The 56,730-nt window shown below is 68.8% G+C and carries 52 protein-coding genes, 3 tRNA genes and 1 pseudogene (2 of these 56 only partly in view); 25 read left to right on the top strand and 31 right to left on the bottom strand.

Annotated elements, in window-relative coordinates; all coding sequences use genetic code 11:
- From A176_RS31815 to A176_RS31835, 5 genes are all read left to right on the top strand, one after another.
- Positions 1 to 274: the end of a hypothetical protein gene (locus A176_RS31815; RefSeq protein WP_226994044.1), read on the top strand. It extends 689 nt beyond the left edge of the window; the window shows 274 of its 963 coding nt (coding positions 690-963); the start codon falls outside the window, past its left edge; its stop codon occupies positions 272 to 274.
- A 307-nt stretch (positions 275 to 581) separates the two neighbouring features.
- A tRNA-Ile gene (locus A176_RS31820) sits at positions 582 to 648 on the top strand.
- A gap of 313 nt (positions 649 to 961) precedes the next feature.
- Positions 962 to 2,086, top strand: a complete 1,125-nt coding sequence (locus A176_RS31825; protein WP_002636215.1) for a slipin family protein — start codon at positions 962 to 964, stop codon at positions 2,084 to 2,086.
- 55 nt (positions 2,087 to 2,141) lie between these two features.
- Positions 2,142 to 3,956 (top strand): acyl-CoA dehydrogenase, encoded by a 1,815-nt coding sequence (locus A176_RS31830; RefSeq protein ID WP_002636216.1) that lies wholly within the window; start codon positions 2,142 to 2,144, stop codon positions 3,954 to 3,956.
- Between the two features lie 212 nt (positions 3,957 to 4,168).
- Entirely contained in the window at positions 4,169 to 5,344 is a 1,176-nt protein-coding gene (locus tag A176_RS31835) for a Dickkopf N-terminal cysteine-rich domain-containing protein (protein ID WP_002636217.1), read from the top strand.
- 16 nt (positions 5,345 to 5,360) lie between these two features.
- Here the strand turns inward: A176_RS31835 and A176_RS31840 are convergent, their stop codons facing one another.
- The 3 genes from A176_RS31840 to A176_RS31850 form a co-directional block, all read right to left on the bottom strand.
- Positions 5,361 to 6,452: a putative NPN-dependent ornithine cyclodeaminase gene (locus A176_RS31840; protein ID WP_002636218.1), complete on the bottom strand. Its 1,092-nt coding sequence runs from the start codon at positions 6,450 to 6,452 to the stop codon at positions 5,361 to 5,363.
- 96 nt (positions 6,453 to 6,548) lie between these two features.
- Entirely contained in the window at positions 6,549 to 8,354 is a 1,806-nt protein-coding gene (locus A176_RS31845) for a hypothetical protein (RefSeq protein ID WP_226994045.1), read from the bottom strand.
- A 29-nt stretch (positions 8,355 to 8,383) separates the two neighbouring features.
- Entirely contained in the window at positions 8,384 to 8,959 is a 576-nt protein-coding gene (locus tag A176_RS31850; RefSeq protein ID WP_021781350.1) for a protein-tyrosine phosphatase family protein, read from the bottom strand.
- Positions 8,960 to 9,216: 257 nt separating this feature from the next.
- Between A176_RS31850 and A176_RS31855 the strand changes: the two genes are divergently transcribed.
- Positions 9,217 to 9,933, top strand: coding sequence for a C40 family peptidase (locus tag A176_RS31855; RefSeq protein WP_002636221.1), 717 nt, complete (start codon positions 9,217 to 9,219; stop codon positions 9,931 to 9,933).
- A 99-nt stretch (positions 9,934 to 10,032) separates the two neighbouring features.
- Here A176_RS31855 and A176_RS31860 read toward each other — a convergent pair whose 3' ends face one another.
- Positions 10,033 to 10,908 carry a LysR family transcriptional regulator gene (locus A176_RS31860; protein ID WP_002636222.1) on the bottom strand — a complete coding sequence of 292 codons (876 nt, stop codon included), beginning with the start codon at positions 10,906 to 10,908 and terminating at the stop codon, positions 10,033 to 10,035.
- Between the two features lie 111 nt (positions 10,909 to 11,019).
- Here A176_RS31860 and A176_RS31865 point away from each other — a divergent pair, with 111 nt between their 5' ends.
- The gene (locus tag A176_RS31865) at positions 11,020 to 11,319 is read left to right on the top strand and encodes a YiaA/YiaB family inner membrane protein (RefSeq protein ID WP_002636223.1); all 300 of its coding nucleotides are present in this window, start codon (positions 11,020 to 11,022) and stop codon (positions 11,317 to 11,319) included.
- A gap of 6 nt (positions 11,320 to 11,325) precedes the next feature.
- Here the strand turns inward: A176_RS31865 and A176_RS31870 are convergent, their stop codons facing one another.
- The 5 genes from A176_RS31870 to A176_RS31890 all read right to left on the bottom strand — a co-directional run bounded on the left by A176_RS31870 (position 11,326) and on the right by A176_RS31890 (position 16,964).
- Positions 11,326 to 12,099 (bottom strand): DUF4157 domain-containing protein, encoded by a 774-nt coding sequence (locus A176_RS31870; RefSeq protein WP_002636224.1) that lies wholly within the window; start codon positions 12,097 to 12,099, stop codon positions 11,326 to 11,328.
- A gap of 10 nt (positions 12,100 to 12,109) precedes the next feature.
- On the bottom strand, positions 12,110 to 12,637 hold the full coding sequence (locus A176_RS31875; protein ID WP_021781349.1) for a hypothetical protein: 528 nt from the start codon (positions 12,635 to 12,637) through the stop codon (positions 12,110 to 12,112).
- A gap of 217 nt (positions 12,638 to 12,854) precedes the next feature.
- Positions 12,855 to 14,441, bottom strand: a complete 1,587-nt coding sequence (locus A176_RS31880; protein WP_002636226.1) for a DUF4419 domain-containing protein — start codon at positions 14,439 to 14,441, stop codon at positions 12,855 to 12,857.
- Between the two features lie 162 nt (positions 14,442 to 14,603).
- The gene (locus tag A176_RS31885) at positions 14,604 to 15,695 is read right to left on the bottom strand and encodes a type IV pilus twitching motility protein PilT (RefSeq protein WP_044890326.1); all 1,092 of its coding nucleotides are present in this window, start codon (positions 15,693 to 15,695) and stop codon (positions 14,604 to 14,606) included.
- 54 nt (positions 15,696 to 15,749) lie between these two features.
- Complete coding sequence (locus A176_RS31890; RefSeq protein ID WP_002636228.1) at positions 15,750 to 16,964, bottom strand: metallophosphoesterase; 1,215 nt, start codon at positions 16,962 to 16,964, stop codon at positions 15,750 to 15,752.
- A gap of 179 nt (positions 16,965 to 17,143) precedes the next feature.
- Here A176_RS31890 and A176_RS31895 point away from each other — a divergent pair, with 179 nt between their 5' ends.
- Positions 17,144 to 17,665, top strand: coding sequence for a hypothetical protein (locus A176_RS31895; RefSeq protein WP_002636229.1), 522 nt, complete (start codon positions 17,144 to 17,146; stop codon positions 17,663 to 17,665).
- 31 nt (positions 17,666 to 17,696) lie between these two features.
- Positions 17,697 to 18,494, top strand: a complete 798-nt coding sequence (locus tag A176_RS31900) for a TIGR00266 family protein (RefSeq protein WP_002636230.1) — start codon at positions 17,697 to 17,699, stop codon at positions 18,492 to 18,494.
- A 102-nt stretch (positions 18,495 to 18,596) separates the two neighbouring features.
- On the opposite strand, the gene agmC is transcribed toward A176_RS31900, so the two are convergent.
- Genes agmC through A176_RS31915 form a run of 3 tightly spaced genes read right to left on the bottom strand, consistent with a single transcriptional unit; the run spans position 18,597 to position 21,962 of the window.
- On the bottom strand, positions 18,597 to 20,957 hold the full coding sequence (gene agmC, locus A176_RS31905; protein ID WP_002636231.1) for an adventurous gliding motility protein AgmC: 2,361 nt from the start codon (positions 20,955 to 20,957) through the stop codon (positions 18,597 to 18,599).
- A 59-nt stretch (positions 20,958 to 21,016) separates the two neighbouring features.
- Positions 21,017 to 21,514 (bottom strand): hypothetical protein, encoded by a 498-nt coding sequence (locus tag A176_RS31910; RefSeq protein ID WP_002636232.1) that lies wholly within the window; start codon positions 21,512 to 21,514, stop codon positions 21,017 to 21,019.
- Positions 21,515 to 21,527: 13 nt separating this feature from the next.
- Positions 21,528 to 21,962 carry a cupin domain-containing protein gene (locus A176_RS31915; protein ID WP_002636233.1) on the bottom strand — a complete coding sequence of 145 codons (435 nt, stop codon included), beginning with the start codon at positions 21,960 to 21,962 and terminating at the stop codon, positions 21,528 to 21,530.
- Positions 21,963 to 22,022: 60 nt separating this feature from the next.
- On the opposite strand from A176_RS31915, the pseudogene A176_RS31920 reads away from it, so the two are divergent.
- Together A176_RS31920 and A176_RS31925 are read left to right on the top strand one after the other, a co-directional pair.
- Positions 22,023 to 22,493: pseudogene (locus A176_RS31920) on the top strand (citrate/2-methylcitrate synthase); the annotation flags it as partial.
- A gap of 313 nt (positions 22,494 to 22,806) precedes the next feature.
- The gene (locus A176_RS31925) at positions 22,807 to 23,022 is read left to right on the top strand and encodes a hypothetical protein (RefSeq protein WP_226994046.1); all 216 of its coding nucleotides are present in this window, start codon (positions 22,807 to 22,809) and stop codon (positions 23,020 to 23,022) included.
- A 122-nt stretch (positions 23,023 to 23,144) separates the two neighbouring features.
- On the opposite strand, the gene ychF is transcribed toward A176_RS31925, so the two are convergent.
- From ychF to A176_RS31955, 6 genes are all read right to left on the bottom strand, one after another.
- The gene (ychF, locus tag A176_RS31930; protein WP_002636236.1) at positions 23,145 to 24,254 is read right to left on the bottom strand and encodes a redox-regulated ATPase YchF; all 1,110 of its coding nucleotides are present in this window, start codon (positions 24,252 to 24,254) and stop codon (positions 23,145 to 23,147) included.
- 51 nt (positions 24,255 to 24,305) lie between these two features.
- Positions 24,306 to 24,860, bottom strand: coding sequence for a F0F1 ATP synthase subunit B (gene atpF, locus A176_RS31935; RefSeq protein ID WP_002636237.1), 555 nt, complete (start codon positions 24,858 to 24,860; stop codon positions 24,306 to 24,308).
- 129 nt (positions 24,861 to 24,989) lie between these two features.
- Positions 24,990 to 25,220, bottom strand: a complete 231-nt coding sequence (locus A176_RS31940) for an ATP synthase F0 subunit C (protein ID WP_002636238.1) — start codon at positions 25,218 to 25,220, stop codon at positions 24,990 to 24,992.
- 144 nt (positions 25,221 to 25,364) lie between these two features.
- Entirely contained in the window at positions 25,365 to 26,372 is a 1,008-nt protein-coding gene (gene atpB / locus A176_RS31945) for a F0F1 ATP synthase subunit A (RefSeq protein ID WP_002636239.1), read from the bottom strand.
- Positions 26,372 to 26,785 carry a hypothetical protein gene (locus A176_RS31950; RefSeq protein ID WP_002636240.1) on the bottom strand — a complete coding sequence of 138 codons (414 nt, stop codon included), beginning with the start codon at positions 26,783 to 26,785 and terminating at the stop codon, positions 26,372 to 26,374. Before A176_RS31950 ends, atpB begins: the two co-directional genes overlap by 1 nt.
- Positions 26,782 to 27,048: an AtpZ/AtpI family protein gene (locus A176_RS31955; RefSeq protein WP_002636241.1), complete on the bottom strand. Its 267-nt coding sequence runs from the start codon at positions 27,046 to 27,048 to the stop codon at positions 26,782 to 26,784. The genes A176_RS31950 and A176_RS31955 overlap by 4 nt, the downstream gene beginning before the upstream one ends.
- 410 nt (positions 27,049 to 27,458) lie before the next feature.
- Here A176_RS31955 and A176_RS31960 point away from each other — a divergent pair, with 410 nt between their 5' ends.
- The 3 genes from A176_RS31960 (at position 27,459) to A176_RS31970 (ending at position 31,690) form a co-directional block, all read left to right on the top strand.
- Complete coding sequence (locus A176_RS31960) at positions 27,459 to 27,980, top strand: YbhB/YbcL family Raf kinase inhibitor-like protein (protein WP_002636242.1); 522 nt, start codon at positions 27,459 to 27,461, stop codon at positions 27,978 to 27,980.
- 169 nt (positions 27,981 to 28,149) lie between these two features.
- Positions 28,150 to 30,786 carry an ATP-binding protein gene (locus A176_RS31965; RefSeq protein WP_044890324.1) on the top strand — a complete coding sequence of 879 codons (2,637 nt, stop codon included), beginning with the start codon at positions 28,150 to 28,152 and terminating at the stop codon, positions 30,784 to 30,786.
- A 52-nt stretch (positions 30,787 to 30,838) separates the two neighbouring features.
- Positions 30,839 to 31,690, top strand: a complete 852-nt coding sequence (locus A176_RS31970; RefSeq protein WP_002636244.1) for a hypothetical protein — start codon at positions 30,839 to 30,841, stop codon at positions 31,688 to 31,690.
- A gap of 21 nt (positions 31,691 to 31,711) precedes the next feature.
- Here A176_RS31970 and A176_RS40340 read toward each other — a convergent pair whose 3' ends face one another.
- Together A176_RS40340 and hemL are read right to left on the bottom strand one after the other, a co-directional pair.
- Positions 31,712 to 34,351, bottom strand: coding sequence for a serine/threonine-protein kinase (locus A176_RS40340; RefSeq protein ID WP_226994047.1), 2,640 nt, complete (start codon positions 34,349 to 34,351; stop codon positions 31,712 to 31,714).
- Positions 34,335 to 35,630 carry a glutamate-1-semialdehyde 2,1-aminomutase gene (hemL, locus tag A176_RS31980; RefSeq protein WP_002636246.1) on the bottom strand — a complete coding sequence of 432 codons (1,296 nt, stop codon included), beginning with the start codon at positions 35,628 to 35,630 and terminating at the stop codon, positions 34,335 to 34,337. The genes A176_RS40340 and hemL overlap by 17 nt, the downstream gene beginning before the upstream one ends.
- Before the next feature lie 262 nt (positions 35,631 to 35,892).
- On the opposite strand from hemL, the gene A176_RS31985 reads away from it, so the two are divergent.
- Positions 35,893 to 36,870, top strand: a complete 978-nt coding sequence (locus tag A176_RS31985) for an aldo/keto reductase (protein WP_002636247.1) — start codon at positions 35,893 to 35,895, stop codon at positions 36,868 to 36,870.
- A gap of 14 nt (positions 36,871 to 36,884) precedes the next feature.
- A complete protein-coding gene (gene rraA, locus A176_RS31990) occupies positions 36,885 to 37,382 on the top strand; it encodes a ribonuclease E activity regulator RraA (protein ID WP_002636248.1) in 498 nt (165 codons plus the stop codon).
- A gap of 34 nt (positions 37,383 to 37,416) precedes the next feature.
- Here the strand turns inward: rraA and A176_RS31995 are convergent, their stop codons facing one another.
- Entirely contained in the window at positions 37,417 to 38,379 is a 963-nt protein-coding gene (locus tag A176_RS31995; protein ID WP_002636249.1) for a hypothetical protein, read from the bottom strand.
- Positions 38,380 to 38,665: 286 nt separating this feature from the next.
- On the opposite strand from A176_RS31995, the gene A176_RS32000 reads away from it, so the two are divergent.
- The 4 genes from A176_RS32000 to A176_RS32015 all read left to right on the top strand — a co-directional run bounded on the left by A176_RS32000 (position 38,666) and on the right by A176_RS32015 (position 43,161).
- Positions 38,666 to 39,589, top strand: coding sequence for an HBL/NHE enterotoxin family protein (locus tag A176_RS32000; RefSeq protein WP_002636250.1), 924 nt, complete (start codon positions 38,666 to 38,668; stop codon positions 39,587 to 39,589).
- Between the two features lie 25 nt (positions 39,590 to 39,614).
- Complete coding sequence (locus tag A176_RS40930; protein WP_002636251.1) at positions 39,615 to 40,736, top strand: HBL/NHE enterotoxin family protein; 1,122 nt, start codon at positions 39,615 to 39,617, stop codon at positions 40,734 to 40,736.
- Complete coding sequence (locus A176_RS32010) at positions 40,729 to 41,781, top strand: HBL/NHE enterotoxin family protein (RefSeq protein ID WP_002636252.1); 1,053 nt, start codon at positions 40,729 to 40,731, stop codon at positions 41,779 to 41,781. The genes A176_RS40930 and A176_RS32010 overlap by 8 nt, the downstream gene beginning before the upstream one ends.
- Positions 41,782 to 42,372: 591 nt before the next feature.
- A complete protein-coding gene (locus tag A176_RS32015) occupies positions 42,373 to 43,161 on the top strand; it encodes a M57 family metalloprotease (RefSeq protein ID WP_002636254.1) in 789 nt (262 codons plus the stop codon).
- A 380-nt stretch (positions 43,162 to 43,541) separates the two neighbouring features.
- On the opposite strand, the gene A176_RS32020 is transcribed toward A176_RS32015, so the two are convergent.
- Together A176_RS32020 and A176_RS40830 are read right to left on the bottom strand one after the other, a co-directional pair.
- Positions 43,542 to 43,614, bottom strand: a tRNA-Arg gene (locus A176_RS32020).
- A 299-nt stretch (positions 43,615 to 43,913) separates the two neighbouring features.
- Positions 43,914 to 44,036, bottom strand: coding sequence for a hypothetical protein (locus tag A176_RS40830; protein ID WP_002636256.1), 123 nt, complete (start codon positions 44,034 to 44,036; stop codon positions 43,914 to 43,916).
- 24 nt (positions 44,037 to 44,060) lie between these two features.
- Here A176_RS40830 and A176_RS32025 point away from each other — a divergent pair, with 24 nt between their 5' ends.
- Both A176_RS32025 and A176_RS32030 read left to right on the top strand, forming a co-directional pair.
- Positions 44,061 to 44,918 carry an AraC family transcriptional regulator gene (locus tag A176_RS32025; RefSeq protein ID WP_002636257.1) on the top strand — a complete coding sequence of 286 codons (858 nt, stop codon included), beginning with the start codon at positions 44,061 to 44,063 and terminating at the stop codon, positions 44,916 to 44,918.
- 88 nt (positions 44,919 to 45,006) lie between these two features.
- Positions 45,007 to 45,396, top strand: coding sequence for a VOC family protein (locus tag A176_RS32030; protein WP_002636258.1), 390 nt, complete (start codon positions 45,007 to 45,009; stop codon positions 45,394 to 45,396).
- Between the two features lie 6 nt (positions 45,397 to 45,402).
- On the opposite strand, the gene A176_RS32035 is transcribed toward A176_RS32030, so the two are convergent.
- The 8 genes from A176_RS32035 to A176_RS32065 form a co-directional block, all read right to left on the bottom strand.
- Positions 45,403 to 45,478, bottom strand: a tRNA-Pro gene (locus A176_RS32035).
- Between the two features lie 347 nt (positions 45,479 to 45,825).
- Positions 45,826 to 46,293, bottom strand: a complete 468-nt coding sequence (locus A176_RS32040) for a hypothetical protein (RefSeq protein WP_044890323.1) — start codon at positions 46,291 to 46,293, stop codon at positions 45,826 to 45,828.
- Positions 46,294 to 46,384: 91 nt separating this feature from the next.
- Positions 46,385 to 46,855 (bottom strand): NUDIX hydrolase, encoded by a 471-nt coding sequence (locus A176_RS38395; protein ID WP_082282871.1) that lies wholly within the window; start codon positions 46,853 to 46,855, stop codon positions 46,385 to 46,387.
- Positions 46,852 to 48,105, bottom strand: coding sequence for a DUF2380 domain-containing protein (locus tag A176_RS32045; protein WP_338042794.1), 1,254 nt, complete (start codon positions 48,103 to 48,105; stop codon positions 46,852 to 46,854). Before A176_RS32045 ends, A176_RS38395 begins: the two co-directional genes overlap by 4 nt.
- A gap of 262 nt (positions 48,106 to 48,367) precedes the next feature.
- Positions 48,368 to 49,717: a hypothetical protein gene (locus A176_RS32050; protein WP_002636260.1), complete on the bottom strand. Its 1,350-nt coding sequence runs from the start codon at positions 49,715 to 49,717 to the stop codon at positions 48,368 to 48,370.
- A gap of 120 nt (positions 49,718 to 49,837) precedes the next feature.
- A complete protein-coding gene (locus A176_RS32055; protein ID WP_021781345.1) occupies positions 49,838 to 51,133 on the bottom strand; it encodes a serine/threonine protein kinase in 1,296 nt (431 codons plus the stop codon).
- A 178-nt stretch (positions 51,134 to 51,311) separates the two neighbouring features.
- Positions 51,312 to 53,147 carry a serine/threonine protein kinase gene (locus A176_RS32060; protein WP_021781344.1) on the bottom strand — a complete coding sequence of 612 codons (1,836 nt, stop codon included), beginning with the start codon at positions 53,145 to 53,147 and terminating at the stop codon, positions 51,312 to 51,314.
- Positions 53,148 to 53,158: 11 nt separating this feature from the next.
- The gene (locus A176_RS32065) at positions 53,159 to 54,082 is read right to left on the bottom strand and encodes a DUF2381 family protein (RefSeq protein WP_021781343.1); all 924 of its coding nucleotides are present in this window, start codon (positions 54,080 to 54,082) and stop codon (positions 53,159 to 53,161) included.
- Positions 54,083 to 54,556: 474 nt separating this feature from the next.
- On the opposite strand from A176_RS32065, the gene A176_RS32070 reads away from it, so the two are divergent.
- The 3 genes from A176_RS32070 to A176_RS32080 all read left to right on the top strand — a co-directional run.
- Positions 54,557 to 54,793 carry a helix-turn-helix domain-containing protein gene (locus tag A176_RS32070; protein ID WP_002636263.1) on the top strand — a complete coding sequence of 79 codons (237 nt, stop codon included), beginning with the start codon at positions 54,557 to 54,559 and terminating at the stop codon, positions 54,791 to 54,793.
- Positions 54,794 to 55,137: 344 nt separating this feature from the next.
- The gene (locus A176_RS32075; RefSeq protein WP_002636264.1) at positions 55,138 to 56,169 is read left to right on the top strand and encodes a hypothetical protein; all 1,032 of its coding nucleotides are present in this window, start codon (positions 55,138 to 55,140) and stop codon (positions 56,167 to 56,169) included.
- Positions 56,109 to 56,730: the 5' end (the start) of a DUF5906 domain-containing protein gene (locus tag A176_RS32080; RefSeq protein ID WP_144429657.1), read on the top strand. It continues 971 nt past the right edge of the window; only the first 622 of its 1,593 coding nucleotides appear in the window; it begins with the start codon at positions 56,109 to 56,111; its stop codon lies beyond the right edge, outside the window. Before A176_RS32075 ends, A176_RS32080 begins: the two co-directional genes overlap by 61 nt.

Below are 56,730 nucleotides of genomic sequence, written 5' to 3' on the forward strand. Positions count from 1 at the left end.
GTCGTCCGGTCCCCCGGTCGCCAAGCCCATCATGGACACGGCGCCCATGTGCGAGCTGTCCTCGGCCACGCTGGCGAAGGCCAGTCCGCAGGGTGCGGCTACGAAGAAGGCACGGGCGTCAGGGAAGAACGCGGCCGCGTGCAAGCCGATGCAGCCGCTGGACACGCCCCTGCCGGACGCCGAACCAGAGGAGACCATCCTGGCGACACCCGCACCGCAGACGGCGAAAGCACCCAGCCCGTTCATGCCCAAGGACCCGGACGCGGTGGAGTAACGCCCGGGACACACCGGCCGCCCCTTCTTCAAACGAAGTGGGCGGCCTCCAGCGAACGCGCCCTGGCATCCATCGCCGGGCGCATTCGCGTGTCAGGACCACCACTCCCCCCCGTCCCATTGCCCCGGCGGAATCCAGAGGTGTCACGGGGCTGTCCCCGGGCTCCCGGCTCCGGGCATGGGTGCGATGTACCCGGGCGCCGGCGTGGGTGTTCCCGGGTCCATCGCTCGCGGTGATTTCCTCGTATCGGACCGCCCGGCGGACCCCGTTGGATCCAAATGGAAGCAGGGGCCAAGCGCGCCTGCTTTGAGCTAGCTCACTGGTAGAGCACAGGTCTGATAATCCTGAGGAGAAGGTTCGATTCCTTCGTTCATCCCAGAGGGCTTCGCCGCGAGCTGACGTGAGCGCGGGTCCACTGCTTCCCACTCCTCCCACCGCGATGCCCGGCCTTCCGCCAGGGCGACAGGGCCCCTCCCGAGCCGTCATCGGAAGTCCCCGCCGCCGTCCGCGAAGGTGCCCGGCACGCAGGCGCGAGCAGCCAGGAAGCGGCCAGGACATGCCGTCCGCGCTCATCCGTCCGTGAACGGTGGGGCCCTCACTTTTCAGCAGTGCCCGGGACACGCGCGACACCGCGCACCGAACCGTCCCGGTTCTTCAAGCTCCCCGAAGGGGGAAAGGAGGTGCGCGATGAGCATCCTGCGTGTGGATATCGGCAAGAATGAACGGGCCTTCGTCCTGGTGGACGAGAAGCCGGAGCGCTACCTCGTCCCCGGCCGACACTGGCTCGTCCAGCCCTTCAAGAAGGTGCGCGTCGAACGCGTGAGCACCGAGCAGCCGCTGGCCCAGCTCGACCCCGCGTACCTCGCGCTCGTCCCCGCCGCGGACCTCCAGGTCGTGGAGCTCGGCGCCGATGAGCGCGCCATCCTCTTCCACAAGGGCCGGCCGGTGCGCTGGCTCACTCGCGGTCTGCACCAGGTGTGGACCGTGGAGCGCCTCCCCTCCCGTGACCTGACGCCCGCCGCGCCCACCGTGCGCGTGGAACGCGTGGACGTCTCCGGTGTCGCCACCGAGCCCCTGCGCGATGAAGTGCGCGCCCTCGTCCCCGCAAGTGACTACGTGGAGACCACCGCCGCCGAAGGCAGCGTCGCGCTGCGCTACGTCGACGGCGTCCTCGACACCGTGCTGCCCCCGGGCCGCCACGCCGCGTGGACCGTCGCCCGCAAGGTGCAGCTCGCCATCATCGACCTGCGCGAGCGCCTGCTCCACGTCACCGGCCAGGAGGTGATGACCCGCGACCGCGTCACCCTGCGCCTCAACCTGTCAGCGGCCTTCAGCGTCGCGGACGCGCGCCGGCTCGCCGTCGTGTCCCGTGCACCGGATGACGTCCTCTACCTCGCCATGCAGCTCGCGGCGCGAGAGGCCGTGTCGGAGCGCACCCTGGACGAGCTGCTCGCCTCGCGCGAGGCCGTGGCCGAAAGCCTCTTCACCCAGGTGAAGGACCGCGCCAGCACCGTGGGCCTGGAGCTGCTGCGCTTCGGCATCAAGGACGTGGTGCTCCCCGGCGAGATGAAGGAGCTGCTGAACCGCGTCATCCAGGCGCAGAAGGAGGCGGAGGCCAACGTCATCCTGCGGCGCGAGGAGACGGCGGCCACGCGCTCCATGGCGCAGACGGCCAAGGTGCTGGCGGAGAACCCGCTGCTGGTGCGTCTCAAGGAGCTGGAGGCCTACAAGGACCTCGCGTCCAAGGTGGGCCAGGTGCACCTCGTCCTCGGTGAGGGCGCGGTGCCCACCCTGCAGCTCAAGAGTCACTGACTCGCGAATCAATCTCGGGTTAGCCTCGCGGCCCCACACCCGCGAGGAGCCCGAGATGTCGTCGTCGAACCACTACGTCCCCAACCTGCGCGATATCGAGTTCAACCTCTTCGAGTTCCTCGACATCGGCAGCGCCTCGCTGGGCCACGCGCCCTTCGGCGACCTGGATGAGACGTCCGCGCGCCAGATGCTCCAGATGTTCGCGCAGCTCAGCACCAACGAGCTGGCGCTCAGCTTCGAGGAGCCGGAGCACAACCCGCCGAAGCTGGAGAACGGCGCGGTGACGCTGCCGCCGGGCATGAAGAAGGCGATGAACGCCTTCTTCGACGCGGGCATGCACCTGCTGGAGCAGCCGCCGCACCTGGGCGGCCTGGGCGCGCCGCCGTCCCTGGGCTGGGCCGCGTTCGAGCTGCTCGTGGGCGCCAACGCCTCGCTGGCGTTCTACACGCTGGGCAACCTGCTGGCGCGCATCATCGACCGGCTGGGCACGGACGCGCAGAAGCAGCGCTTCCTGCCGCACATGCTGGACCGCCGCTGGGGCGGCTCCATGGTGCTCACCGAGCCCGACGCCGGCAGCGACGTGGGCGCCGCCCGCACCAAGGCCCGCCGCGTCTCCGACGAGCTTTGGGAAATCGAAGGGGTGAAGCGCTTCATCACCAACGGTGACTCGGACATGTCCGAGAACATCATCCACATGGTGCTGGCCCGTCCGGAGGGCGCGGCGCCGGGCACCAAGGGCCTGTCGCTGTTCGTCGTCCCCAAGTACTGGGTGAACGAGGACGGCAGCCTCGGTGAAGACAACGGCGTGGTCTGCACCAAGCTGGAGAAGAAGATGGGGCTGAAGGGCTCCGTCACCTGTGAGATGACCTTCGGCGACGGCAAGCCGTGTCGCGGCCTGCTGCTCGGCGAGGTGCACGACGGCATCCGCCAGATGTTCTACATCATCGAGCAGGCCCGCATGGCGGTGGGCGTGAAGTCCATGGCCACGCTGTCCGCGGGCTACGGCCGCGCGCTGGCCTTCTCCAAGGACCGGCTCCAGGGCGCGGACCTGATGCAGGCCCGCGACAAGACGGCGCCGCGCGTGCCCATCTTCCGCCACCCCGACGTGCGCCGCATGCTGATGGCGCAGAAGGCCCACGCGGAAGGCATGCGCGCGCTGTGCCTCTACACGGCCTTCATCCAGGACGGCGTGGAGCGCAAGGGCGGCCACCGCGCCATCGAGGCGGGCGAGCTGGATACGCTCAACGACATGCTGCTGCCGCTGGTGAAGGGCTACTGCTCGGAGAAGGCGTACGAGATGCTGTCGCTGTCGCTGCAGGTGCACGGCGGCTCCGGCTACCTGCAGGACTACCCGGTGGAGCAGTACATCCGGGACCAGAAAATCGACACGCTCTACGAGGGCACCACGCACATCCAGGCGCTCGACCTGCTCATGCGCAAGGTGGCGCGCGATGGCGGCGCGACGCTCCAGGGCCTGCTGTCGCAGATTCGCGAGACAGCCGAGCGCTCCGGCGAGGACAAGGAGCTGGAGGCCGAGCGCGCCGCGCTGGGCAAGGCGCTGGGTGATTTGGAGACGATGCTCGGCACGCTGATGGGCAAGCTGGGTGAGTCCGTCTACCACGTGGGACTGCAAGGCAACCGCGTGCTGGCCGCCGTCGCCGAGGTCGTCATCGGCTGGCTGCTGGTGCGCCACGCGGAGGTCGCGCTGGACCGGATGAAGAGCAACCCCGGCGACCGCGCCTTCTACGTGGGCAAGCTCGCCAGCGCCCGCTGGTTCTGCCACGAGGTGCTGCCCGGCGTCGCCCACGCCGCCCGCATGGTGGAGCACGGCAACCTGGACCTGATGGAAGTGCCGGAAGAGTCCTTCTGACCCCAGCCCTGGAGTGAGAGACGTGCGCGGGCGTGTCCCCGCCGCCCGCGCGCCTCACTCGGAACATCCCCGCGGGCGCGCTCCACCGCCCGTCCTTTCCCTTCCGCCCATGACTCGGCGCAGAATTCGCGCCCGCCAGCGCCAGGATGGAGCCGAGGCTCCGTAATGCTTGGACAGGGGGAACGAACCCGATGCGGCGAATGATGTGGGCAATGGCACTGGTGCTGGGCCTCGCGGCGTGCGGCGGTGACGTCGCGAAGGAAGCCTTGGGCACGGAGGTGGTGAAGGCGCTCTGTGCCCGCGCCGAGCGCTGCGGGCAGTACGCCCAGGCGGAGGCCTGCGAGCAGGATTTCCGTCAGCGAGGCTGGGAGGAACGCCTGGGCCTGGGCGGGCGCCACGACGACGCGCTGCAAGCGGGCCGGCTCCGCTATGACGAGGAAGCGGCGAACCGCTGTGTGGAGGCCCTGCGCGAAACGAGCTGCGCGCGCATCCTGCCAACCGCCATCGCCTTCGAGTGGGGCATCGAGAACACGCCCGAGTGCCGGGTCCTGATTCCGCAGGACACCGGCGGCACCTGCCTGTCGCAGGTGGAGTGCGGAGCCGACAGGTACTGCAACTACGACGCGCGTCAGAACACCGCGAGCTGCGAAGGGACCTGTTTCCCCCGGGGCGGCACCGGCGACATCATGCCGCATCCGGCCTTCTGCGAATCCGGACTCGTCCCGTCACTGGATACGAGCCAGTGCATGCGGCCCATCGAGAAGGACGGACTCTGCACCCGGACGCTCGACGGAAGCCCCTACTTCATGCCGTGCGCCGAGGGCTTGTGGTGCGACGCGAAGGGCTCTCGCCGATGCCAACCGCTGGGGGAGGAGGGCCAGGCCTGCGCCGGCCTGGAGGAAGCCCCTTGCAGGCCCTTCCTCACCTGCAAGGACGGGACGTGCCGCTCCCTGGCGAAGCAAGGCGCGTCGTGCTGGGCGCCGGACCACACCAGCGCGCTCCCCTCGCGGGAGTGCCAGCATGAGCTGTTCTGCGATGCGGCGTCCCTCACGTTGGGGACGTGCAAACCCCGGCGCTCGGAGCGGGGACTCTGCCGGGACAGCCTCGACTGCGCCGGAGGGCTGTACTGCGCCGACGCCCGGCCGGAAGCCGGGGTGTCGGGCATCTGCATGACGCTCGCGGGGGTGGGCGACGCATGTGGCCCCTCGCTGCCACGGACCTGCGCGCACGGGCTCGCGTGCTCCCGCGACTACGGAACCGGGACCTGCCAACGCGTCGTCCGGGAGGGCGACCGCTGCCAGCTCATCATGCGGGACGCGACGTGCGAGGCGGGGACGTCGTGCCAATCAGGCCGTTGCACCCGCCACGCCCCGGACTTCTGCCGGTAGCCCACGGCCGCCGACGCTAGGCGGTGCCTCGCGCCGCCAGCTCCCGCTCCACGTACAAGCGCAGGATGTGCATGAAGTCCTGCGCGTTGGTCACCACGCCGAAGGCCTGGTGCGTGCCCCGGTCCTTCAGCTTGCTGACCACGAACTCGGACGAGTCCACGCAGATGGTGGGCAGCTCCCGCAGCGAGCCGTCCTTCTCCGTGACGAACGCCGGCAGCATGTTGCCGGTGGCGATGGCGTGCAGCGCCGTGGCGATCATCACGGCGCAGGTCGCCTTCACCGCGTGCTCGCGCATGGCCACCTGCGCCTCCAGGTTGTCCGTCACCACGTCCGGCAGCGGCCCGTCGTCGCGGATGGAGCCCGTCAGCACGAAGGGCACGCGGTGCAGCACGCACGCGTGCATGATGCCGTTGGTAATCACGCCCGCCTCCACCGCCTTCGCGATGGAGCCCGCCGCGCGCACCTTGTTGATGGCGCGCATGTGCAGGCCGTGGCCTCCCGAGGTGGCCTCCCCCGTCCCGCTCATGCCCAGCGTGGTGCCGAAGATGGAGGCCTCGATGTCGTGCACCGCCACCGCGTTGCCCGCGAGCAGCGCGCCCACGAAGCCGTTGGCGACGAACCACGTCATGTCCGCGCGCGCGCGGGAATGCACCAGCGCCGGCCCCGTCACCCAGATGGGGTAGCCGCCGCGCTCGCGGTCGTCCACCAGCACCCGCGCCATCTGCGCGTAGTCGATGGGCTTCTCGCGCGACACCGCGCTCGTCATGAACTTGAACTCGCCCTCGCCATCTCCCGCGAGGTACGCCGAGTTCACGTACACCCCTTCGCTGCCGTCCTCGGCGAGGCCCACGACGACACGCTCACCCGCGCGCACGCGCCGGCCCTCGCGAATCCACAGCTCGCCCTTCGCGTCCAGCACCAGCGCGCCGTCCATGCGAGGCTCGCGCGGCATGCGCCACGCGCCGCCCACGCGCACGTAGGTGGGCAGGTTGGTGGTGGTGAAGAAACCCTCCGGCAGCACACCGTCCGCGGGCGCCGGCTGGAAGCGCGCGTCTGGACTCTGGGAGAAGCGCGCGGCCGTGAAGTCGGGATGAGGAATGGAGCTCACCCCGGCACCATGCGCGGCCCCCTGCCCCACTTCAAGTCCCTCCGTACCGCGGGCCCCTCGGATGTCGAGGGCCAACGGCCACGTCCCTACGAGGCGTCAGCCCAGGTGCGCGCTCATCGAACCGCCGGTGAAGGTACGGGCGGCCGGCGCCAGCTCACGGCGCAGCAACTCCGCGTAGCGGGCCGCCGCGTGCCGCAGCCGGGCCGCCTCGGCCGGCGCCTCCGCGTCATGGGACTCCGCGGCCAACACGTGGTCTCCCAATTGAAAGGCCAGGTAGGCCTGCCGGTGGAAGCGGAGCAACTCCAAGGGTGGGAGCCGGCCCTTGTGGCGCTCCACCACCGCGCACAGCGCGGCCAGCTCCTCCGAGTCCAGCGACAGCTCCACCGCCGCGCCCGCCAAATCCCATGACAGGTCCTGACAGCCCACCAGGTCCTGCGCGAGATGGTGGTCCACCGCATCCGCCTTGAGAAGGCGGCCACCGGGCAGCACCAGCCACTCCCACGCGTGCATCCGGTTGTCCGTCACCGTCCGGCGCACCATGCCCTCCAGCGCGTTCAATCTCGGCATCCACACATGGAGCGCCTGCGCCACCTGCCGCCCCAGCACCACCTCCGTGTTGTAGCGGGCCATCTCCCACAGCTCGCGCGTGGAGGCGCCAGCCCCATCCTCGACCCGCCCGAAGTGACGCGAGCGAAAGCCCAGGTAGGCCCCCACCCGCGCCACCAGCTCCCACCGGTCCACCGAGGACCCCGCCACGCTCAAGGGCCGCGCCTCCTCCAGCCACGGCTGCACCATGAAGCCGTGCTTCAAGCCGGCGACGGGGACACCGAAGCCCGCGTCCGCCAGCACGCGCGTCTGGAGATAGGTCCGCGCGCCATAGGCCCCCAGCCCCGCGGACTTCAGCAGCCACGGGCGCCCTCCCGCGCGCAGCAGGTACTTCCGGCGCTCGCGCCACGTGTGGACCGGAGGCCAGGCCGCCTCCAACGTGCCCTCCAGCAGGTGCTGACGCCAGGCCCCCGCCCCCACGTCCTCGAGCGGCGCGGTCGCCTTGCCCGTGATGTCCTCCACCCAGCCCGCCAACGCGTGGGAAGGCTCGGTGGGCGTCACCATCAACGACTCGAAGTCCACCCCGCGCCGCCGGGCACAACGCCAGCGCTCGCGCTCGCGTGGCTGGGCCCGTGGCCCCAGCGCCCCCGAGTGCCCCGACAGGAAGTACGTGGACGACGGCGCCACGCCCTGCGCCTCCAGGAAGTCCGCCACCGCGCCAAACGACGAACCGGAGCGCCCCGGCCCTTCATCCACCACCACGAAGCGGTAGCCCGCGCGGGCCTCTTCCACCAAGCGAGCGGTCCGCTCGGGCGACAGCGAAAGCGTGCGCCGGTAGGGATGGCCCCGGGGACGCACGAAGCACAACGCCTGGGTGCCCAGCGTCGCGGCCACCACGCCCGCCAGGCCCGTGCCGATGCCGCGGATGCCCAGGACACGCCACGGCCCCCCCTCGGTGGGCAGCGCGCGCGCCGACTCCACATAGCCCTCGGGGTACAGTCCCAGGAAGGCATGCCCCCGAGGCACCTTGCACCGCACCCGCTGCGGCAACGCCAGTCCACTCAGGGACTCCAGCGCGCTGCCCACCCGCGACAGGTCGGCCTGGAAGCCGTCCGTCCAGGACGCCACCACCGCGTGCCCCAGGAGCAGCAGCGTCGACTCGCAGGCGCGCGCCAGCTCCGTGTCTCCGTCCTCGCCGCCCTGGACGACCTGCTCCGCGTCGAGGACGCCCTGCGCCCATTCGCTCGCACGGATGAGCAGCGACACCAGCGCCGCGTGGCGCGTCAGGCCCGCGGGCAGCACCGCCACTTCCCAGCAGGCGCTCGCCAACGCCCGAGCCTCGGCCGTGGGGTCCATGTCTCGCGGATGTTCTCCGGACACCAACATCAGGCTTCCCCTCCCTCGCTCCCGCCCTGCGCTTCCAGTGGCGGCTGGCGCAGGTGGCTGTGCGCGATCGCGGCCAACGCCTCGACCGTGGGCACCTGCCACGCCACCGCATGCCGCTGGCGCCACGTCTCCGCCCACGCCATGAAGGCCTGGAGTTGCTCCGTGCTGGGGGAGACCTGCCAGCGCCGCGCCTTCATCAACGCCAGCGCCTCCAACGGCGCCTGCCCCAGGGCCACGAGCACACACAGCGCCAGCAACGCGCTGCGCCCCACGCCATGCTCACAGTGAATGTAGACCTTGTGCCCCCGGGACAGATGCCCCGTCACCCAGGCGACGCCCTCGTCCAACCGGTCGACGTACAGGGCGCGCAGGTCCTCGGTGGGCAGGTGCAGCAGGGTGATGCCGTGCTCGCCCAGGACTCGCGCGTCGTCATGCGCCTCCACCCGCACGTCCACCACGTGGCGGATGCCGAGCTTCCCCGCCAGGTGCTCCGCCGTGTCGATGGGGAAACGGCCCCCCACCGCCAGCGAGGGCAGCACCCAGTCCAGGTTCAACCTCCGGGACGGCTCGCTCATGCGCCCAAGGTAGGGACGGCACCTGACACCGTCACCACCGGGCGACACAGCGCCTCGCTCGAAGTGTCCTGGGACCCACGTCGGATCATCCTTTTCCCAGGGGGCCGGATGGAACTCACTGGAATCAGAGGACTTTTCCCGTCGCCAGCCTCGAAAACCAAGAGGCACGCAACTCCGGGTCTCAAGCTTCGAGAATAGGTTCAAGACGCACATGCGGCGCCCCCCCGCGCCTCTCCACACCCCATTGGAGCCCCCACATGAGCACCAGCTACCGCATCAAGTCGGGCGATACCCTTTCTCACCTGGCGCAGCGCTACAACACCAGCGTCAGCGCGCTGATGAAGGCGAACCCGCAGATCAAGAACGCGGACCTCATCTACGCCGGCAAGTCGCTGAACATCCCGGGCGCCAAGGACTCCTTCGAGGGCGGGACGGGTGGCACGGGCGGTGCGCGCCGCGCGGGTGGTGCCTCCTCCGGTGGCCAGAGCGAACAGGACGTGCAGGGCCCCAACAGCTCCGGCCCCGGCACCCGTGGCCCCAACGGCAGCCCCTTTGAAATCGCGTCGCAGCACCTGGGCAAGAACGCGGGCTCGCTGAAGCTGGAGAAGAACGGCGTGGGCCTGGCGATGGAGGACTGGGTCCCCAACAACGTCAACTGCGCCAACTTCGTCTCGGGCGTCCTGCGCCAGGCCGGCCAGATTTCCGCCGGGCAGCACGACAACAGCGTGATGGGCCTGCAGCGCAAGCTCGACAACGACCCCAACTTCAAGCGCATCTCCCTGAAGGACGCGAAGCCGGGCGACGTCGTCTCCATGAAGACCAACGGCGGTCAGCACGTGGTGATGTTCGCCGGCTGGAAGGACGGCAAGGCGACCTTCATCGGCTCGAACAACGTCAACTCCGACGGTTCGCAGCGCATCACCATCTCCGGCTTCAACTACCCCATCATGTCCGTGCACCAGTACCAGGGCTGAGCCCTCGCGCAGACTTGAGTGAGCACCCACGGGGCTCCGCGTCCGTCCTTCCAGACGGGCACGGGGCCCCGCTGACGTTCAGCCCCGCGCAGTGACGGCTCAAGGCTTGGGCGCGAGCGCCAACGCCGCCTGGATGATGGGGCTGCGCGCGGCCGTCTTCCGCCACGCGGCGTGGACGATGCCCGTGCCCGCACCCGGAATCAGCCGGGACACCACACCCGCCTCGCGCGGACCGCCCGGAAGCAGCGACGCCAGCAGCGAATAGCCCAGCCCCGCCGCCACGAAGCCCAGGATGGTCTCCGACGAATCCGCCGCGTGCAGGCGCTTGGGCGTCACACCCGCCCGCGCCAGCGCCGCCAACTGCAAGTCGCGCAGGTGCCGGTCGGTGCTGTACGCGATGAAGGCATCATCACGGAGCTGGGCCAGCCGGACCTGGGGCCGCTTCGCCTGCGGGTGGTGCGCGGGCAGGACGAGGAAGGGCTGCGTGCGCCCCACCTCGCGCACGTCCACGTCCTCCGGAATCTCCGGCAGGTGGTCCACCACCAGGTCCGTGTCGCCCGCGCTCAGGATGTCCAACGCGGGCGTCTTCGATTCGAAGAGGGCCACCTCGATGTCTGGCCGCTTCGCCTGGAGCCGCCGCAGCCACGCGGGCAGCAGGTAGCGCAGCACGTGGCCGGACGCGTGGATGCGCAAGGTGCCGCCCACCTCGCCCTTGCGCAGCGACTGCACCACCGCGTCCAGGCCTTCGAGGAACGGCGCCACGTGCGCGTAGAGCGCGCGGCCCTCGGGCGTGAGCACCACGCGGTCCTTTCCCACGCGCTCGAAGAGGGGAACGCCCACCTCCGCTTCCAGCCGCTTCACCTGCTGGTGGATGCCCGGCTGGGTGATGGGATACGGGAATGTGGGGACCGCCCGTGCGTACCCTTCCGCGCGCGCCACCCGGTAGAAGCCCTCGAGCCGCTGGAGCTGAATCATTCACCCCAGGTTATCAATGGCGGATGAACTAGTTCCATGCGCTTTACGAAGGGACGGTGCATTGTTTCTCCCGTCAGCGAGCACGGCTCGCCCACCGAGGAGGAAGTTCGCATGTCCCGTTCCACGCCGAAGGTCGTCGTCGCGCACAGCCCCGCTTGGGTCGCCCAGACGTGGCTCTCGTTTGTCCTCTCCGTCGGAGTGACGGCGGTGGGGGTCTGGAACCTGCCCGTGGACATCTGGGTGAAGTCCTTCCTGGGCATGGGCCTGCTCTTCACCGTGGGCTCGACGTTCAGCCTGTCGAAGACGGTGCGCGACCAGCACGAGATGGAGCAGCTCGGCACGCGCATCGACGAGGCCCGCGTGTCGCGGCTGCTCTCCGAGCACGACCCGCTGGCCCCGCCGAAGATGTAGCGCGCGTCAGGGCGCGCCGCGGCCCGCGCGCAGGCTGTCCACGGCCTCGTCCAACAAGGCCAGCGCCGCGTCCGTCCAACCTCGCAGCTTCATGCGCGCGGACACGTGCTGGGTGAACGGGATGAGGCCCGCGACGGCGGCGTCCTCGATGAGCTGGGCCTGCTGCTCGGGGTTGAGCTGGGCCCAGCGCTTCTCGCGGCTCACGCCCTTGCGCCAGTCGTAGCCATCACCGGACCACTGCGCGGCCAGCGCCGCGCTCAGGTACGCGGTGCCCCCGTGCTGGTGTTGCCAGACGTGTGTCAGCTCATGCACGAGCAGGCCGAAGTCCACGGCCCCGCCGCGAGGCGGGACGAAGACGGTGTTGCCATGCGCGAAGGCCCGGCCCGGGAGGCCCAACAGGCCCAGCCGGCCCACCTTCACGCGCACCGCCGCGTAGTTCAGGCTGTCCCCGAAGACGGGGCGCACGCTGGCGATTTCATCCTCGGTGAGGCGGCGGCCCGGGGGCTCCAGTCCCGCGAGCACCTGCACCGAGCTGAGCACGCGCCCGCCCACCATCAGCACCGCATCCGCGGGGAGCTGGGCGACGCGCGTCAGGCCCTGCCCCACACGGGGGAGTCCCTCGCGCGGACGGCCCCGCGCGCACTGCGCCACGCCGCCGCCCACGGACTTCAACACCACCCCCACGCTGCGAGCCACCCCCACCGACGCGCTCGTGACCCCCGTGAGCAGACCTCGGCCCGCATCCACCAGCCGCTCCGAGAACGTGGCCCCGCGGCTCATGCCATGCTCCTCAGCGCCCCGCCGTCATGGCGCGCAGTCCCGACAAGCCCATCACCGACTCCACCAACGTGCGCAGCGAGCCCGGACGCCACGGCCGGGACAGCGCGAAGTGCGTCAGGCTGGAGGCGCTGTAGGCCGCCGCCACCTCGGGACGAAAGTGCGACGACACCAGGATGCGCGGGCCTGAAAGCTCCCGCTCCACCAGCCGCGCCAGGAAGGTGGGCACGGCGGCGCGCTGCACGGAGTCCAGATCCACGATGACCGCCTCGGGCACCACGCCCAGGTCCATCCGGCGATCCGCCGACGCGATTCCCAGCGTGGGAACCAGCTCGAAGTCGGACGCCAGCTCGCGGCCCATGGCCAGCCGGAACAACGGCTCCTCGGAGACGAGCATCACCCGAGGCCCCTTCGGAGCGCTCCGTCGGCTCCGCGCGGGCGCGGGCTCGAAGGGAAGACGCAGTGCGCCAGCCTCGACCAGGTGGCGGGCGTCGAGGAGGGACTGCGCACGACGGATGAGGGGGGCAGGGGCGCTGGACACGAATGTGACAATAAACCAGCAATAGCGGAAATATCAATCTTTACTTCAATTCTGGCGAACAAATCCTGAATTGCTGGACCTCGTCTGCCGTCGCCAAGCGTACGATGATACATTCGTCCAGTGGGTCGAAAGTAACACCTATTCAGGTGTTACTGAGTCTTAATCGACCCACTTCGCCTTCGCCGGGTTTTGCGGACTTGGGCGACGGAATCCGCGCCTACATCATCAGCCGCTGATCGAGCGTGGCCAGGGGCTCCAGGTGGGTGGAACCGCCACTGTCGAGCACCCGTGTGAGCAGCTCCAGGAACGACGTCCCCACCACGGGGATTTCAGCGGGCGTCTGCGCGGAGGTCAGCACGGGCACCCGCAACCTGGCGCCCTGCATGAAGCTCCAGCCCTGGATTTCGTCCTCGCCCACGGGGGGCCGGGGCTCGAGCTGGCTCGCATTCAACCGGACCACGCACGCGTTCGACTTCCTGTAGGCATCTCGCCACGCCAGCACGGTTCCATCCGGCAGGTCCATGAGCGCCACGACGGTGATTCGCTCCGAGCCTTCCGCGTCCACGGCGATGCGAATCTCCGCATGGTCCGTGCACGGCCGGATGCGCCAGGCGTTCTCACCGGAGAACAGCGTGGCCTCTTCAATGTGGGCGAAGAGGGCATTGAGCTCCGCGGTGCCCTGGAACGCGTCCACACGGGTGGCGCGCGTCGCGGTGTGCTCCGCGAAGATGCGCTCGATGAGGGATTGAGCGGAGGTGCCGCCATCCTTCACGGTGACGCCCACCCGGGGAATCAGCGCGCCCGCGTCATCCACCTCGACCGCGAGGACACCCGCTTCCAGTGTCCACGCCTCGGACTCGCCGCGCCCCGGGAGCGTCACCTTCAAAGGCACGCTCGACAGTCCCGCCGGAGCGTCCTGCAACGCCAGCCCAGGCCCTTCATACCACCTGTCCGAAGCCGCTTTCGCGCACGAGGCCATCAGCTCCGCGTGCGAGGTCTTCAGCATGGGGTTCCGGCTCGAGAAGCTCCCATGGCCTGCGACATAGGGGATCAGCCGGGCAATCCAACCCGTAGCCCTGTCCCACCCATAGGCCTTCGCGGGTTTGTACATCTCCTTCCAGTACTCGCGGTCGGGCCGTCCCTCGGACGCGCTCACGAACGCATCCATGATGGGAATCAACGACGACGTCCACCACGACAGGTCCAGCTCCTGGATGACATCGATGCGGCGGCGGATGGCCTTCCAGTCCTCCGGCGTCCCCAGCAAGGTGACGCGCGGGATGCCGCAGACACAGGCCATCACGAAGTCGAAGTACGGCGACATCGCGTCCATCAACACCACGTCGCCCGCCATCCGCTCGACGTCCGTGCTGGTGGAGAAGTCACATGACAGCAGCCGGGGCATCCCCTGTCCCAGCGCTTCACGGAGCTGATGACGAAATGAGGAGAACAGGAGCAGGTAATCCGAGTCCGTCTCCGGCAGGCCGCCCACATCGACCGTCAACGTCTTGCGCCCCTCATGCCGGACGATGCGGCTCCGGAGCGCCTCCGCGTTCAACCGGACGTGCTGGGCCACGCCCTGCGCGATGGTGAGCCACACAGCGTCCGGGGAGAGCACCAGCGGCCGATGCTCCGCGAAGGCCGCGTGAACGGCGGCGAGCAACGGATGGATGCCCTTCATCTCCAGTACCCGGGTGTCCCGCCCGGGCGCCATCCAACGCACGTCTTGAATCAGCGTCCCCAACAGCGTCATCACGGGAGGCGCGGAGGCCTCCTCGACGGAATCCACCTCGAACGTCACCATTTGCATCCCCCTCACGGTGGCCAGGATTGTACGGGGCGCCCACTCCCCGTCGGGGCCTCACGCCCCAGTGACCGCATCCTGACGAGGCGCGTGCGCCGCGTCCTCAGCCCCCGGGTGCGGCCATGCCCCACCCCGGTCGCGCCCGTCAGCCAGGGACAGCGCTCACTCGAACTCGAGCGCGCGCTGGAAGTCCGCCGGGTTGGAGGCCGCGCTCTGCGCCGTCTCCAGGGTGATGAGCCCCTCGCGGTAGAGCTGCGTCAGGTGCTGGTCGAAGGACTGCATGCCGAACATGTCGCGGCCCTTCTCGATGACGTCCTTCAGCTCGTTGGCGCGGTCGTCACGGATGTACTGCTCCACCGTCTTCGTCTGCACCATGATTTCCAGCGCCACCGTGCGGCCCTTGCCGCTGGCCCGAGGCAGCAGGCGCTGCGACACCGTGGCCTTCAGACAGTCCGCCAGACGCATGCGCACCATCGTCTGCTCTTCGGCGGGGAACACGGACACCAGGCGGTTGATGGTGCGGGACGCGTCCGTGGTGTGCACCGTGGAGAGCACCAGGTGGCCCGTCTCCGACGCCTTGAGCGCGATGTCGATGGTCTCCGTGTCGCGCATCTCGCCGACGAGGATGACGTCCGGGTCCTGGCGCAGCGCCGCGCGCAGGGCAATCGCGAAGCTCTGCGTGTCCGGGCCAATCTCCCGCTGGGAGATGGACGACTTGATGTTCTTGTAGATGAACTCGATGGGGTCCTCGATGGTGAGGACGTGCAGGTTCTCCGTGCGGTTGATGTGGTCAATCATCGACGCCAGCGTGGAGCTCTTGCCCGACCCCGTGGCCCCCGTCACCAGCACCAGCCCGCGCTCGTTGCCGGCAATCTTCTTCAGCACCTGCGGCAATCCCAGCCCATCGATGGTTGGGATTTCATCCGGGATGATGCGAAGGATGCACGCCAGCGAGCCGCGCTGCCGGTAGATGTTCACGCGGAAGCGCGCCACACCCGGCAAGCTGTAGGAGGCGTCGCACTCCTGCAGCGTATCGATTTGCTGCTTCATCGCCGGATCCGACACGACGTGGATCGCCACCTGCCGCGTGTGGTCCGCGTGAAGCTTTTCCATCTTCAAGGGCCGGAGTGCGCCGTTCACCCGGTAGATGGGCGGGTCCCCCGGCCGGAAGTGGATGTCCGATGCACCGTTCTGCACACCGACCGCGAGCAGCTTGTTGAGCGTTGCCAGATCCAGGGGAGTCTTCCTCTTCAGCTAGGAGAACCCCGGAGTCTAGGCTGACACGCATCCCTTGCACATGGTGTGCAATTACCCCGGGGCGGGCACCAGGGTCAGCTCGGCAATCTCAGGCGTGGGCCCCAGCCGCAGCGGCGGTCCCCAGTAGCCCGTCCCTCTGTGGGTATAGACGCGCACCCCGGCGATGGTGGCCAGACCGCGCACCACCGGTTGCTGCAACTTGATGAAGAACATGAAGGGAAACATCTGCCCTCCGTGCGTATGACCGGAAAGCTGCAGGTCCACCATCACGCCAGACTTCGCCACCCGCAGGGCCGTCCGCGGCTGGTGCGCCAACAACAGACGCGGCACGCCCTGTGGGGCCCCCTGCAGCGCCCGCTCCGGACTGCTGGCATGCGAGGGGATGATGTGGCCCGCGTCGTAATCCGTCACTCCGGCGATGGTCAGCCGCGCGCCGTCGCGCTCCACCACCCGGTGCTCGTTCTGGAGGGCGGTGAGGCCCAGACGCTCGACCTCCGCCGCCCAGGCCGGACCCCCGTGATAGTATTCATGGTTGCCCGTGACGTAGAAGACGCCCAGCGACGCGCGCAGCTCCGCCAGGGGCTTCACTTCCTCACGCAGCGCGTCCACGGTGCCGTCCACTAGGTCGCCCGTCACCGCCACGATGTCCGGCTGGAGCGCGTTCACCTGCTCGACCACGCGCCGCAGCCAGCGCCCATCCAGCGTGGGGCCCACGTGGATGTCGGAGATCTGCACCACCTTCACGCCACGAAGCCCGGGCGCCAGTCCCTCCACCGGAACCGTCAACCGCTCCACCGTCGCCCGCCCTCGCGCGGTGATGAAGGCATACACCACCGCGGGTACCGTCACGCCCACGGACACCAGGGCCTTGCCCCGCGCCAGGGCCAGCGCGTCCGTCACCACGCCCGTCCACGACAAGACGGCCCCCACCAGGTCTGTCACCACCACCGCGCTGAGCAGGATGCCGAAGGCGCCCATCCAGACGTAGGACGTCCACTGGAGGGCCTGCGTCCAGAAGGTCGGCTCGCGCCGCGACGCCGCCATGCCCACGGGCAGCAACACGAAGAGCAGCGCCACCAGCGCGGGGCCCACGATTGTCCATGGCGCGGGGAGCTGCGGGCTCACGAACAGGCGCACCGCGATGTACGCATGCAGCCCGCCCATCAGCGTGAGGATGCCACCGAGCGACATCAACCACCGCAACGCCAGCGCCAGGGACACTCTGGGCCGGGACTCTTGCTCCATGCTTGGGGTCAGCTCCGCCACGGACAACGACCTCCTTCACACCGGTGCCCGCCATGACAGCGCCCGGAACGCTGGGACGTAACGGCCGCCAAGGACCGCTGCCCGACAACCCGCCCGCACACCGGGCAGGTCCACGCCTCATGGCGTCCAGCACACCTAAGACACGGGCGACGGGTTGGCGAGCCGACTACGTTTAATCCATGCGAACTTCACATATCTTCACGGCCGCGCTGCTCGCCGCGAGCACCGCCCTGGCGCAGCCGGTTCAGTACCTCGACCTGCGAACGCCTCGGGTCGCGCTCAACGCGCGCGTCACCGACCGCGACCTCACCAGTCCCGACCTGCAGGTTGGCTTCAGCAACGATGCCCTGCGAGGCCGCGCCTTCGGCAGGCCGCTCAACCTCACGCTCGACACCGCGCGAGTCCGTGGCATCTACGGCAGTGGCCCCGTGGACCTGCGGCTGACGCAGGAGGAAGGCGCCCTGCGCGCCAAGGGCACGTTTGGCGGCCAGCTCACGGACTTCCAGGTGACGCCCCAGACCTTCAAGGGTGACGTGGGCCGTTGCAGCTACCAGCTCCAGGCGTCCGAGGAAGGGCGTTATCAGGGTTGGCGCTCGTGTCTCGCCGGCCTGGAGAACCCCGTGTCCTTGTCCATCCCGCCCACCATCGGGAATGACAACGCACGGCTCGTGGCCACGCTGGCCCTGATTCTGTCGCGATAGTCCCGCGACAGGCTGGCTATGGTGCGCCCCCATGGCACGCATGCACGAAGTGGACTTCCACATCTACGGCGAGGACCTGCAGTTCGTCGAGGTGGAGCTGGACCCGGGAGAAGCCGCGGTCGCCGAGGCCGGAACCCTCATGTACATGGAGGACGGCATCGAGATGGAGACCATCTTCGGTGACGGCTCGCAGCAGTCGAGCGGCTTCTTCGGCTCACTGCTCGGAGCGGGCAAGCGCTTGCTGACGGGCGAGTCGCTCTTCACCACCGTCTTCTTCAACAAGAGTGGCCGAGGCAAGCGCAAGGTGTCCTTCGCCGCGCCCTATCCGGGGAAGATCATCCCGGTGAACCTGGGCGAGCTTGGCGGCGAGTTGATTGCCCAGAAGGACAGCTTCCTCGCGGCGGCCAAGGGCGTGTCGCTGGGCATCGCGTTCCAGAAGAAGCTGGGCACCGGCCTGTTCGGCGGCGAGGGCTTCATCATGCAGCGGCTCCAGGGAGACGGGCTCGCCTTCATCCACGCGGGCGGTACGCTGCATGAGCGCACGTTGGGCCCCGGGGAGCTGCTGCGCGTCGACACCGGCTGCATCGTCGCGTTCCAGCCCACCGTGGACTACGACATCCAACTGGTGAGCGGCATCAAGACGGCCCTCTTCGGCGGCGAGGGCCTCTTCTTCGCCACGCTGCGCGGCCCGGGCAAGGTGTGGCTCCAGTCGCTCCCGTTCAGCCGGCTCGCGGGCCGCATCCTCTCCGCGTCGCGTTCGGGAGGCGCTCGCGACGAAGGCAGCGTGCTCGGCGGCGTCGGGCTTGGTGGGCTGCTGGGCGACGACTGAGCGCCGACGATTCCGGCTCGCCGCCCCGTGGAGGGCGGCGACGCCGCAGGCGCTCACGGCGCGCATCCCTGCCGTGTCGCGGGCGGCTTCCGCCACGGCACGCTACGCGCGCCGACGCCGAGCCAGGACCGCCAGTCCCACGAGCAGCGACCAGGCGCCGACCATGCCCACGGGAGAGGCACCACAGCCACACCCCACGTCGAGCGCCGCGGGGCCCCGGACCTGGAAGGCGGTGCTGCGCGAGCGCGCCGGCGCCCGGCTGGACGCGATGAGGTGCTCCTGCGCCGCGACACTGTGTGGCCCCACCGACAGCGCACCCTCGCGCGGCACCTGGTAGCGGAAGGCGCCGGTGTCATCGGCCGTCACCGTGGCGACCTCACTGCCATCCACCTCGATGACCACGGTGGCGCCGGGCGAGGCCGCACCCGCGAACAGTGGCGTGGTGTCCACCACCTCGCCCTCCTCGGGCACCACGAGCACCGGCCAGCCTTCTTCCGGGACCTGCGTCCCGCCACCATCGCCCTGCGAGCTCCCCGCATCGGGATTGGACGAACCGCCATCGACGCCGCCGCTCACGGCCTGGGACTCGAAGCGAATGGGCTGTGAGTACGGACCGCTGATGCCGGCCTCGTTGTGCGAATGCACGGTGACGAAGTGCGGCCCGGGAGCCAGCGGCGACTCGGCGGGCCACTGGTAGCGGAAGCGGCCCGCGCCATCGACGGGGATGATGACCTCCGCGCCGTTGTCCACCTCGATGCCCACCGTCAGGCCGTTGGGCGCGACGCCCGCGAACAGCGGTGTGGTTCCCACCGTCTCGCCATCCTGGGGAATCACCAGGATGGGCTCCACCACCACGCCGCCGTCCTCCAACGTGGCGGCGACGGAGAAGGTGACGGGCACGGAGGACCGGCTGAAGGCGCCCAGCGACTCCGACACCGCGTGGACCGTGTGCGTGCCCACGCTGAGCGATTCCTGTGGCGGCGCGATGTGCGCGGAGAACGAGCCCGCCGCGTCAGCCACCACGTGGAGCCGCTCCACGCCGTCCACGAAGACGAGCACCCGAACGCCCGGCTCGGCGCGCCCCACGAAGCGCGGCCGGTCTGGCACCCCCACCGCGCCATCCACCGGCGTGCTGACGGCGGGCATCGTGGGCGTGCGGTAGGACGTGAGGTACTGCGTCACGACGCCCGAACTCCCCAGCCCCGCGCCATGCGTTCCCCCGTCGGAGGCCGTGAGCGTTCCGGCGGCACCGCCCGTCACCACCGTGGGGCAAGGCGTCGTCGTCCCTTGCAACAACACGCCGCCACCGCCGCCACCGCCGCCCGGTCCCAACACCCAATCCGGGTCACTCACCGTGCCGCCCCGGCCGCCCGCCGCCCGCGCGGCGCCGCAGCCCAGCGTGCCCTCCGCGCGCAGGATGAGCGCACCGCCCGCACCGCCACCGCCCGCCCCATCGTCACCCGGTGTCGGGAGGGCAGAGAGCCCATCCACGGTGATGCGCCCGCTCCCGGAGAACGCCCGCGCACGGAGGAGCACGGCGCCACCGCCAGCGCCACCGCCCGACCCCAGGTCGTCATTGCCCTCCCCCGCGCCCCCGCCACTCCCAAAGATGAACTTCTCGACGAGCGAGTACGCCGCGGGCACTCCCCCCTGCCCGCCCACGTCCCGCATCAAGTCGGTCTCCGTCGAGCGTCCGCCACCGCCACCGCGTCCGGCGTTCGCACCACCTCCGCCTCCCGCGTTGTGACAGTTACCGCCACCGCCACCGCCCGCGGCACTGCCCCGCCCCGCGGCCGAACCGAAGCGGCCCACCAGCAGCCCCTCTCCCTTGTAGGAGCCGCCCGCCTCCGGAGCGAGGTCCAGCGCCGTGCAGGAATAGATCTCCGGATGGTTGAGGAAGGCACCACCCCGGAAGCCCGCGCCCTCCGCGCTGATGAGTCCCTGGTTCGTCACGCTGCCCGTGGCGAGGAAGGCCACGATGCCACCACTGCGCCCATCCCACGGGCGCGGCGCCACGGTGGCCCCCGCGGCCACGGTGACGGTCGTGTATTCGGGCACGGTGACCACCTGCGCGCCGGGGATGACGAAGGGGTGGACCAGCGGCGCGGTCAGACGCAGCTCGACCGGCTCGCTCGACACCGCGGCCACGCGGGCCAGCTCCCAATGCCCCACGCCTCGGAGCTCGAGCGTGCCGCCGCTGGTGCCCACGGCCTCATCCGGGCCGCCGCTCTGGTGGAAGAGCACGAGCATCCCTTCGGAGAACCCCGTGGTGCGTTCCACCTTGATGCGGGTCTCCCCCGTATTCACACCGGCCGTCAGCGGCGTGGCGACGTTGACGATGTGGTCAGACGCCGTCACGTTGAGCGCGCCATGACGGCCCGTCCCCAGGCCAAAGGAATCCAGCTCCGCCAACGCGGGAGACGCCGGGAGCAACACGAGCAGGCAGGTCCAGACGAAGCGCATGCCCCCTCATGCTGCCTCAGAATCCGGGTCTCCCGCGAGTGTAGGACCCGGCTGGAGGCTCACTCCCCCGAAGAAACCGTCAGCGCCCGTGCGTTGCGTGGGGCGAAGAAGGACTGACGGGCCAGCTTCGGCAAGGCGCGCTTGTCCACACACCAGAGCTGGAGTGCGTCCTCCCACTCACCCAGCTCGGCCACGGCGCGCACATCCGGCGCATCGCGGTAGAGGCTGTTGAGGTTGTGCACGAGCGCGGAGAGGTCCTCCACCTCCCAGCGCTCCGTCACGTCGCCCGCCATCACGTGCAGCTCCAGCACGGGGCGCTCGCGGACATCCACCACCTTGAAGCGGCGGGCCGCGCCGCCCATCGCGTTGGTCAGCGGCCCCACCAGCTCATCGGCGCGCACGCCGTACCCCACGGACAGGCCCCCATCGAGCAGCCCCGCATCACACAGGCGCAACAGGGAGACATGGGGTGGCTCCCCGCGCGGCAGCAACTCCGCGGCGGCGTCACGGTCCTTGAGGAGTCGCTCCCGCAGGAGCACGTCGAGCAATGAGGCCATCTGAAGCCACAGCCTATCGCTCCTCGCCGCTCCAGTAGTCCACCTCCGCGGACAGCGGCAGCGTGGTGAACAGGGTGCGAGCGGCCTTGTCTCCCCCCGGGGCACTGCCCGCGGAGACGACCACCTTCTCCGAGTCCGAGTACACCATCACGTCCGGCTCCAGCATGGTGGAGAAGGCGAGGTAGCGCAGCGGCGCGTCACCGTCGTTCAGGAGCTGATGCGCCCCAGCCGCTCCCACGGGCAGCGCCACGTAGTCCCCCGCCTTCACCACGAGGGTGTCCTCGCCCAGGCGCAGCCGGCCCGTGCCAGACAGGATGACGTAGGCCTCTTCGTTGGCCAGGTGGTAGTGGCGCGGCCACGCGTGCTTGCCCGAAGGAAGCTCCATCAGGCTGCACCCCAGCTTGCGCCCCTTCGCGGCGGCGCCCAACTGCTTGCGGCGGTACTGCACGCGGGGTCCCTGCGTGACTTCGGACCAGGGAAGCTCCTGCCACGCGGAACACCACCCGTGGCCGCGCTGGCCGCGCTCTCCGGGCCCAAACACGGTGGCGCCTGCGACCGCGTGGAGGCGCTGCTCGCGGAGGTGGGACGGCCCGAGCGCGCCTCGGCCGTCATCCATGAGCGATTGCGCAGAGGCGAGTCCATGACGGGCTTCGGACATCCGCTCTACCCGGACGGAGACCCGCGAACACCGCCCCTGGTCGAAGCCGCGCAGGCCCTCCGGCCCGAGGCCCCCAGCGTCCGTATCGCGTCGGCCGTGCTGGACGTCATGCGCGCAGCGGGCCATCCACCGCCCTCCGTGGATTTCGGACTGGTGATGCTCGCGGGAGCACTGGGCCTGCCGCCCGGCGCGGGAGCCACGCTGTTCGCAGTGGGCCGCGCGGCGGGCTGGGTGGCGCACGTCCTCGAACAGCGCGAACAAGGGCACCTGCTGCGCCCTCGCGCGCGCTACGTGGAGGCGAATCCGCCACGCGCAGGCTGAAACGTCCACGCAGCGGCACTCCGCGCGCTACGTGGAAGCCAAGCCGTCACGCGCAGGCTGAAACGTCCACGCAGCGGCACTGCTCATGGGGCGACGTGGCGCCCCGTCCACGTCGTCTCCTGAAACTGGCGCATCTCGAACACAGACACCGCGCCCCCGAAACGTCGCCTGCCGCGCACCCACCGAAGTCCTTCGTTGGAGGCCCGCACACTCGCGGCGAAACTCCCGCGCCGTGGACACTCGACGCGTATATCCCCGATTCGCCATCGCCTCGCTGCTGGGCAACGTCGCCTTCCTCGCCTCGTGGGGCGTGGTGCTGATGCGGCCCACGGGCTGGCAGGTGATTGGCCCCATCCTGCTCTGCCTGTTCCTCGTCCTGCGCGTGGGCGGCATGTGGTTCTTCGCCTCGAAGCATCCGCCGGAAGAGCAACCCCGCATGCGACGCACGGCGACCTTCACCACCGTGCTGGCGCTCATCGCCGTGGGCATCTGGGTCTACACCGTGCTCCAAGGCCCCCGCGGCTTCTGAGCCGCCCAAGCGCCCTGCCCCCGAAACGACTCGCGGGCGCCGCCTCCGGACCTCGTCGTCCGGATGCCGCGCCCGCGATGACCGCGCTCCCTGTCACACGGCCCGAGGCCGCGCGGGGAACGTCAGACGTTGAAGCGGAAGTGCATGCAGTCGCCGTCCTGAACGACGTACTCCTTGCCCTCCACGCGCAGCATGCCCTTCTCCTTCACGGCGGACTCGCTGCCCATCTTCACCAGGTCCTCCCAGCGCATCACCTCGGCCTTGATGAAGCCGCGCTCGAAGTCGGAGTGGATGACGCCGGCGGCCTGCGGGGCCTTGTAGCCCTGGTGGATGGTCCACGCGCGGCACTCCTGCTCGCCCACGGTGAAGTACGTCCACAGGCCCAGCAGCTTGTAGCCCGCGCGCACCACCTTGTGCAGGCCGGGCTCGGACAGGCCCGCGCTCTCCAGGAAGCCCGGACGCTCGGACTCGGGGAGCTGCTGGATTTCGGACTCGAGCGCGGCGGCGAGCACCACGACCTCGAAGCCCTCCTTCGCGGCCATCTCCCGCACGGCCTTCACGTGAGGATTGGCGTCCTCCTTGCCCAGTTCCGTCTCGCCGATGTTCGCCACGTACAGCACGGGCTTGTCGGTGAGCAGGAACAGGTCATGGATGAGGGCGCTCTCGTCCTCGGTGAGCTTCTGGGCGCGCACGGTGATGCCGTTGTCCAGGCTCGCCTTGATGCGGTCCAGCAGCGCCACCTCGGCCTTGGCCTCTTCGCCGGCCTTGCCACCCATCTTGGTGTTCTTCAGGGTGCGCTCGCGGCGCTTCTCCACCGTCTCCAGGTCCTTGAGGCACAGCTCCGTGTCGACCACGTCCCGGTCCCGCACCGGATTCACCCCGCCCTCGACGTGGGTGACGTTGTCGTCCTCGAAGCAGCGCAGCACATGGAGCACGGCGTTGACCTGGCGGATGTTGCCCAGGAACTGGTTGCCCAGGCCTTCGCCCTTGGACGCGCCGCGCACCAGGCCGGCGATGTCCACGAACTCCAGCGAGGTGGGCACCTTCTTCAGCGGCTTGATGAGCGCGGACAACTGGTCCAGGCGGTCATCCGGCACGGGCACCACGCCCACGTTGGGCTCGATGGTGCAGAAGGGATAGTTGGCGGCCTGCGCGCCCGCGGCCGACAGCGCGTTGAACAGGGTGGACTTGCCGACGTTGGGCAGCCCGACGATTCCGATGGATAGACCCATGGTGATTCCCTGGAACACGCGCGCCGGGGGGCGCGCTTCCCCAAAAGGGGATTAGGCAGTGCGGCGGACGGCGCCGGAGGCGCTGGTGCCGTTCAGCGGCAGGCCCTGGACGAACTGCTCGGCCAGCGCGCGCTGCTTGCTGTCGTCCATGCGCTCGCCAATGAGCTTGCCGGCGATCTCCATGGACAGGTCGACCGCCATGGAGCGGACCTCGGCGATGGCCTTCGCCTTCTGCTCGTCGATCTCGCGACGCGCGCTCAGCTTGAGCTCCTCGGCCTCCTTGCGGCTCTTGGCCATGAGCTCCTCGCGGAACTTCTCCATCTCCTGCGTGTTGCGGCGCATCATCTCCGCGGCCTCACGGCGGGCCTCGGCGATGGCCGTCTTCTGGTCGGCCAGCAGCTTCTCCGCCTCGGCGCGCTCACGCTTCGCGCTCTCGATGGAGCTGGCGATCTGCTTCTCGCGCTCCTCGACCAGCGAGAGGATGGGGCCCCACGCCTTCATCTTCAGCACGATGGCGACGATGACGAAGGTGATGAGGGTCCAGAAGATGAGGCCCGGCTGGACCTTCACGAGGTTACTGGCGGCGAGGACGGAGGGCAGGAACATGGCGGGATGTCCAGCGTGAGGGAGGGTTGATGCGAAGACTTCGGTTACCGCGGCTGGAGCGGCCGGCGCCCGAGGTTCAATTCCCTCCAGGCACCGGCGACCTTCCAGCGATGACTCGACCTGCCCTGCTTAGGCCTTGGTGGCGAGCAGGATGCAAACGACCAGCGCGAACAGCGTGGCGCCTTCGATAAGGGCCGCCGCGATGATCATCGTGGTGCGGATGTCGCCGCCCGCGGCCGGCTGACGGCCCGTGGCGTCCATGGCGGCGGCGGCCAGCTTACCAATGCCGAGCGCGGCACCGATGATGGAGAGACCGGCACCCAGACCGGCGGCGAGGAAGGCGAGAGCGAGGTTCGTCATGGGAACACTTATTCTTTCGTAGCGTGGACCCGCTTGTGGGGGGGTCGTGATGGCCCTTGAGGACTACCTCCGGCGGCCTTTCGAACCGCCGGGTCTTCTGCCGAGGCGCCGGACTCGCGCGCCCCGTAACTCGTCACAGACGGCCTAGGCGTGGTGCGCCTTGCCGTGGTCGTGGTTGTGGCTGCCCTCGGCCGCGTGGCCGTGGTCGTCATGGTGGTGGCCCATGGCCACGCTCATGCCGATGAAGAGCGCCGACAGCATCGTGAAGACGTAGGCCTGCACGAAGGCCACGAACAGCTCGAGCAGGTAGATGGCGAAGGCGAAGGGCACGCTCACCAGCGCCACCGCCGGGTGGCCGAGGATGAAGATGAGGCCCAGGAGGAAGAAGAGGACGATGTGGCCCGCCAGCATGTTGGCGAACAGACGCATCGTGAGGGCGAAGGGCTTGGTGAACAGGCCCAGGACCTCGACCGGAATCATGATGGGCCACAGCGCCCAGTGCACGCCGCCCGTCAGGTGCTTCAGGTAGCCGCCCAGGCCCGCCGCGCGGATGCCCGCGAGCTGGGTGACGAAGAAGGTGCAGACCGCCAACGTCGCGGTGACGGCCAGGTTGCCGGTGGCCGTCGCCATCCAGGGAATCAGGCCCAGCAGGTTCATGAAGAGGACGAAGAAGAACGCCGTGAGCAGGTAGGGCACGTAGCGGGGGCCCTCTTCCTTGCCGATGTTCTTGATGGCCAGCTCGTCACGAACGAACAGCACCAGCATCTCGATGATGTTGGCGCCCGCGCCGCGCGGCACCAGCTTCGACTTGTCGCGGTTGCTCCAGATGAACAGGGTCGCCATCAGCAGCAAGGCGGCCAGCCACATCATCACGGTGTGCTTCGTGATGGACAGGTCCAGGCAGCCTTCCGTCAGGCCCGGAATCTCCTGACCGTGCGACGTCATCCGGGGCGCGCACCCGTCCGCCTTCAGCGGGACCAGAATTTGAGGCAGGTCCGCCGCGTGGATGGGGTTGCTCAGCGGGACTTCAATCTCCAGGTACGGCGAGTCCACGACGTGGTGGAGGATGTACCCCGGCACGTCGTCCTCGGACCCTGCGGCCCACGCCGTGGCAGCGAACAGACTGGCGAACAGCACCATTGCCTTGCGCATCACTCGTCTCCGCCCGCCGATTCCTTCGACGCGGCCATCACGTAGCTCACTTCAATCCACTGCAGCGCGAAGTAGACGCCGAAGAAACCGGCGATGAACGGCACCGCCGCCATTCCCCGCGACACCACGCCCAACAGCCCCGCCAACACGCCCACGGCCCGAAGGCCAAAAATGATTCCAACCACCTTCAGCGCGGCGTTGAGGTCCTGCCGCACCGCCCGCCGTTTCAGCACCAGGGCCACCGCGCCCGTCACCGCCGCCAGCCCCACACCCCAGAGCGCCGAAACCCGGTCTTCCACCACCTGCGGCATCAACGCCGCCAGCGCCAACCCGACCACCGCCACGCCACCCGCCAGCGCCGCATGACTCCGGAAGGAGTCCGTCCCACCACCACCACCGCCCCGCGCCGTCACTTCCGCCTCCCCAGCCGGGACATCTCGCGGAGGAATCCGTAGAAGCCCACGCAGATGCCCGCCAAGCTCAGCACCACCATCAACCAGGGGCCCGTCTCCAACCACTTGTCCAGCCAGTAGCCGCCCAACACCCCCACCACCGCCCCGCCCACCAGCTTCCACACCGCCGCGATGTAGGGCTGCGCGGCCCTCATCTGCCGAGCCGTTTCACCCAGCTCGGCGCCGTCCGAACCGCCCGGTTTCCGGGGCTCCTTCACTTCCATTCGGACGCCTCCCCAAACCCCGGGAAAACCTCGCGTTTCCAACCCCGCCAGCCCCAACCCCTCGACGCGCGGGCGCCGCTTAACACCGAACACGCGACACACGCAACCGCTACCATGGGCAGCCAGGCCCCGGCCCCCAGTCGCGATTGCCGCTTCGGCAAGCTCAGCTACCGCCGATCTGCCCCGCATGAGACCGCCTCTGGCGCCCTTCTCCGGGCCGACAGGGGCCTTGGCCAGGGTGAACCCCACCAGGCGGGCTTCCCGGGGCCTGGCGCCGCGCCTGGGGGCTTGAGCCTGCCCCAATACCCCGGTGCCGGACGGGCGGGCGGTGCCCTCCCCCCTCCTGGGCGCCTGGGAGCCCGCGTCGCCAGCTTGCCCAGACACGCTCCATCACGCCTTTGGAGGACTCCATGCCGAAGCCGCTCGTGCTCACGTCCCCCCGCTTCAAGGACGGCGACCTCATCCCCATTGCCTACACCGGCGAGGGGGAGGACATCTCTCCACCGCTCCAATGGACCGGCATGCCGGCCGGGACGAAGAGCCTGGCCCTCATCGTGGAGGACCCGGACGCGCCGGATCCGCGCAACCCGCAGATGACCTTCTCCCACTGGGTCATCTACAACATCCCCCCCTCCGCCCAGGGCCTGCCCGAGGGCGCCACGCCGGACGTGCTCCCGGAAGGCGCCCGGCAGGGGCAAAATGACTTCCGCCGGCAGGACTACGGCGGCCCCATGCCGCCCGTTGGCATGCACCGGTACTTCTTCCGCCTGTTCGCGCTGGACACGGTGCTGCCCGATCTGGGGCGGGCCGCCTCCCGCACCCAGCTCCGGGAGGCCATGGAGGGCCACATCCTGGGTGAGGCCGAGCTCATCGGCCTGTACACCAAGGTCCACCACCGCGGCGCGGAGTCGCCGGGGGCCTCCCCGGCCTGAGTCCGACTCGGGGAGCCTTCTTGGCATCTCCACGGGGCCTGGCTGCCATGCGCGGCCGGGCCCTTCCTACGGGTAAGCCGCAGGCGGACCCGCGCGTTGTGGGATGGTGGGCGAAGCGACGTGTGGGCGATTTCACCCGGCGTGGAAGCGGTGGAAGAGTCGTACCGCCGTGAAAACCGCCTCCGCCCCTGGGGCTGCATCCGCATACGGCCCCTTCGATTCGATGTCCGTGGGTGTCTGTGTCGTCCGTGACGGCCGCTTCGTCTATGTGAACGAAGCGCTGGTGACGATGTCGTGCTACCCGCGCGAATCGGTGCTGGGCAAGCCCGCCACGCTGCTGGTGTCCACCGCGAGCGCGGCGGAGCTGGACACCCGCCACGCCCGGCGCCGGCGCGGCGAGCCCGTGCCCACCACCTATGAAACCGCGCTGCGCACCGCCGAGGGGGAGCTGCGCGTCGAGCTGACCGTCATCCCCAGCGGCGTGGAGTGGGTGGTGCTGGTGCGCGACGTGTCGGCGCGAACGCGGCGCCGCGGCGTGCTTCAGCGCCTGGCCGAGCTGGGCGCGAGCCTCCCCTCGCTGCGCACCGAGGCCGAGGTGCTCAAGCGGATGTTCTCCGGCGTGGAGGAACTGGGCCTCGCCTGCGCCTGGCTCTCGCCCGAGCAGCTCGGCGTCCGGCTGGGACAGACCTTCGTGCCCGCGGACATGGTGCCACCGGAGGCCGCTTCGCTCGCGGGGCGTTGGGTCCGGGATGTGGTGGGCCAGTGGCCGCCCCTGTTGAAGCTCGCCTGGCGAGACGGCGCCGCCTTCTCCAACGAGCTGCCCCAGGAAGCGGAGCGCTTCCTTCGAGGCGCGCGGGGCGTCCTGGTGCGGCAGGGACTCCGGCGGGCGGGACAGACTCGCGCCATCGCGGTGCGCATCGACGTGGAAGGGCGGCCCCGGGCGATGCTGGCGATGGTGGCGGACTGGCTGCGCGAGGAAGAGCTTCCACCGGTGCGGCTGTTCGGCGCGCAGGTGTCCGCCGCGCTGGACGCGGCGCTCACCATCTCCCGGCTGTCGGCGCAGAACACGGCGCTGGCCGCCATCAACCGGCTGGCCTCCGTGACGGCGTCCGCGCCCCACCCGCAGGCGCTGTTCGCGCCAGGGACGGACGAAATCGCCGACCTGTTGGGCTGCGACGCGGTGACGGTGCTGCTGCCCACGGACGCCGGCGAGGTGGAGCTCGCGTATTCGCGGGGGTTGGCGGGTGAGGAGTCCGAGGACTTCACGCGCCGGTGGCGCACCGGAAGCCTGTGGCTCCAGGCCCAGCGCGAAGGCGTGCCGCTGGAGCGGGAGGTGGAGGACTCCTGTTCGGACGACTTGAGCGAGGCGCTGCGACAACAGGGCTTCCGCACCGTGGTGGTCGTCCCGCTGCGGGTGCGCTCACGCGGCGTCGGCATCCTGACGGCCCTCTTCCGCCAACGCCGGCCGCTGACGCCGCTGGAGCGGGAGACGTTGCAAGCCATGGGCAGCCACTTCGCGGCGGCCATCGAATCCCACCGGCTGCTGCATGAGCTTCGCGGCCGGGCGGAGGACCTGGCCTTGTTGCACGAGGTGGCCAAGGCCCTGGCGGCCACGCTGGAGCTGGACAAGCTGCTGCACATTGGCGCCACCAGCCTGGCGCGCATCGTGGACACGCAGGACGCGTACGTGTTCCTGACGGACGGCACGGGGGAGCGGCTCCAACTGCGAGCGATGATGGGCGAGCGCCCGGCGCTGTTGGGGCATTCGCTGCCGCTCATCCCGGCGGACGCGTCCCTCGCCTCCCTGGCGTTCCACACGCGCGAGGTGGTGATGGTGGAGGACGCCAGCTCCGACCTGCGCGTCAACGAGGAGGTCCGGCTCCTGCCGGAGGCACGCGCGTTCCTGGTGCTGCCCCTGGTGGTCCACGAGCGCCCCATGGGCGTGATGATGGCGGTGGAGACGCGGCGCGCGCGGCACTTCACCCCCGCGGAGGTGGAGCGGGCCAGCGCCATCGCCAATCAGCTCGCGCTGGCCCGTGAGGGCGCCCGGCTGGTGGAGGACCTGCAAGCCAGCTACGTGGAGTTGGCCCGGACCCAGGCGCAGCTCGTGCGCCGCGAGCGGCTGGCCGCGCTGGGCGAGCTGTCCGCGGTGGTGGCCCACGAGGTGCGCAATCCGCTGGGCGCCATCTTCAACTCGGTGGCCTCCCTGCGCCGCATCGTCGGGCCGGACAGCGCCGCGGTGCCGCTGCTGGACATCGTGGGCGAGGAGTCGGACCGGCTCAATCGCATCGTCGCGGACCTGCTCACCTTCGCGCGTCCGCCCGCGCCGCACCCCTACGCAGTGCCCCTGTCGCCCCTGGTGGAGGACGCGGTGCGCGGCGCGCTGGCGGAGGCACCGGGCCAGGTGAGCGTGGAGATGGACCTGGCGGACGATGTTCCCTCCGTGACGGTGGACGAGCGGATGATGCGGCAGGCCTTCCTCAACCTCGCCATCAACGCGGTGCAGGCCATGCCGCAGGGCGGGAGGCTGCGGGCGAGCGTCCGGCGTGCCCCGGGAACACCCGAGGTCGAGGTGCAGTTCGCGGACAGCGGACCGGGCATCGCTGCCGACGTGCGGGCCCGCATCTTCGAGCCCTTCTTCACCACCAAGGCCAAGGGCACGGGGCTGGGCCTCGCCGTGGTGAAGCGCATCATCGAGTCACACCAGGGCCGCGTGGCCATGGACTCCCAGCCGGGCCAGGGCACCACGTTCCGGCTGTATCTACCTCTGGACACACCCGCCTCCACGGCGCACGAAGGTTGGTAACGCGTTCAAAGCTCACGCGTCCGGGGCGCAATTGCCTTCGCGAGGAGCTGAAATGCACCGCCATGCCGTCATCCTGGGAGTCCTTCTTTGTCTGGGCAGCACCGCGGTCCGCGCCCAAGCCGCGTCGGACGAGCCCCGGGTCCAACTGAAGTTCGTGGGAGAGATGGGGTTCCTGGACGTGCTGGCGCACAGCATTCGCCAGGGCAGTGACGGCACGCTGTTCCGTTACGTGGATGACGGTGGGCAGGACAACCTCTACAACTTCATGCGCCTGTCCGCGGAGCTGACCCTCAAGGGGCGGCACACGGTGGTGTTCCTCTACCAGCCGCTGGCCATCGACACGCAGGTGGTGCTCAAGCGGGACGTGCGCATCGACGCGCTGGACTTCCCCGCGGGCACGCCGCTGAACGTGAACTACAGCTTCCCCTTCTACCGGGCCAGCTACCTGTTCGACCTGCTGGCCGGACCGGACCGCGAGCTGTCCGTCGGGGTGTCGCTGCAACTGCGCAACGCGAACTACGTCTTCACCTCGGCGGACGGGACGCTGCGGCGGACGGCGCGGGACGTGGGGCCGGTTCCGCTGCTCAAGGTGCGCGGCCGGTGGGGCCTGGGCGGCGGATGGTGGGTGGGCTTCGAGGCGGATGGCAGCTACGCGCCCACGGCCATCATCAACGGGGACCGTGACTCCAACACCACGGGCGCGCTGCTGGATGCGTCCCTGCGCGGCGGGGTTCGCATCACCGAGAACATCGATGCGTTCCTCAACCTGCGCTACCTGGGCGGCGGCGCGCGCGGCACGTCGGACGACAACGAGGATGAGTTCGGCGACGGGTTCACCAGCAACTGGATTGACACCGCCACCATCAGCCTGGGCTTCAGCTACCGGCTGCCTTCGGGGAGCTGACGCCGGACGACGCAGCGCGCGTCAGGAGAGCGCCCACGCCAGTGCGAGCCCCAAGGCACAGGCGCCCGTGAACAGCCCCGCGGCGAGCCAGGTCCGCCGGCCGCGGAGCCAGGTCGCGGTGGTCTGTTCGGGCTCCACCGCGGGGAGTTCGTCGTCGCCGGTGATGGCGCGCACCAACGCCAACCGGCGCGCCTCCACGGCCGCGGCGTCCACGGCCTGGGAGATGTCCACGCCGAAGCCCACCTGCGTCTCCCGGGTGGCTCGGCGCAGCGGCGCGGCCGCGGGGTTCGCGCGGGTGGGATTCACCTCCGTCACGGTGACATCCTCGGGCGTGGTGGCGCTGGCCCCCTGCCCCCGGGCGGCGTTGGCGCGCTCGAGCGCGACCATCAGCTTCTCCGCGTCGACGGCTTCGGTGGTCGCGGCATCCGCTGGACCGGCAACGGCGCCGAGCGAGCCAGCACGCGGCATCCTGGGCGGCTCGGTGGGGGCCTCCGCCATCCCGGCGTCCATGTGGGCCGCGACGGCCGCGGCGATGCGGTCGCGCCCGGACTGAATGACGGTGGTCTCCGCATCCGCGTCACTGAATGCGCTCGCCACCGCGCGCCTCGCCCCAATGGCGGTGGACTTCGCGTCCGTGTCTCCGTGCACACTTGAAGCGCGGTGTCGCGACGCGGCGGCGGTGGATTCGGGCACACCATCGCCATGGCCACTCGAAGCGCCGCGCCTGGGCCCAACTGCGGTGGATTCGAACTCCTCATCGCCGAGACCACTCGAAGCACCTCGCGGCGACCCGACCGCAGTGGTCTCCGCGTCCTCGTCACGGAGTGAACCTGAAGCGCGTTGCCGTGATGCAACTGCGGCCGCTCCGGACTCCCCATCGCCGGGACCACTGGAAGCCCCGCGCCTTGACGCAACCGCCGTGGACTCCGCGTCACTGGATGCACTTGAAGTTCGGTGCCGCGACTCACCAGCGGTGGCTCCGGACTCCCCACCGCCAAGGCCATTCGGAACGCCTCGCCTCGGTCCAACAGCGGTGGGCTCCGCGTCCTCATCACGGAGCACGTCCGTTGCCCCATGACTCCACGGTTCGGAAGGCGTGGCACGCGCGTCGCCGTCCGTGCGCGCGGAGGTAGGCCCGCCACGCTCCGGTTGGACGACGGTCGCCTCGTCATCCCCGTCCGCATGGGCCTCGGCAAGTGCCACACGGACAGCGGCCCCTTCGGCGGTGCCGGTGCGAGCCCTCGCGGGTGCGCCATGCGCCGTCCAGGTCACCGTGGCCGCCGCATCCTCGACGCGAGCAGCCCCGCCCTGCGGCGTGTGCCCACGCCCCGCGCCACCGCGAGCGTCCGGCGGTTCGCCGTGCGGCCCTTGAGCACTGCGCGGTCGTCCGCGGAGAGCGTCCGCGACCGTCGACTCTTCCTCCGTGCCATACAGCGCGGTGGCCTGCGCTCCACGGCTGGGAGCACCTCGCCCCTGCGCTTCACGTGGCGCCGACTCTCCGTGCGCATCCGGCCGCGTCGCGGTGGGCTCGGCCCCGGCAGGTGCCGCATCGGCAGCCGCACGCTCCGCCGGAACGAAGTCCTCGGGCGCCTCGATGCCGCCGTGCTCGAACGCGAGCGCGGTGGGAGGCACCAGCACCGTCGCCAGCTCCGGCTCGGTGAGCTGCCGCGAGCGCGCCTCGCGCAGCAGCTCCCGGAGCACGAGTTCCTCTGCCTTCTTCTCCCGGGGGAAGGCTCCCGAGATGAAGCGCGCCAGGTCCGCGTCGCCCACGTTGGGCGCCAGCTTCGCCTTCAGCCGCGCCAGCTCCGCGCCCATGGCCCCCGCATCTGGAAATCGGTTGTCGGGCTCGGAGGCGAGCGCGCGCATCAGGAGCGCATCCACGCTGGACGGCACACCTTCGCGGACGCGGCCCGCCGGCTCCCACTGGGGATACGCCGCGCGCCGCCACCGCTCCACCGGGTCTCCCCGCTGCGCCAAGGGCCGCCACGCGAACAGCTCCCACAGCAGCGCGCCCACCGCGTACACGTCCGCGCGCCGGTCCACGAGGCGCTTCCGCGCCTGCTCCGGCGCCATGTACGTCAGGTTGCCAATCACCACCCGGGGCGCGGTCTGCTGCTCCTTCAGCGTGGACTGCGCCGCGCCGAAGTCGATGATCTTCACCTCGCCCGCGTAGCTGATGCACACGTTCGCCGGAGACAGGTCTCGGTGAACCAGGTGCAGCGGGTGGCCGGACTCGTCCGTCGCGTCGTGCGCGTACGCCAGGCCCTCGCACAGCCGCTGCCCCAGGTGCAGCATGATGCCCAAGGGCAACGTCTTCCCGAGCTGCCGCAACCGGTACGTCAGCCGGCTGAGCGTCTTGCCCTGCACGTACTCCATCGACAGGTAGAGCTGCCCATCCACCTCGCCCATCGCGTACACGCGCGCGATGTTCGGATGGTGGAGCCGCACCACCACGCGGGCCTCGTCGCGGAAGCGGCCGGCGAACTGCGGACTCGCCATGAGCTGCGGGAGGACCTTCTTCACCACGCAGGCGCGGCGGGGTGACTCCTCTCGCGCGAGGAACACCTCTCCCATGCCCCCGGCGCCAATGCGGCGCACGAGGGTATAGGAACCGAAGCGAACGGGCCCCGAGAGGGGCTCGGGCTCAATCGGCCTTGCCAAGCGAACGGAAGGCCTTTCTCGCCGCCGCGAGCACATGGGCGACTTCCGGCTCGCCCATGGCCAGCGACACGAACGCCGCCTCGAACTGGCTGGGCGGCAGGTAGACACCTTCATTCAACATCGCGTGGAAGAACCGACCGAAGCGCGCCGTGTCCGCCTTCTTCGCGCTGGTGTAGTCGTAGACAGGCTCGCCCGTGAAGAACACGGTGAGCATGCTGCCCACGCGGTTGACGGTGACGGGGACGTCGGCGGCGCGCGCCTCGGCGAGCAGCCCGACCTCCAGCATGCGGCTCACTTCCTCCAGCCGCGCGTAGGTGCCAGGCGCGGCCAGGGCCTTGAGACACGCCATGCCCGCGGCCACCGCCACCGGGTTCCCCGACAGCGTGCCGGACTGGTACACCGGCCCCGCGGGCGCCACCTGCTCCATGATGTCGCGACGGCCACCGTACGCGCCCAGCGGCATGCCACCGCCCACCACCTTCGCCATCGTGGTGAGGTCCGGCTTGAGGCCGTACAGCTCCTGCGCGCCGCCGCGAGACAGCCGGAAGCCCGTCATCACCTCGTCCAGCACCAGCAGCACGCCGTGCTTCTGGCAGAGCGCCTGCAAACCTTCGAGGTAACCGGGCTTCGGCACCAGCACGCCCATGTTGCCCACCACCGGCTCGATGATGGCGCAGGCGATGTCCTGCCCCTTCTCCGCGAAGAGGCGCTCCACGGCGGCCAGGTCGTTGAAGGGCGCGGTGAGCGTGAGCTTCGCCAGCGCGGACGGCACGCCCGGCGAGTCCGGCAGGCCCAGCGTCTCCACGCCGCTGCCCGCCTTCACCAGGAACGGGTCACCGGCACCGTGGAAGCAGCCTTCGAACTTGAGGATGTGCTCGCGGCCCGTGAAGCCGCGCGCGACGCGGATGGCCGCCACCGTGGCCTCGGTGCCGCTGGAGACCAGCCGCACCATCTCCACCGCGGGCATGGTGGCACAGATGAGCTCCGCGAACTCGACCTCGCCGGCATGCGGCGCGCCGTAGGACGAACCCCGGCGCGCGGCGTCGATGATGGCGTCCACGATGGGCGGATAGGCGTGGCCCAGGATGAGCGGCCCCCAGCTCCCCACGAGGTCGACGTAGCGGTTGCCGTCCACATCCGTGAGCCAGGCGCCTGCGCCTTCACGGAAGAAGACCGGGTCGCCGCCAACGCCTCGGAAGGCACGCACCGGAGAGTTCACTCCGCCGGGAATGCGTGCCTGCGCGCGAGCGAAGAGGGCCTGACTGTGAGCGTGGTTCATGGCGCGTTCCATAACACGTGACACGCGACTGCCTGCGTCCTCGCTCGCCCGCCCCCACGCCCCTCGCTGCTCCGCGCCGTCGCCGACACATTATGGACAGTCTCCGGCGGGCTGGAAGAAACCGCCTTTTCTTCGAATCTGACTAAACTGGATTGTTTCAGCGTCGCATCGTCCGAGGCCCGACACGCGGCCTCCGAGGCCCCGCCCCCGTCGAGCCATTTTGACCTGCACCCTTCTCCAGGACTCGTTAGGTACGCCGGCCATGGCACAGACGAAACTCGAAGCACGCAAGCCCCTGGGGTCGACGGGGATTCAGGTCTCCCCGCTGAACCTGGGTGGAAACGTCTTTGGATGGACGGCCGATGAGCCCACCTCGTTCGCGGTGCTCGATGCCTTCCTCGAAGGCGGCGGCAACTTCATCGACACGGCGGACGTGTATTCGAGCTGGGTCCCCGGCAATCGCGGCGGTGAGTCAGAGACGCTCATCGGCAAGTGGATGAAGGCGCGTGGCGCCAGGGACCGCGTCGTCATCGCCACCAAGGTCGGCTCGCAGACGGAGCTGGGCAAGGGCCTGGGCCGCGAGCACATCCAGCGCAGCGTGGAGGCGTCACTGCGCCGCCTGCAGGTGGACACCATCGACCTCTACTACGCCCACTACGAGGACCTGGGCACGCCGGTGGACGAGACGATGGCGGCCTTCGACGCGCTGGTGCGCACGGGCAAGGTCCGCGCGCTGGGCGCGAGCAACCACTCCCCCAAGCAGCTCACCGACTCGCTGGAGGCCTCCAAGCGGAACAACCTCGCCCGGTACACGGTGCTGCAACCGCACTACAACCTCGTCGAGCGCAAGACCTACGAGTCGACCCTCCGGGACATCTGCGAGCGCGAGGGGCTGGTGGTGGCGCCCTACTTCGCGCTGGCCTCGGGCTTCCTGACGGGCAAGTACCGCAAGGACCAGCCGCCTCCGAAGTCGGCGCGGGCCGAGGGCGTCCTGAAGAAGTACGGCAACGCCCGCGGCTGGGCCGTGATTGACGCCCTGGAGGAGGTGACGCGCCGCCACCCTGGCGCCAACTTCGCCCAGGTCGCGCTCGCGTGGCTCGCCGCGCAGCCCACCATCGTGGCGCCCATCGCGAGCGCGACGTCCGTTCAGCAGACCCAGGAACTGCTGGGGGCGTTCACGTTGCAACTGACGGCGGAGGACCTCCGCACGCTCGACATTGCGTCCTCACGCGAGGCCTGAGAAGGCTCGAAGCCATGAGCGCGTTCACGAACTTCAAGACGGCGGACCTCTGTGATGCCCACGCGGGCACAGCGCAGTTCCAAATCGCCGAGCCCGGGTTCCATGACTACGGCGGCGTCCGGACCTTCGCGGGCCCCATCAGCACGGTGCGCGCACCCGAGGACAACTCCCTCGTGCGCAAGGCCCTGGAGGAGCCCGGCAAGGGCCGCGTGCTGGTGGTGGACGGAGGAGGCAGCCGCCGCTGCGCGCTCGTGGGAGACCAGCTCGCGCTGCTCGCCCAGCAGAATGGCTGGGCGGGCGTGGTGGTGAATGGCTGCATCCGCGACGCCGAGGACGTGGGCCGCATGCCCATTGGCGTCAAGGCGCTGGGCACGCATCCGCTCAAGAGCCTCAAGCGCAACGAAGGCCAGCGGGATGTGGAGGTCCGCTTCGCCGGCGTCGTCTTCCGCCCCGGCCACTACGTCTACGCGGACCTGGACGGCATCATCGTCTCCGAATCACCGCTGAGCTGAGTGAGGCGCACGGCGCGGGAGGAAGCGCGGACCCCTATCCGCGCCTCCACCACTTGCGCCGCGCGGCCCGCACGTCGGACCAATCCACCAGACAGTCCTGCACGTTCTCCTGGCCGCGCTGCGCGTCGGGCATGTCGCCTGCCTCGACGCGCGATATCAGCTCCGGCAGCCGCTCGTAGAACGTGGGCGAACGGTACTGGGGATGCAGCGTCCACAGCCCCGGCGAAGCCCCCAGGAAGTCCAGCCGCCACAGGCCTCGGCGCTTGAGCCGGCGGGTCACCAGGTTCTCGGGCTCGCGGTAAGGCGGATTGCCCGCGCGCAAGGCACGCAGCACGTGGATGGGCGGCGCCAGCTTCGCGCTCAGCACCCCGACCCTGCGCATCAACGCGTCACGGTCCACGAAGAAGGCCCGCGTGCTGAAGCGCTGGAAGCGGAAGGCCTGGGGAACCTGCGCGTCCGGTTCGTACCAGCGACGGTCTCCCGCGATGCTCCCGTCCGCGCGCGGAGGGCCCGACAGGGGACTGCAACTCACCAGCTCCTCACGTGACGCGAGCTGCGCCTCCGCCTCCGCCATCCAGGTCCGCGACGCGCCACCGATGAGCATGTCCGCGTCCAGGTGCAGCACGTGCCGGTGCTTCGCCGCCCAGAGCCCGAAGAAGTAGGAGTGGAAGGGCCCGCCGCGCGAGTCCTTCATCGGCAGCCGGGTGCCTCCGAAGAACTGTTCAGCGAGCGCCTTCGTGGTGGCCGGCGAGTAGTCCACCTCCGCCACCCGGATGCGCGGGTCCGCCGAGGACAGCTCCGCGAGGAGCGCGTCCATCTTCGGCTTGCGCTCCAGCCACGCGCCCGCGAAGCGGCTCCCCTGACTCCGGTGCAGGTCCAGCACGAGCAGCACCTCCTCCACGGAGGGGCCGAGCTGACGGAGCTGGTGAGGAAGGATGAGGCGCGCGTGCGGGTAGTCCGTGGGCGCGAGATTGATTTGCAGGGTGACTGGGCTCACGGCGAATCAGGCGGCGAGATGGGGCCCCCCACTTGCCACACGCGGGGGACGCCACACAACCGGCGGCGTCACGGGAGTCCGTGCCGACACGCCTCCGCGCCTCACGGCGAGCGCTGCCATCCAGGGAAACGCGGATGCGTCCCACCGGAACGCAGCGGTTCACACGCGAGACAGGGGGCTCCCGGATTCCGGTGACTTGAGTGGCGAACGCAACTGGCACCGCATCTGCACTGACACGCCGTGCCCCCACCGCAGCCCATCGCGCTCGTACCTCACGGCACCCCTCATGACCGCATCCCTGTCCCCACCGGACTCCCTGACCCAGGGAGTCACGTCCACCAACGCCGCCGTCCCGCAGATTGACGGAGCCGTCGCATCCATCCTCGCGCTCGCCGTGCCGGATGGAAGCGAACTCGCCAACCTCCCCGCCGACGTCAATCAGGCGCGCTCCGACGCCGCGCTCTGGACGTCGACCTATCGCCCGCTCGTGCTGTCCTCCCTGCAGGGTGTCGTCGACTTCTCCAGCACGTTCGACGCGGCCTACGAGCAGCTCTCGCCGCTGTCCGTGCGCATCGCCGCGGGTGACTCGACCGCGATTGCGCCCTTCCAGGCCCAGCTCCAACAACTCCAGGACGCCACACGCGCCACCGCCCAGGCGACGGCCGCCGTCGCGAGCCAGCTCGTGGATTACGAGACGAAGCTCGACGCGGACATCGCCATCCTCAATGGCGACCAGGCCCAGCTCCAATCCATGCAGAGCCAGTATCAGCAGGAGGCGCAGGTCACCTCCGAGGAAGCCGCACAGGTGGACGAGGAGCTGCGGGAGTACGAAGGGAAGCGGGCCCTCGCCGTGCTTCAAGGCCAGATTGTCTACGCCGAGTTCCTCCACCTCATCGACATGTTGACGGGCGAGTCCGACGAACTGCACAGCGAGGAGGACTCGCTCAATTCGGAGGCCTACGAAGCATCGGCCGAGGCACGCAGCGCGGGAGAGGCCAGCTCCGAGGTGGCCCAATACCAGACCTTCCTCAGCGGACTCTTCGCGGGCGTCAGCGCGCTCGACGCGGGCTGGAACACGCTCGACGCGAACTTCACCGAGCTGCTCTCGAGTGAAGACATCACCACCTACGGCATCTTCACCCCTTCGCTGCTCCAAGCGGTGAAGGCGGATTGGGACAACCTGGCCACGCAGGCGCGCGGCCTGCTGTGACCTTCACTTCACCCCGGAGACGAAAATGAGCACCAACACAGCGACGACCAGTGACGATTCGGGCGACTCGACTCCGCCGGACATCGGCGGCACGGACGTGGGGAACAGCGCGACGGCGACGCAGACCGCGGCGTCCATCATGCAGATGTACGTGAACGTCGTGCTCCAGACGCCCACCATCAACCTGCCCTCGCAGGTCGACTCCCTGACGAGCTCCAACGTCGTGGAGCAACTGCCGGTGGACCAGGCGAACGCGCAAAGCCACGCCCGGTACTACCTGCAGACGCTCAACCCGCAGATGGTGTCGCTGCTCGCCAGCATCATCGGCTACGGGAATCAGTGGACCGCGATGTACCGGCAACTGGTGTACCTCGCGACGCACATCGACGAGGGAAACAACCAGCAGCAGTTCATCGACGGCCTCAACCTCCTCATCCAGAAGTGCAACGAAGGCGTCGACCAGGCCAATGCCACGGCGTCCGCCCTCACGACGTTCTCCACGGACATGCTGGACGCGGACGTGGCGGCCTTCAACCTGGATTACGGCTACGTCAACCAGGCCTATGGCCTCGGAAGCACGGAGGAGACGGAGCTCCAGAGCCGCATCACGGCGGACCAGAAGGCCATGGACACCGCGTGCTGGGTGATGGCCGGCGCGGGAATCGGCGTGGTCGTGGGCGGCGTCGCCGTGGTGGTGGGCATCGCGGGCTTCGTCGAGTCAGCGGGCACCTCCGCGGCACTGGTGGTGGGTGGTTTCGCCCTCGCGGGAGCCGCCGCCACCGGAGGGGCCGTGGCCTTCTCCGACTGGCAGTCCGCGAACAAGGACCTCATGGAGGCGACGGCCGAGCTGAATCAGGACGAGGCCTTCATGACCGCGATGACCACGGCGATGAACAACATCAACAGCCTCTCGAGTGCCTGCGCCCAGGCCTCCGCCGCGGTGCAGGGGCTGTCCTCGAGCTGGACCTCGCTGGCATCGGACCTGAATGAGACCGTCAAGGCACTCCAGGACACCGAGGACGCCTCGTCGTGGCTGGTGTCGATGCTCAACGCCGCCAACGCGGACTGGCAGACGACGCTCGCCCTGGCCGAGACGCTCCAGGCCAACGGGACCCTGCCGGTCACGACGGAGACGGACAATGGCTGATGCCTTCTCGCCTCAGCAGGTGGCTGCCGCGCTCTCCAACCTCGCGGCCTCCGCGGCGCCATTGCAGATGTACGCCCAGACGCTCCTCCAGCAGCCCGTGGTGAGCATGGACGAGGTTCCCAGCCTCGCCACGGACCTGCAGGAAGCGCATGCGGTGTCCCGGTTTTGCGTCGACTCCGTGCTCCCGCAGGCCTTTCGCGTGGATGCCGCCGCCATCGGGTTCAGCAACCAGCTCCTGGCCATGTATCCCGAGTTCCTCGTACTCGCCCGACAGATTGACGGTGGAGGCCCCGCCAGTCAGGACGCGACGGCCCGCTTCATCGAGGGCCTGGAGCTGCTGTGCAAGAACCTCACGCAGCAGGGGCCCGCCATCGCGGACCTCGCCGCCCAGGCCTCGGCACTGTCGACGCGAGCAGCACAGGTCTCCACGAAGCTGACCGCGGATGCCCAGGCCGCCGCGGGGAGCCAGGAGATCGCGGACCTCCAGCAGCAGATCAACGACACGCTCGCGGCCATCGACGCGGACTGCCAGGTGATTTCCAATGGCATGTCCGGCACGAACAAGGCCCTGGTCAAGCTGGCCATCCAGGAGTTCAACCTCGAGGATGACGCGAAGGCGGGCGTGAAGGCCTTCGTCGGCTTCATCCTGGATGTGGCGAACGAGAACTCGGCGGTCATCGAGGCGCAGAACGACATCCAGCGTCAGCTCAAGACGCTGGCGAGCCTCTACGCGCAGATCAGCCCGCTGCTCGTCGAGGCGGCGGTCGCGCAGAACGCCGCGTCCGAGGCCGCGCTCTTCTCCACCAACGCGACGCGGACGCAGCAGGCGGCCCTGGCGCTGGGGCAGGCGTGGCTGGCACTCCAGCAGGGTTTCGAGTCGCTCGCGGCGGCGCTGCAGTCGGGAACCGCGACGGAGCCGCTGGCGCCCCAACTGTCGGACTGCCAGGCGGCTTGGGAAGCGCTCCTGGATGGCTGCAAGAGCTGGCAGACCATCGGGCTCTTCCCGGTGACGGTGTTGCCGCCGCAAGACGCCGCGGCGGCGTGAAGACATCCCACACGGGGATGTCGGGATTGATGAACGTCGCCTCGGAAAAGCACTCCGACAGGTGAGCGCTCCAGGTTCACATGAAAAAGAAGAGGCCGGGTCTCCGTGAGGAGCCCCGGCCTCCGACCCGCCATGCCCCGTCCTTCGACGGGGCTCTTGGCTCAGAGCGCCTCGACGCCCCCGACCAGACCCTCCAGGAGGCGGGCTTCGTCGGGCGCTTCAGGTTCGTCATCTTCACCGAGTGACGCACCGGCGGCCGCTGTCCCCGACGCTCCCAGGTCGCCCTGCGTGGTGACTGCTGGCGCTCACGCCCGATGTCCCGATGAAGAACTGTGACGACGATGGCTACGTCGACAAGGGCGCACGCGACTCGCCAGTCTTTCCGCCGCCGCGACCCGCGACCTCGAACCCGGCGCGCCGTGACGGAAACCCATAATCTCGCATTGCGAGAAAGACAGAACCATCTCGAATGAGCAGATTTCCATGGCCTATTGGTGGAGGACCGGGGGAATGCTCCGCGGGTCGTCGCGATGTCTCGCTTGGCGTTCCCAGCGGGCAGCGCATTCCCCGCAGTCAGAGGTACGAGTCCTCATGTTCAAGCAGATGGCAGTCCTCACCGTAACGTGTAGCGCATTGCTGGTCGGCTGCGGTTCCGACGCGCAGACCGAGCAAGAGGAGATCGTCTCCAATCTCATCGAGGCTGGGTTTCCGGCCAATGACATCCAGATCGCTGACGATGCCGTGCTCGTCGGAGGCGATGGCTTGGTGTCGCTCGCGGCCTCCCGTGAGATGATCCTGGTTCCCGAGGGGGGCCTCGAGCAGTACCGCTCGTTCAACATCGTCGGTCCGAGCGTGACGAAGATCTGCGTCAACCCCACCGTCTGGTTCGACGGCTACCCCCTGATGAGCCAGGGGCTCGACCTGGCCATCGCCAACTACAATGCGCTGGGGCTCCGAATCACCTTCGCGCGAGGGCCGACGACCGGCTGCACCGCGAACATCATCGCGAAGACCAACACCCTCCCAGGTGGCCAAAGCATCGCGGCGTTCCCTTCCAATGGCCTTCCGGGTTGGATCGTCGACATCAACATCGGGGTGAACGCCTACCCTCTCAATGTCAGCGAGCAGATCATTACCCACGAACTGGGCCACGCCCTCGGCCTGCGCCACTCGGATTACTACAACACCAGCATCAGTTGCGGCCGCCCCTACCCCGACCCCGAGCCGGACCCGGAGAACGTGGGCGCCGTTCACATCCCAGGGACGCCGACCGCCGCCACCCCGGGCGGGTCGGTCATGAACTCCTGCCCCAGCCTCGAGGATTCTGGCAATTTCACCAGCGGCGACACCGCCGCGCTGACGTACCTCTACGGCTGGTAGCCGAAAGCTTCACCGGCCACCCGTAACCACCCCACGGGATTGCCAGGACACGGGACGGTCGGAGACACCGCACTGACCGTTCCCGTGCCCGCCTTGGCCCCGCCCTCTGTCTGGACGACCCGCGCGTCAGGGTGAAGAGGCTTTCGCCGCATCCATCCGTCGCTCAGCCGTTGAAAGCATCCTGGCCATCACCAACGACCATGGGCGTGGCCTCCGCATCACCTTCGCGCGCGGCCCTGTCAGCGGCTGTGCCGCGAACATCACCGCGCGGACCACGACCGGCACCGGTGGCGACAAGGGAGATGCAAGCGAGGGCGCCATCCCATCCGGGGGCGCCGACCACGGGGCGGGAGTAACCGGGTCCGTGGACAATCATGAAATGGTCCTGGCAGGAATCGAACCTGCGACCTCTCGGTCCGCAACCGAGTGCTCTATCCCCTGAGCTACAAGACCGGAACTGCGACTGCGAGCGCGCCCCTTTCACGGGGCGCGGTTTCAGAAGGAAGCGATGCCGTCGAACAGGTCGTCCGGCTCGGGCGGGATGGGGAGCGGGTTCATGGTCATCACCTCGGGGAAGAGCGCTCCGACAGGGAATCGAACCCTGTTCACTCGGTAGACGGCCGAGCTGCGATTCCAATCGCATCCCGGAGCAGTGGGGTTGACCCGGAAAAGGAAGAGGCCGGGTCTCCTCGGAGAGCCCGGCCTCTGGCCTGCCATTCCCCGTCCTTCGACGGGGTGTGGTGGGTCAGAGGTCAGTCTCCACGCTCGAAATCAAGAGCGGTGGCACGGCCAGCGCGCGCGAGCACATCGATGCCGATGACAGTATCGTTCAGGGTGTCGGGATTCATCGGGCTCGTCAGGTTCGCCGTCTTCATGGCCACCGCTCCTTTCAATGGGAAATGGACGCGTTGGCCGCTTGGAGCCTGACAGGCCGCGTACGCATCAACGGCGGGGACACCATGGCGGAGGACGAACAGCAGCAGGGTTACACCCAGTGGGCGCCGCCCGCCGCCATGGCGGACGCGGTGGACGCGTTCTGGCAGTTCTGGGTGCCCCGCCACCCTCAACAGGGCGCGCCCCTGCGCCGGCAACACCGGGTCCTGCCTGATGGCTGCACCGACCTCATCTTCGACTTCCACCACGCCCCCGGTCCGGCATGGCTGGCCAGCTCACGGCTGGGCATCGTCGGGCCCATGAAGCGCTTCGTCCTCGTCGACCTCGAGCCCGGGGCGGTGAGCCTGGGCGTCAGGCTCCGTCCGGGCTGGGCGCAGGCCCTGCTCGGTGTCAGCCCGCGTGAGCTCTGCGGCCTCAACGTCACCGTGCAGGACTGCGCGCCCGCCCTCGCGCAGCTCCAGCGGCGGATGGAGGACTGCGCCACCCCCGCCCACGCCATGACCCTGCTCCAGGACACCATCACCCAGCGCTGGACTTCGTTCCGGGACGTCGCGAAGCCCCGCGCCGTCCACGCGCTGGCGCACCTCCAGTCCTGCGAAGGACAGGTGCGAATGACGGCGCTGGCCCACTCGCTGGGCGTGAGCGAGCGCACCCTGCACCGGGACATCCTGGACGAGGCCGGCATCGCGCCGAAGCTGCTCGCCCGCGTCCTGCGCTTCCAACGGGCGGTGTCCCTGCTGCGCGCCAACGGGGGCGCGGCCCTGTGCGACGTCGCGCTCGAATGCGGCTACGCCGACCAGGCCCATCTGTCACGAGACGTACGAGAACTCGCCGGCGTGTCCCCGAGCACACTCGTGGGATGAGCGCTGTCCGATTTCTTCAAGACAACCGCGCGCCCTCCGTGTGACGAAGCGCCCGTACAGGTCATCCACTGACCGACAGGAGCGCCTCATGAAACTCGGCTACATCATCTTCTACGTGCAGGACGTCACCGCGACCGTCGCCTTCTACGAGAAGGCCTTTGGCCTGAAGCGCCGCTTCGTGCACGAGACGGGCACCTACGCGGAGATGGAGACGGGCACCACCGCGCTCGCCTTCGTCGAGGAAGGTGCCGCGAAGGACCACGGCTTCACCGTGCGCCATCTCCGACCGAAGGAAGAAGCCTCCGCCGTGGAGGTCGCGCTCGTCACGGAGGACGTGACCGGCGCCTATGCGCATGCGGTGGAAGCCGGCGCCGAGGCCACGCAAGCGCCCAAGCAGAAGCCCTGGGGTCAGACGGTGGCCTACGTGCGAGACCTCAACGGCGTCCTCGTGGAGCTCTGTACACCGATGGGCGGATAAGCGGAGTCGGGACGACTGGATTCGAACCAGCGGCCTCGCGCACCCCAAGCGCGCGCTCTTGTCCAAGCTGAGCTACGTCCCGATGACAACCATGCCGCAGGCGAGATTCGAACCCGCAACCGGGAGGAGCGAAACCCCAGCAGGATCGCGCCCTTACCTCTCAACCTCCCGGATTGCTTCGGATTCGCCATCCCGCCGCGCTCCCTGTCGTCCCGCCCTGTTCCAGCGCGTTCCGCAGGTTCATGCGACACACGTGCAACATGGCGGGGCCTGACAGAGACGGGATTCAGCCCTCGTAGAGAGGGGCCGAGTTGCGATGGCTCGGCCCCTCTTGTTCCTACGGATGGGGGCAACGAGTGTGGCCGTAGCGCGCGCGCCTGACGGGTATTCAGCGCCCCCCTCACCAGCTTGCGAGGCCACCACTGTTGGTCACGCTTCTTCGTTGGGGAGGAGCGTCAGAAGCAACTCGTCATCGGGACCGAGCGGACGCCAGCCGGTGGGCGGGGGATTGGAGAGAAGCGCATTCCCTGCCCGGTCAACCCGCTCCCTGTGGGTTACTGGGGTGTAGGCGAACCACGACCCAAGCCCCATCGCAACCTCTCCATGGGCTGCATCGTCCCGCACGTCCGGCCAGCCGCTCGGGAATCTCTCGGACAACTCGCGCACGAGCACATCACGAACCAAGCGCGTGACCCGCTTGTGCTGTTCCGCCTCGTACAGCAAGCCGCTCAACACCTGCACCGCAGCAACGTCGTTGCCCAACTCGTCGGCCAGGACGTACAGCGGAACGGCAGGGCGCGCTTCAGCAAAGGCGGACAGTGAGTCGTACCCTCGCTCGCGGACCCGTTCGTACAAGCGCGCCTTGATGTTGCCCTGCCAAGCGGTTCCGCTGCTCATCGCCTTCTCCTCGGCATGACGTCCAGATTGACTCGTGGCGGCGCTACAGCGTGGCGCCCCACCTCGCTAACCGGCGGGGCACCATGGCCGTTCAGGCTTCGTCGTCAGGAAGGAGTGTTCGGAGCAGCGCATCGTCAGGGCCGCGCGGGCGCCACCCAGGAGGAGGAGGAGACTCACGAAGCACTCCCCGAGCACGCTGGACCGCATCTTTGTGAGAGTCCGGTGTGTAGTTGGTCCAGCGCGCCAGCACGTGGGCGATGTCGAAGCGGTTCGCGTCGTCTACGACGGCTGGCCAGCCGTCAGGTAAGCCATCGGCCAACTCTCGAACGAACACATCGCGAACAAAGCGGGTGACTCGCCCACTCTGCTCTGCCTCGGCAAGCAGTCCGCTCAGTAGCTGCACCGCTGCCACATCATGCACACCAAGTTGGTCGGCAAGTTCATGCAGCGGCACAGCCGGGTGTGCATCGGCAAAGGCGGTGAGGGAATCATGACCTTGCTCGCGGACCCGTTCATGGAGACGAGCCTTCCAGTTTCCCTCCCAGGGATGTCCAGCGGTCATGGACCTCTCCACGCGGTGAAGTTCATCGGGACCTTATAGTCCTTCATATTCTTCGCGACGACCTTCAGGACCTCTCTTTGCGTCAACGTCCGACCCGACTCGGCCTCGGCATCTCGAAGCAGCTTCATGATCATCCGATTCCACTCGCCGGGCCACATGCGCCCCAACTTCCAATTCCCCCCGCCGTGAATCGCCTCGTGGTGAGACTGCTCCAGCCTCACGCAGAACCGGTCAATGTCCATGTCACCCTTGAAGCCGCGCCGCTCGAACCACTCCCGGTGCTCTTTCGGTAGGACGTGATGCTTCGGTGCGCTGGACATGCCCGCACCTGCTCTACCCGTCACCCGCATACCGCGCACCTCGGGACTGTCCCCCAGCGCCTCGCGCACGCCCTCGGGCAAGTCTTGGTGCGCCTGGGCCATCATCACCTGCCCACCGTGGATGCGAACCGCCGCGCTGACTGCTGGGAGGGAGATGACGCCCGCCTGCACCAGCCTGCGCATTATCTCCACCCACTCAGCCGAGACGACGAGCCGCGAGCCCGCCATGACGCCCCCTGAACTCATGACGAGCCCCACGCCGAGCGTCGTGGAGGCGGCTGGGGGTGGCCGAGGGAGTGACATGTTCAGCGTGGAAATCAGGGCGAGCAGCTCCATCACCTGCGCTGCCACCACGACTTTGCCGCCCACCTCCATGGCCGAGCGCGCCTCCCGACGAATCGTGTCGAACTCGTAAGTCAGCTCCCCCATCAGCACGGGCATCGCGGTCGCCGCCGTCTCTACCCGCTCCGAGTCCCCCGATGAGAGGTCCGCCAGCGTCGGAGTCACCTTGCTTTGAACTCGATGCAGGTCCGCGAACAGCTTCTCGGAGCCGCACATCGGGCAGTCGCGGAGCAAGGCATCAGCGAGTTGCAGGAAGTCCACCCACGTGGCCAGCAGCAGGGTTCCGAACATCGCAGCCTGGAGCCGGGGCCCTGTCATCTGGAGGATGCCCAGTTCCATTCCTGAATCCCCCACCTCCGAAGCCACTCCCGCCAGCGCCGTGGCACTCCCCAGCGTTCCTCGGAGCCACGTCAGTTGCTTGGAGCCGTGGTCGATATAGCGCGTAAACACCCCGTCGAAGCCCCGGCTACCAAGAGAGGAAGGACGCGACGCAAGTCGAGCGCGCGTAGTTTCGATGCCCTCCAGAGAGCGCTTCACCTCAGCAATGGCGTCCAGGGTTGCCTGACGCACCGCTGCGGCGCTCTGCACTCCACCTCCGACAGCTACGGACGCGGTGCCAGTTGCGGCGTGTCGTGGGCTCAGACTCCGCCACAACCGTTGCTGGGCTTCGGGCCCGGAGATTGAGAACGGAGAAGCGTCCGACACGCGTGGAGGCTCATCGTTTGGCGCGTGCTCCCACGCGGGGGACAGGGCCATGCGCGGCACGTCATGCAGCGTTCCGCCAAGCCCGGAGGCATGCGCCATCGAAGCGCATCCCGTGGCCAACACCGGCACCACCCACAGCAGGGCGTTAGCGCGCATTGTCCACCCCCAGCCCCACCGACGCGAAGGCCCCCGGACGCAGCGTTCCTTCCGCAGTGGGGAAGAGCAGCGTGCCGCCCGTCCCCATCGCGTAGAGCTTCCCGCCGAGGAACCTCCAGCGCACTTCCGCCGCCCCCAGGTAGCGCGCCCCGGGCTGCCCCATGCCCACGCCCAGGCCCTTCAGCGCCACTTCCAGGCTGCGCTCGAAGAGCTGCACCGCCACGCGCCCGTCCACGTCGAAGCGCCCCCAGGAGAACGCCTCCGCGCCCAGCGACAGCTTCAGGTGCTTGTTGAGGCCCCCGTAGCTGACGGCGTCCCAGCCCACTTCGGCCTCTCCGAATGCGGAGTAGCCGTCCGGGAAGCCAGCATCCGCGAGTGGTACCCCCGCCGTGCCCGCAGCCTGAAAGCGCGCCAGCTCGTAATCCGCTCCGAAGAAGCCTTGCCGGAAACCGCCTTGCTGGCTCCGCGCCTCCAGCCGCAACCTCAGGCGGAGCGTCTCCGTCTGCGTGTCCAGCCCCGCGCCCGCGACAGCCCCCCATGCGCCGCCCTCGCCAGGACGCCCGCCCCAGCCCGCCACCACGTGGACCTCGTAGTCGGGCCGCAACAACACCCCCGCCGTTGCGTCCAGGTGCGCCAGCGTCACCGAGGCTGCGCGTCCTCCTGCCCGTCCCCAGTCATGCACGGCGGACACCGCGAGCGTGTAACGGCCCCGCTGCTTCGGGTGGCCAAAGAGGATGTGCTCCATGTCCAGGGCCACCTCCGCGCCCATCAGTCGCGCGCCCAGCACGTCCGAGGCGAAGGCTTCCGTGTAGAGGGGGCCAACCTCGGCGGTGAAGATGCCTCCAGCCGGGTGGTAGTCAGGATTCGTGCGGTTGGAGTAGCGGCGGACGAGATGCCCGGAGAGGAGCCGGTGTTCCTCCAGGGGGCCAAACCAGATGCCCACGGGCGCGTTGTCCGAGCCGAACTTGAGGCCACGGACGAGCTGCCCCCAGTCCGAGAGTGAGTCCCAGTCCTCTCGCCGCACAATCCCCGCGCCCTCACCACCGCCCCACATCCGAAAGCGCACGGGAGCACCCACGTTGACGCCGAACTCGGGGCCACCATCGATGATGAAAGTGGGCTCCACCTGGACGAAGCCGTCATCACTCCCAGCGCCCGCGCGAGGGAGCAGCGCGAACGTCGTCGCCTCCAGGCGCGTCAGGTAGTGCCACTTGCGCGCGGGAGGTGCAGACGGGGCGGTGGAGGCTTCTTCCTCCGGAGCAGGAGGCTCCGAGGCCCATCCCTTCATCGGTAACAGCAACAGCAGCAGCGCGGCCAGACATCTTCGCATCCTGTGCATACACGCCTCCTGAGCGTGCCCCGGAATGAGGCACGAGAAACACACGTCTCCCGGTCGGCTCCTCGACTTGCGCCGAGCCGGTGGTGAATCAGCAGTGGTGAGAGGGTTTGAGGGCCGCCGCTAAACGGTCGGCTGCTTCGTCAACGCGCGACGCGGGCCTGCGCCGGGCTCCGTTGGCACGTCGTCCGGGTGGAGAGCGCCCGCCGACGCGTGCCGTGCGCTCCCTCGGGGTGACGGCGCTTCCGTCGTAGGCTCGTAGCCACCCCGCTCCGTGGTGACAGGGGGCGTGATTCCACCCTCATCGCTGGGCACCTCGAAGTCCCAGAGCCCTTCACTGGCGTCCGCGAGTGCCCGCTGAACCTCCCCCAAGGCATCCTCGCGCGCGTAGGGCCCCAGCCGCGCCAACTGGGCACGCAGGATGACTTCCAGCTCGGCAGCCGTCCCGAAGCGTTCAGCGGGGCTTCTACGCAGCATCGTGTGGAGGATGTCCCGAAGGGGGATGGAGAGCCCGCGCGCGGCCTGCTCGACGTCGTCGGATCGGAAGGCCATGGCACACCAGATGGCGTCTTCCGCGAACTCGGGCAGCTCCGTCACCACGGACGCGATGGAGGCAGAGAACGCCCGTTCCCGCTCCGGCTTCGACATCCGCGATTCCACCTCTTCGATGCGGACATGGCCCGGGTCGTAGAGGTGACGGCCCGTGGCGAACTCCAACAGCGTCAGCCCCAGGGAGAACACGTCGGCTCGCGCGTCCACCACCTCGCCCAGCAACATCTCCGGTGCCGAGTAGAGGACTTCACCTTGAGGGCGCGGCAGGGACGTGGCCAGCCGCCCAGAGAGGCGAGAGAGGGCCACACCGAAATCCGTCAGCCGCACCTCACCATGGGGCCCCACGCGAATTCGAGCGGGATTCACGTCCCGGTTGACGATGCCAAGAGGAAAGCCCGCGTCGTCCGTGCGCTCGTGCGCATAGGCCAGCGCCGCAGCGACTTCCGCGCCCACGTAGAGGATGAACGCCTCGGAGAAGTAGCGCCCGCGTGCCTGGGCGACGGCCAGCAACGTGTTGAGGGACAGCCCCTCCACATGCTCCATCGCCACGCACAGGCCCTGCGGGATTTCATGGAGGCCATGGACGCGGGCGATGCGCGGGTGACGAAGGTACTGCGCCAACCGCACCTCTTCTTCCAGTCGAGCGCGGGCGCGAAGGTACTTCTCCGTCACGTCCGTGGCCTTCGGCACCGGCAAGCACTTGAGCACCACGCAGTCACCGAGGCCCTTGGGCGTGCGGGTCCGCGCGAGGAGGATTCGCTCACCCACGCGCCCCTCCCCCAAGTCCCGGAAGAACTCGTAGGAGGTGTCGCCATTGGTGAATAGGACAGCGCTCCCGGCAGGCCGAGAGTCAGACGGATTGGACATGGGCAGGAAGCTCCGAGTGCCCGCGCGAGAGGGATTCGCGCAAAGGCAGACTCAAGGTACAGCCAGCCCATTCCGAGTTGAACGACGTGTCAGGTCTAAAAAGATCGAATTGCGCTTCACTCTGAGTGAACAAAGATAGGCCAAATTTGCAAAACTTCTTTACGTCCTCAGAGGGAAACTAGGGCCAGCGCTCGACGAAGTAGGCAGGAAACGACCGATTGAGGTGCGCCACCCCTGGTTTGGAATCGGGCCCCTTCTCCATGTACCCCTTGCTACCCAGGACAATGCACACCGGAACAGTCCGTCCACCCGGCAGGTGCGCCTCCGTATAGCGCCCTACGGCCACATCTCCACTTGTCCAGAGGTAGCCCGAGAGCAAAGTCCCCTCTGGGAGCCCGCGCACGTCACTAACATCCACCACCCCAGTTACAGGCCCGTCTTCATAGAAGCCCGGCTCCGACATCATGCCGGGTTGCCGTCTGTCGAGAGTAAGAATCACTGAATCTCCCGATCTCAAACGCAGCCCGCCCTTTATCTGCCGACTGAACATGACCTCGCGTGCCTCGGAAGGGCAGTCACCGGGCTCGGGACGTACCTGCGCCCCCGGACAACCGAGGGAGAGCGCGGCGGCAGCAGTCGCACCCGCGCACGTCTTGATGAACCCTGCCCACGGCGAGGGGGGCCAGCTCAGACGGGAGGCCAGGGCCTTCGGCTTCCTGGCGGTGGACTCTGCGGGAGGGGACATCGGAACGGGAGCGCGCTTCACGGGAGGGCTTTCTTTCTCGACAGGTACGGTAGGGGGCAAAGCTACCCCAGGGGACGACGCCAGGGGGGGAGGGGGCACGGTAGGAGGCGGGGAAGAGGAGGTAAGACCAGCGTCCCCCACCGGAAGGGCCGTAATGGGCGCGCTAGGCATCTCCGCTTTCGAGGCAGGACGCAGGGCCACGTAGCCCGCCAGCGAGGCCACAACGAGCGCCAGGAAGGCCACAGTGCCCGCCACGCGTCGCCCAGGGGCACGCTTCGGCGTGGAGGTCTGCGCTTCGTCCTGGGGCGCGTCGTTATGCGCCACGTCCAGGGCCAGTGGAAGGCGGGGCGTGGGGACATGCAACGTCGCCGTCCACACCTCGCCTTCTTCGTGTAGCAGCGCGTCCAACTCGCGCCGCATGACTTCGGCGGAAGGGGCGCGCTTCTCGGGGTGACGCTCGATGAAGTGCATGGCCGCAGCGCTCAAGGACACGGGCACGCGCGGATTCAGTGCGTGCGGCGCGGGGGGAGGCCACTGGGCCCCCACCAGGACGCGGGGCGTTTCGCTCAAAGGCTGAGGATTGGTCAGCACGTCATAGAGGCAGACTCCCAGCGCGTATACGTCGTCAGTCGCCTTGAACTCGTAACGCGCGTCGTGCTCGTCTCCGCGCTCGCGAAGGAATCGTGTCGCCTCGGGGGAGCGGTAGCGCCGGGTACCGGGTGGCAAGGGCGTGTCTGTCAGCTCCGGCGCGAGCGTGTAATCCCCCACGCTGAAGTCCAGGATGAAGGGCTCCCCATCCGAGGCGCGCACAAGGATGTTTCCCAGCTTCAAGTCACGATGGAAGACGCCGCGCGAATGCAGGTGGGAAAGAGCGCCCGAGAGCTTGCCAAACACCCGGGCCACTTCATGCGCCGTGGGGTGCGTCTTCTCCACCCACTCCCCCAGCGTGTAGCCCTCCACGTAGTCCAGGATGATGTAGAGCCACCCCTGGGTTGGGTGCTGCCAGCGTCCGTGGGCGTGAACCTCCACGACGTTGGCGTGCCCGCTCACCTGGGACAAGCACACCATCTCCCGCAGTAGACGCGCGTCGGCCTGCTCCGCGTCCCCACTGCTGGCCCGGTGCATGGCCATCTTCATCGCGAAGTGGTGGCCCTCCTTCTCCACGAGGTAGACGGCGCCGAAACTCCCCGCGCCCAGCGGCTTCACGACGTGCCATCCGTCCACCGTCTGCCCAGGTTGCAGGTGCGCCGGACTCAACCCGATCAACATGGAAGGCGGTTCTAGAACGCAAAGCGCGGAATGAGAAGGCGCCGAGTGCCCCCACCGTCGCGCAGTTCTAACCGGAGAGCCGCGCCTTCTGGCCAAGTGGGCGCTCCTGTCTCCACCACCACGAGGGCGGTGCCACCCGGTTCAATCCGGGGTTCCTTCATGCGCACCGCGAGCACGTTGATGCGTTCACCGTTCGCAGCCACGGTGAGCCGTGCCTCTACAGGCGTCCAAGGCTCCGCGCCTGTGTTGTGTACCCGAAGAGCGAGTGTTGCCCAGGAGCTTGTTCGATGCGTCCACCCTTCCCTGAACTCAAGCCCGCCTTCCCCTTTCTGGCCGATTCCTGGTTCGACTCTTCCACTCTGTAAACCACCTCTATCGAGCAGACCCGCGAAGATCATCCCAACCGGGCCGCTCGCAGCGCTGCGGGCCCGGAGCACTTCCAACTCGGCAGCATTGGCCGCACAAGCGGCGCGCACGTCGTCCAACTCGGCCTGAATCGCATCTGCCGTACGCGGCAGGCGCGACACCATCACTTGCACGTCCACCTCGGCAGGGTGCGTGACCAGCGAGAACACGACGCGGGATGGGGCCGCGCCATCCGCGAACGGGACGATCAGCTCCACGCTTCGTCCAGGCCCCAGCCCCATCGCAGGCTTGAGGAAGATGGCCCGAGTCGTGACCTCGAACAGCGCGAACCGACTTCCACCGTCCCCGAGCACCACCGCGTCGCGGGCCACAGGGGAGTCGAACTCCAACGCGGTGAGGTAGTCCGGAGCGACGTGAAGCGCCACAGGCTTGTCTGCGGTTGCCACCGAGAGCGCCACCCGCCGCCGCTTCAGCTCCCGCGCGCGGAGGGGCTCCTGGGGCTGTGCCGCAGCCGTTAGGCCCACCAGGAACACGAGGGGCAGGACAAGCCGGGCCAGTGACGAGAACACGCGCGGGCGACCTCCATGGGGCATGGCAGGACCGTACCAGGATGCGCGCGGCTTCCAGCCCTTCTCCGTTTGTCCTGGCACGAAGGAGGCGGCGGTTTTTCTCTAAACCTATGCCCCGCGCCCCTCAAAACTCCCCGCCACTCGAAGCGCTCAGCCTCACGCGGCATGTGTTCAGGAAGTTCCGGAACCACGGCATCACGCTGAACAAATCACTCCTGGGGCCCGGCGATTTTCCGTGGAGTTTTCTCAGCGTGGGGGACCGCCGAGCACGGCCCTGAGTGGCCACTCATCGGAAATCCGAGCCGGGGGGCCTGCCGCAGGTCGCCCGAGCCACCCACGGAATCCACACGCATTTAGCTGGGGCCACCCCCAGTCAGTCGTGGCCGAGAAATGGCCCGGAAATGGTCGCGTAGGCCACCCGCAAAAACCGCACGCATTTACCGGGGGCATGACATCGCTAGAGGAGTCCAACGCGTGATTGAACAGGTTGAGCAGTACCGCCCCCGCATCGTCGCAGCACTCACAGACGCGGGTCCCCAGGGGCGCACCGTGAAGGAGCTGTGCGGCGCGCTTGGAGCGGGAGAGCAGGCCATCCGGCGCAGTCTCGCGGTGCTCGTCGCGGCTGGCGTGGTGCGCGAGTTCTCCAAGTACCAGCCCGGCGTTCGCGGCGCGGTGCCTCGGGCCTACAGCCTTGTCGGGAAGGGCGAATGAGCACGCGCTGTCCCCAACCCCCCCGAGGCCATGACGCTGTGACTGACGGACGATGGTTTCCACTCCCTCTTCTTCTTTCTTCTCTTAGGAATGAGAGGTCTCCGTCACTCCGTCACCTACAGAGTGAAAAAGGCCATGACGGAGCTGTGACGGAACACCCAGCGTCCGAGCGTCCGTCACACCCCCGCGAAGTGGCTCCACTCCCCGAGCAACACCGCGCCGTCGTCGTGCCTCCGTCGAGTTCCCCAGCGTCGTGCCCCATGACTTGGACTCTCTGCATCACTCCCTCGCGCTTCCAACCAGACCAACTCTCTGTCCGGGAGTTCTCGTCCATTGATGGCCTCATGTCGGAGTTCTTCGAGGACGCCCTGGACCCGACGCTTCGCACGGAGAAGGACGGTCACGCCGTCATCCCCGCCAAGCCTCTCCCACCGCGTACGGATGGCTTGTACGAGGGCAAGGGCGGCGCCCCCACGCCCACGCCGTACAGGCGCAATGCTAACTTCTCGCACGTCACCATGGCCGTCGTGGACTTCGACTGCGAGGAGCAGGCCGCGCTGGACTCGTGGCTCGCGAGCCTTCGCCAGCGGGGCCTCTGGTTCCTCGCATACCCGACCCATTCCTACGGGCATCCCATCAAGCCCATCCGCTACCGCGTCGTCCTCCCGTTCAGTGAGCCCGTCGCGGTTGGCTCGCCAAGCCGGTGGGCCGACAGCCTCTGGCCGCGCCTCATGGACTACTTGGGACTCGCGGCACAGGCGACGGCCGCGCTGAAGGCGGATGCGTCCTGCAAGGACGTGGCGCGCCTCTACTACCTTCCAAGCTGGAACCCCGCGAACCCGACCCCGCGCCCTGCTCCCGAGCATCACCGCGGCCAACCGCTCGACGTGGAAGCGCTGTTTGGCCCCATGCTGCGCCAGCCGTTTGCCCGCTACGTCGAGCGCCCCGACATGCAGCAGGTCACCGGAGCGGCCTCCGTGGACCTCCAGGCCGTTCGGAAGCGACTGCGCCGCTTCAACCGGAAGGACTACTGCCAGGTCATCGCGCAGATGGACGCAGGCGAAGTGCTCATGCTCGACGGCCAGCGCCACCTTGGCATCAACCGGCTGACGGAGATGCTCGCCAGGGTTGCCGCACCGGACGAAAGCTCGAAGAGCCTGCTCGCCATCGCCCAGCGCTCACTGGATGCGCTCGGCAAGCTGGAGCCCTCCCGCGACGTCTGGGGGGAGGCGCTTCGAGGACTGGACGGCGCACGCGCCAAGCTCCAGCAGTGGGACCTTCAGCGGAAGGCCAATCGCGAAGCGGAAGAAGCCGCATGGCGTCGAACCGTCCTGCTCGTGGCGACCTCCAACCATCGAACTGGGAGCGCCTCATGACTCCGAACTGCCCTCCCGAAAATGAGGCCGCTTCGAACGCCGACGAAGAAGCTGCACGCGCCGTTGTTGCGAGACTTCCTCTGGTGAAGGTCGTCCCCCTGGAGCGTTACCTGTCGCGCCGACCGGGTGGCCGCTCCTTCAGCTCGGACTTCCTCACCCAGAAGGCCGCCGAGGACTACTTGATACTGCGCCAGCTTCTCCACCCACGCGACACGTGGCCGAGAGGTGCCAGCCCCTTGGCCGTAGGACCCAACGTGTCGCAGCTCTGCGTCGGAGTCATGGGGCTCGAATGCCGCCCCAACGCCCCCGAGCTGTTGCCTCGCGAGGACGACACGTACGCGGTCAACACGTGGGAGGCACCAACGCTTACCCCTGCACCGGGGGACTGGGCCGACGTGCGACGCGTCCTTCTCTGGCTCGCGGAGGATGAAGCCGGGCTCGATTGGCTCCTGAACTGGATTGCGTTCAAGGTGCAGAACCCAGGCTCCAAGCCAGGAACCGCAGTCCTTCTCCAGGGCCCCCCGGGCACCGGAAAGAACGTGCTCTATCGCATCCTGGCGC

This window comes from Myxococcus hansupus (assembly GCF_000280925.3).
GTDB classification, from domain to species: Bacteria; Myxococcota; Myxococcia; order Myxococcales; family Myxococcaceae; genus Myxococcus; species Myxococcus hansupus.

Coding starts and splice junctions, on each gene's coding strand:
- hemL (WP_002636246.1), bottom strand. CDS start 35,630: ATGAACCACGCTCACAGTCAGGCCCTCTTCGCTCGCGCGCAGGCACGC.
- A176_RS32050 (WP_002636260.1), bottom strand. CDS start 49,717: ATGCACAGGATGCGAAGATGTCTGGCCGCGCTGCTGCTGTTGCTGTTA.
- A176_RS32060 (WP_021781344.1), bottom strand. CDS start 53,147: ATGTTGATCGGGTTGAGTCCGGCGCACCTGCAACCTGGGCAGACGGTG.
- A176_RS40930 (WP_002636251.1), top strand. CDS start 39,615: ATGAGCACCAACACAGCGACGACCAGTGACGATTCGGGCGACTCGACT.
- atpB (WP_002636239.1), bottom strand. CDS start 26,372: ATGCGCAAGGCAATGGTGCTGTTCGCCAGTCTGTTCGCTGCCACGGCG.
- A176_RS32075 (WP_002636264.1), top strand. CDS start 55,138: ATGTCGGAGTTCTTCGAGGACGCCCTGGACCCGACGCTTCGCACGGAG.
- A176_RS31960 (WP_002636242.1), top strand. CDS start 27,459: ATGCCGAAGCCGCTCGTGCTCACGTCCCCCCGCTTCAAGGACGGCGAC.
- A176_RS31850 (WP_021781350.1), bottom strand. CDS start 8,959: ATGAGCGAGCCGTCCCGGAGGTTGAACCTGGACTGGGTGCTGCCCTCG.
- A176_RS31880 (WP_002636226.1), bottom strand. CDS start 14,441: ATGGTGACGTTCGAGGTGGATTCCGTCGAGGAGGCCTCCGCGCCTCCC.
- A176_RS32000 (WP_002636250.1), top strand. CDS start 38,666: ATGACCGCATCCCTGTCCCCACCGGACTCCCTGACCCAGGGAGTCACG.
- atpF (WP_002636237.1), bottom strand. CDS start 24,860: ATGTTCCTGCCCTCCGTCCTCGCCGCCAGTAACCTCGTGAAGGTCCAG.
- A176_RS31910 (WP_002636232.1), bottom strand. CDS start 21,514: ATGGCCTCATTGCTCGACGTGCTCCTGCGGGAGCGACTCCTCAAGGAC.
- A176_RS32055 (WP_021781345.1), bottom strand. CDS start 51,133: ATGTCCAATCCGTCTGACTCTCGGCCTGCCGGGAGCGCTGTCCTATTC.
- A176_RS32015 (WP_002636254.1), top strand. CDS start 42,373: ATGTTCAAGCAGATGGCAGTCCTCACCGTAACGTGTAGCGCATTGCTG.
- agmC (WP_002636231.1), bottom strand. CDS start 20,957: ATGCGCTTCGTCTGGACCTGCCTGCTCGTGTTGCTCCCGGCGTCTCCC.
- A176_RS31870 (WP_002636224.1), bottom strand. CDS start 12,099: ATGAGCCGCGGGGCCACGTTCTCGGAGCGGCTGGTGGATGCGGGCCGA.
- A176_RS31835 (WP_002636217.1), top strand. CDS start 4,169: ATGGCACTGGTGCTGGGCCTCGCGGCGTGCGGCGGTGACGTCGCGAAG.
- A176_RS31855 (WP_002636221.1), top strand. CDS start 9,217: ATGAGCACCAGCTACCGCATCAAGTCGGGCGATACCCTTTCTCACCTG.
- A176_RS32030 (WP_002636258.1), top strand. CDS start 45,007: ATGAAACTCGGCTACATCATCTTCTACGTGCAGGACGTCACCGCGACC.
- A176_RS32025 (WP_002636257.1), top strand. CDS start 44,061: ATGGACGCGTTGGCCGCTTGGAGCCTGACAGGCCGCGTACGCATCAAC.
- A176_RS31895 (WP_002636229.1), top strand. CDS start 17,144: ATGCGAACTTCACATATCTTCACGGCCGCGCTGCTCGCCGCGAGCACC.
- A176_RS31900 (WP_002636230.1), top strand. CDS start 17,697: ATGGCACGCATGCACGAAGTGGACTTCCACATCTACGGCGAGGACCTG.
- A176_RS31860 (WP_002636222.1), bottom strand. CDS start 10,908: ATGATTCAGCTCCAGCGGCTCGAGGGCTTCTACCGGGTGGCGCGCGCG.
- rraA (WP_002636248.1), top strand. CDS start 36,885: ATGAGCGCGTTCACGAACTTCAAGACGGCGGACCTCTGTGATGCCCAC.
- A176_RS32010 (WP_002636252.1), top strand. CDS start 40,729: ATGGCTGATGCCTTCTCGCCTCAGCAGGTGGCTGCCGCGCTCTCCAAC.
- A176_RS31955 (WP_002636241.1), bottom strand. CDS start 27,048: ATGGAAGTGAAGGAGCCCCGGAAACCGGGCGGTTCGGACGGCGCCGAG.
- A176_RS31825 (WP_002636215.1), top strand. CDS start 962: ATGAGCATCCTGCGTGTGGATATCGGCAAGAATGAACGGGCCTTCGTC.
- A176_RS40830 (WP_002636256.1), bottom strand. CDS start 44,036: ATGAAGACGGCGAACCTGACGAGCCCGATGAATCCCGACACCCTGAAC.
- A176_RS31830 (WP_002636216.1), top strand. CDS start 2,142: ATGTCGTCGTCGAACCACTACGTCCCCAACCTGCGCGATATCGAGTTC.
- A176_RS31845 (WP_226994045.1), bottom strand. CDS start 8,354: ATGGACCCCACGGCCGAGGCTCGGGCGTTGGCGAGCGCCTGCTGGGAA.
- A176_RS31865 (WP_002636223.1), top strand. CDS start 11,020: ATGTCCCGTTCCACGCCGAAGGTCGTCGTCGCGCACAGCCCCGCTTGG.
- ychF (WP_002636236.1), bottom strand. CDS start 24,254: ATGGGTCTATCCATCGGAATCGTCGGGCTGCCCAACGTCGGCAAGTCC.
- A176_RS38395 (WP_082282871.1), bottom strand. CDS start 46,855: ATGACCGCTGGACATCCCTGGGAGGGAAACTGGAAGGCTCGTCTCCAT.
- A176_RS32040 (WP_044890323.1), bottom strand. CDS start 46,293: ATGAGCAGCGGAACCGCTTGGCAGGGCAACATCAAGGCGCGCTTGTAC.
- A176_RS31970 (WP_002636244.1), top strand. CDS start 30,839: ATGCACCGCCATGCCGTCATCCTGGGAGTCCTTCTTTGTCTGGGCAGC.
- A176_RS31940 (WP_002636238.1), bottom strand. CDS start 25,220: ATGACGAACCTCGCTCTCGCCTTCCTCGCCGCCGGTCTGGGTGCCGGT.
- A176_RS31985 (WP_002636247.1), top strand. CDS start 35,893: ATGGCACAGACGAAACTCGAAGCACGCAAGCCCCTGGGGTCGACGGGG.